Consider the following 45,484-nt stretch of genomic DNA (forward strand, 5'->3'; position numbering starts at 1 on the left):
GTTTGTAGCTTAACGCTTGCAGCTACCGCTATCAGGCCTTGGTCGAAAAACGATAGCCAGTGCCGCGCACGGTTTGTACCAGATTCTCGTAGGCATCACCCAGGGCTTTGCGTAGGCGACGGATATGCACATCGACGGTGCGCTCTTCGACATACACATTGCCACCCCAGACTTGGTCCAGCAGTTGGCCACGGGTGTAGGCGCGCTCCTGGTGGGTCATGAAAAACTGCAGCAGGCGATATTCGGTCGGGCCCATCTCGGCCGGGCTGCCGTCGATGGTCACGCGGTGGCTGATCGGGTCCAGCAGCAAGCCACCGACTTCAATCGGCGCTTCGCCATCGCTGGGGCCAGTGCGACGCAACACCGCCTTCAGGCGCGCGACCAGTTCGCGTGGTGAAAAGGGTTTGGTGATGTAGTCATCGGCGCCCACTTCCAGGCCCTGGATCTTGTTGTCCTCTTCGCCCTTGGCCGTGAGCATGATGATCGGGATGTCCCCGGTCAGCTCATCGCGCTTGAGGCGTCGGGCCAGTTCGATGCCAGAGGTGCCGGGCAGCATCCAGTCGAGCAGGATCAGGTCGGGCTTGCGGTCGATGATGATGGCATGGGCCTGTTGCGAATTCTCGGCCTCCAGGCAGTCATAACCAGCCATTTCCAACGCAACGGCGATCATTTCGCGAATGGGCGCTTCGTCGTCGACGATCAGAATGCTCCTGCCAACCATGCCTTTCTCCTCTTGTCATTTAACTGTCTTGCGCCGCATTAGATAACGGAATTATTGCAGTCGTGTGACAGTATTTTAGTGCCTCTGCGATTGCCGCGATCCTGAACTACGCTTTAAGTCCGAATCCTGACAACCACAAAGGAAGGTTCCATGACTCATTACGCTCAATCCTTTAAAGCCTTGGCACTGGCAGCCGCATTGGCATTGCCCTCCATGGCCTTCGCCGCCGATCCGGCAATGATGAAAGGCGGCATGATGGTCGATCACAAGGGCATGACGGTGTACACGTTCGACCAGGACGCAGGTGGCAAGTCGATGTGCAGTGGTGAGTGTGCCAAAAACTGGCCGCCGATGATGGCCCCGGCAGATGCCAAGGCGGACGGTAAATGGTCGGTCATCAAGCGTGACGACGGCATGATGCAGTGGGCGTACGACGGCAAGCCGCTGTACACCTTTGTCAAAGACGAAAAACCTGGAGAAATGAAAGGCGACGGTATGAAGAGCGTCTGGCACGTCGTTCACGAGTCGCAGAAGTAACGGCTGCCGGGCTGGTAGCAGCTGGCTGTGCCAGCTGCTACCTACGGCGCACCCGTCAGCGCAGCGCGTAGTCCAGCACGATCCCGACGAAAATCGCCAACCCGGCCCAGTGGTTGTGCAGGAATGCCTGGAAGCACTTGAGACGATCCCTGTCGCGGGTGTACCAGAATTCCCAGGCAAAACACCCGGCCGCCGCCAGCAAGCCGAGGTGGAACCAGCCGCCCAACTCGAATGTCGAGCCGGCCAGCATCAGGCAGGCCAGCGCCAGTAATTGCAGGGTGAGAATGATCACCCGGTCGGCATCGCCAAACAGGATCGCCGTGGATTTCACGCCGATTTTCAGATCGTCATCGCGGTCGGTCATGGCGTAGTAGGTGTCGTAGCCCACCGTCCACAGCAGATTGGCAATCCATAGCAGCCAGGCACTGGCCGGCAGTTCACCGGTTTCGGCGGTGAACGCCATCGGCATGCCCCAGGAAAACGCCGCGCCCAGTACCACTTGCGGGTAATAGGTGTAGCGCTTCATGAACGGGTAGGTGGCGGCCAGGGCCAGGCCACCGAACGACAACCAGACCGTGGGCGCGTTGGTGCACAGCACCAGCAGGAAACTTACGCCCATCAGCAGGGCGAAGAACACCAGCGCTTCCCTGGAGCTGATCCTGCCGGCGGCCAGCGGCCGTTGTGCGGTGCGCTTCACATGGCCGTCGACCTTGCGGTCGGCCCAGTCGTTGATCACGCAGCCGCCGGCGCGGGTCAACACCACGCCGAGGACGAAAATCGCAATGTTGGCCAGCGACGGCGAGCCTTTGCCAGCAATCCACAGCGCCCACAGGGTTGGCCAGAGCAGCAGGTAAATGCCAATCGGCTTGTCCATGCGCGTCAACTGAATGAAGTCCCAGGCGCGCGGGTTCAGGCGATTCAGTGATTTGAGCAGACTCTGGTACATCAGCGATGATCCCCATCCAGATTGACGGCCTGCCACAGCGCCGGCAGGAATACCTCGGCGACCAGCACGCTCAGGCCTCCCCGATCAAAACGCGAACGCCGGCCCCACAGCTCGGGGGTTTGGGCTGCTTTCGGCAGCCATTGCAGTGGGTAGTGACACACCTCGATGGCACGGCGCTGGAACGCCTGGTCGCAAAACAGCAGTTCGCCCAATGAGCGGCTGCCCAGCTCATCCATATTCAACCCGCCATCGCGCAACGAACTGCGTGCCGCGACGCTGCGAGCAAATACCCAGGCCTGGCCGTGGCCGCGCAAATAGACCTCGCGCACCCAGCCATCGCTGCCCTCCGGCAGGTCCAGTGCCGCGCACTCATCGGCGCGCAGTGGCTGCCAGCCTTCGAACAGCGGCGTCACGCTGAAGCCGTCATCCGACAAACGGGTCAGGCGGCGAGTGAGCGAGCCTTCATCGAGCAGCCAGTCGAGGGTTGGGGCATCGGGAAGGGGCGTCAGCTGGCTGTGTGTCAGCCACAACGGAGCAGGGGGCAGGGGGTTTGAGTGCGGCACAGTGAGTCATTATTGGCAGCAAATGAGGCGGTGAGCTTACCATGTTGGTGGCCGGGATTGGCTGGTCTGGCGGGGTTGCGGCGTCGAACGGGCTTGCATCTGCCGGTCTCGATCAGTACAAGACGCCCTGAGCCGGAGGGCGGACCTTTACCTGGCGACCGTCCGGCCTGCAAAAAGCTTGAGAACCTGAGGAAGCAAGTAATGAAGAAGTGGCAATGCGTGGTCTGTGGGCTGATTTACAACGAAGCCGACGGCTGGCCGGATGACGGCATCGCACCGGGTACCCTGTGGCAGGATGTGCCCGAAGACTGGCTGTGCCCGGACTGCGGCGTAGGCAAGATGGATTTCGAAATGATTGAAATCAACTAAGACTCAAGAGGAGTAAGGAATGAACGCACCTGTCGTGATCGTTGGCACTGGGCTGGCTGGCTACAACCTGGCCCGGGAGTTTCGCAAACTGGATGGCGAAACCCCGCTGTTGCTGATTACCGCAGATGACGGCCGCTCCTACTCCAAGCCGATGCTCTCCACCGGCTTTGGCAAGAACAAGGACGCCGATGGCCTGAGCATGGCTGAGCCCGGCGCGATGGCCGAGCAACTCAAGGCCGAGGTGCGGACCCATACGCGCATCAGCGGCATCGACCCGGGCCACAAGCGCCTGTGGATCGGCGAAGAAGCCGTGGCCTATCGCGACCTGATCCTGGCCTGGGGCGCCGAGACCGTGCGAGTGCCGGTGGAAGGGGATGCCCCAGAAGCGATCTTCCCGATCAACGACCTCGAAGACTACGCACGCTTTCGTGCGGCCGCGTCGGGCAAGCGTCGGGTGCTGCTGTTGGGCGCCGGTCTGATCGGTTGTGAGTTTGCCAATGACCTGATCCTCGGCGGCTACGAGGTGCAACTGGTGGCGCCGTGCGAACAAGTCATGCCGACACTGTTGCACCCGGCCGCTGCCGCCGCCGTACAGGCCGGGCTGGAGGGGCTGGGGGCGAAATTCCATCTGGGGCCGGTCCTCAATCGATTGCAGCGCACCGCTGATGGATTCGAAGGGCACTTGTCCGATGGTCAGGTGATCCCGTGTGATGTGGTGGTGTCGGCCATTGGCCTGCGTCCGCGTGTCGACCTGGCGGCCGCTGCCGGGTTGCAGACCAATCGGGGCGTGGTGGTTGATCGCCTCCTGAAAACGTCTCACGCCAACATCTACGCACTGGGCGATTGTGCCGAGGTCGATGGCCTGAATTTACTGTATGTCATGCCCCTGATGAGCTGCGCCCGTGCGCTGGCACAAACCCTGGCCGGTAACCCGACCGCGGTCAGCTACGGTGCCATGCCGATCACAGTGAAAACCCCGGTCTGCCCACTGGTGGTTTCCCCGCCACCACGGGGTTGCGAGGGTGTCTGGACGGTCGAAGGGCAGGGCTCTGACATCAAGGCGTTGTGCCGGGATACCCACGGGAAACTGCTGGGCTACGCCCTGACAGGGTCGGCGGTGATGGACAAATTGGCTCTAAACAAGGAGCTTCCGGCCCTTCTGGCATAAATACTGGTCGTTCTGTCGGAATCACCCCGCTTTTGCCCTTACAAAGGTGGCGCCGAGACTGGCGCGGCCCGTAACCGCGTGCCATCCTCACTCCCGTCTGCCGCAGAGTAGAGCCTGCGGCGCCTTGGGCGCTGTTCCATTCGGGCAGCACGGACATAACAACAAAAAACCGTCAAAGGGGCTTCACTAATGCGTAAACCAGAACTCGCCGCTGCAATTGCTGAAAAAGCAGACCTCACCAAAGAGCAGGCCAACCGCGTTCTCAACGCTGTTCTCGAAGAAATCACCGGCGCTCTGCACCGTAAAGACAGCGTCACCCTGGTGGGCTTCGGTACGTTCCTGCAACGCCACCGCGGTGCCCGCACCGGCAAAAACCCGCAAACCGGTGAGCCAGTCAAAATCAAAGCCAGCAACACCGTTGCCTTCAAGCCAGGAAAATCGCTGAAAGACAGCGTCAATCCGTAAGACACCGGCAACCCGCCTGGCGGGTGAGCAGGATTGAAAAATGGGCACGCCAACCAGGTTGGGTGCCCATTTTTTGTGGCTGAACAACCAGCGGTTTCGGTTATTCGGCCACGAAGATCAGCGTGACTTGGTAGTCATTGTCCGTAAAAACCCCATCATCTTCTCCTAACACTGCACAACAGTGGTGTTCCTGTTTGAAATCGCTACACTGCGCCAGCGTTCATTTTTTCCTGTGGGGCTTGAGCATGAAATTTCGTTTTCTTTTGTGGATGCTGGGTTTGCTGATGGGTAAGGCCAGTCGGACCAATCCGGCATTTCAGCAACAGTTGGGTGACAAGGACCTGGTGTTCCAGTTGCAGACACTCGACGGCAAGGTGGCGCGGCACTTCGTGGTGAAGGATCAGCGCATCACCAGCAAGTCCGGGGTGTATGCCGAGCCTGCTTTTGCCATTGCCTTCAAGGACGCCACCTACGGCTTCGCCACGATGCAGGCCAAGAACAAGCAGTTGGCGTTCATGACCGGCATTCAGGACAAGTCGATCCAGATCAAGGGCAACCCGGCGCTGGTGATGTGGTTCCAGGGGTTGACCAAGTACTTGAAGCCACGCAAGGCCAAGCCCAAGGCGTGAGGTATTTCGGTTAGACCGCAGTGGATTCCTCGCGGGCAAGCGGAGCGCCGCCCGGCCCGCTCCCACGGGATTGCAATGCTGTTCAGTTAAGGGGATGAAACCGCCGTTGTAGGAGCGAGCGCGCTCGCGATGGACTCCAGAGCAACGCGGTTACCCAGAAAACACGCGTTATCGTTGACGTCCATCGCGAGCGCGCTCGCTCCTACCTAAGGTCGGCGTTTGCTTAATTGAACAGCATTGCCCACAGGATTGGGTTTTTCCCTGTGAGCGCGGGCCGTGCGCCACCCCGCTTTCTCGCGAGTGCTTTCAGTGCTGGGAGAACTGCGACGCCAGTTCGCGCAGCAGTACTTCGGCTTCCAGTACTTTGCTGACCACGTCTTCGGCTTTGTCGCGGGTCAGGCCCAGGCGCTCGAGCAGGTCGTCGGGGATGGCGGCGTCCGGACCGGAGCCGACGCCACGGCTGCGCAGCAGGCGCACGGCCAGGCATACCAGATTCGGGTACTCGGCATAGTCGCCGTCGTAGGCTGGGTCGTGCTGGAAGCGCAGGGCGGTGGAGAGCTCTTCGGGCATGTCCCAGTAACGCATCAACCAGGCACCGATCTGTTCACGGCTGATGCCCAGCAGATGCTGTTCGACGTAGCTGTGGCACAGGTGCGGGTTGACCTCCAGGTGCCGGCAGATCAGCGAAAAGTGCGGCGGGAAGACGTGGGCCAGCAACAGGTAGCCAAAATTGTGCAGCAGGCCGGCCAGGTACGTCAGGCCGGTTTCCGGGCGCTGGGCGCGCGGCATGGCGCGGGTCAGGCCTTCGATGACCGCCGCGGTGTAGATTGATTGCTGCCAGTACGGCGTGGTCTGTTGCGGGTGGTCCTTGGGCAGGCTCAGGGTCTTGCCCAGGGCCAGGCCGAGGGCCAGGTTGATCACCAGGTCAAAGCCCAGCACGCGGACGATCGCGTCTTCCACTGAACGAATCTTGCCGGGTGAGGCGTAGTAGGGCGATGCTGCCCAGCTCACCACTTGCGCAGCCAGAGCCGGGTCGGTTTCCACCACGTCGGTGATGTCGTCGATGGTGGCGTTGGGGTCGACCCGCAGCTTGATGATCTTCTGCGCGGTTTCGGCCAGCGGTGGAATCTCGATGGTCGCTTCCAGGCGCTGCTGGATGCGCCGTGCGGTGAAGGCCTGCACGGCCTGGGTGATTTCCTCGCGGTCATCATCTGGGCGGTCGAGGTTCGGGCGGATGCGGCTCAGGGTCTCGCCGAAGTTCGCGGCGCTGGCCTTGGTCAGCATGGTCTTGAAGTCTTCGCTGGTGATCTCCAGCAGCACGCCAGGCTCGCCCGAGTTGATCAGCAGTAAAGGTTGGCGCAGCAGGCTTTCTTCGTACAGGCACGGTGAGCTGGTCAGTGCTGGCAAGCCTGGCAGAAGGCTCAGGTTGTGTTTGCCGAGCATGCGCTCCAGGCGTTCGACCGGTACGGCAGTGAGCCGGCGTCCGGTGAGTTCGGCCAGGCGGTTGAGGTCCAGCAACTGGCTTTGAGGGAACAGCACCATGAGGGCGCCGATGGCGTCATCGAGCAACACCGCTTGAACCTTGCGCTCGGCGTTGAGGCCCGGGCGATCGAGGACTTCGGTATAGCTGATGTCGAGTTTGCCAAGCAGCAGCCGGATAACAGACGGGGCGTGCGGGGTTTCCGTAGCGAGAGCGACTTCAGTCATGGTCTGTATCCGTTTTTCCTACAATTTCAAGAGTATAACCAGCTTGGTCAGGCCATTGGTTCTTTAACTGAGCGGTGCGTCACACTTGGCCGTATTGCTGGCCATGGCGCAACCAGCGGTCGAGCAGGGGGCTGACGTGGTGCGGCCAGCGCTCCAGCAGCGCTTGTGCGGCATCACGCACGGCCGGCAGCAGGTCGGCGTCGCGCATCAGGTCGGCGACCTTGAATTGCAGCAGGCCGGTTTGCCGGGTGCCGAGCATTTCACCGGGGCCGCGCAGTTCGAGGTCTTTCTCGGCGATGACGAAACCGTCGTTGGTCTCACGCATGATCCCCAGGCGCTGCCGGCCGATTTGTGACAGCGGCGGATGGTAGAGCAGCACACAGTGACTGGCGGCACTGCCCCGGCCAACCCGGCCGCGCAACTGGTGCAGTTGGGCAAGCCCCAGGCGCTCGGGGTTTTCGATAATCATCAAGCTGGCGTTGGGTACGTCGACACCGACTTCGATCACGGTGGTCGCCACCAGCAGTTGCAAGGCGCCAACCTTGAATTCGGCCATGACGGCAGCCTTCTCGGCGGGTTTCATGCGGCCATGGATCAGGCCGACCTTCAGCCCTTCGAGGGCGCTGGTGAGGTCCTCGAAGGTGGTCTCGGCGGCCTGGCAGGTCAACTCTTCAGACTCTTCAATCAGCGTACACACCCAATAGGCCTGGCGGCCCTCGGCGCAGGCACTGCGAACCCGTTCGATGACCTCGACACGACGAGTGTCGGTGACCAGCACAGTGTTGACCGGGGTACGGCCGGGCGGCAGTTCGTCGAGGATCGAAGTGTCGAGGTCGGCGTAGGCACTCATTGCCAGGGTCCGCGGAATCGGCGTGGCGGTCATGATCAACTGGTGGGGGCACATCCGTCCGCCAACGCCTTTCTGCCGCAGGGCCAGGCGCTGCTGAACACCAAAGCGGTGCTGCTCGTCGATGATGACCAGGGCGAGGTTCTTGAACTGCACTTCGTCCTGGAACAGCGCGTGGGTGCCGACCACCATTGGCGTGCCATTGGCGATTTGCTCCAGCGCCGCGACCCGATGCTTGCCCTTGAGCTTGCCGGCCAGCCAGGCGACTTCCAGGCCCAGCGGTTCGAGCCAGCGCTTGAAGGTGATGAAGTGTTGTTCGGCGAGGATCTCGGTGGGCGCCATCAAGGCCACCTGGTAACCGGCCTCCAGCGCCTGCAGGGCGGCGAGGGCGGCAACCACGGTCTTGCCGGCGCCGACGTCGCCCTGGATCAGCCGCAGCATGGGTTCGTGCTGGCTCAGGTCGTAGGCAATTTCATTGCCCACCCGTTGCTGCGCGCCAGTCGGCGCAAAGCCCAGGTTGGCCAGGTACCGAGCCGGCAGCCGGGTGGCCTTGGGCATGGCCGGTGCCCGCAACGCGCGCATGCTTTCGCGCAGGCGTTGTTGCGACAGTTGGTGGGTCAGCAATTCTTCGAAGGCCAGGCGATGCTGCGCCCAGTGATGACCGAGAGCGAGTTCATCGACGTCAGCATCGGCCGGGGGGTGATGCAGGTAGTGGATCGCATCGGCCAGCGGCGCCAGTTGGTAGTCCCTTGCCAGTTCGGCGGGCAACCAGTCAGGCAGGCTGCTGGGGCCGAGCAGGGTCAGGGTTTGCTGGCACAGTTGGCGCAAGCGTTGTTGGGTCAGGCCTTCGGTGAGCGGGTAGACCGGGGTCAGGGTTTCATCGACGGGCGGTGGTTCGTCGCCGGTGATGGCGCGGTATTCCGGGTGGTAGATCTCAAGCCCCGAAGCGCCGGGCCGGGCTTCGCCATAGCAGCGCACGCGGGTGCCACGTTTCAGGCCTTCCTTTTGTGCGTTGCTGAAGTGATAGAAGCGCAGGCTCAGGCCCCCGGTGCCGTCCTGCAAGCGCACTACCAGGCTGCGCCGCCGGCCCATGACCACGTCGGCACCGCTGACGGTGCCTTCGATCACGGCGTCCTGTCCCGGGCGCAAGTGGCCAATAGGGACCACGCGGGTGCGGTCCTGGTAGCGCAGCGGCAGATGGAACAGGACGTCCTGCAGGTTCTCCAGGCCGACCTTGGCCAGCTTTTCGGCCATGGCCTCGCCGACACCCTTGAGTGCCGTGACCGACACGTGCGACAACTCAGTCATGGCTGAAGCTTAACCTGCGACCGCTGTCGGCTTGGCCACCGAACAGAGACGGATCGAGTCAGCGAGGATTTCAATTGCTTTCGGGCGTGGGAAGCTGGCGCGCCAGGCGATGGCCACGGTGCGGAACGGTACCGGTGGCGTCAATGGGCGCACTTCGATCACGCCGGGGGCGTAGTGGTGGCTGTCGACCGCCGAGAGCGGCAGGATCGAGATGCCCAGGCCCGAGGCGACCATGTGCCGAATGGTTTCCAGCGAGCTGGACTCGACCGTGGTGTGCTTGGCGCCGTCGTTACCCTTGGCCAGGGTCGGGCACGCTTCGAGTACCTGATCGCGGAAGCAGTGGCCTTCGCCCAGCAGCAACAGGCTCTTGTCGTTGAGCAGGCTGGCGTCGATGGTGTCTTTCTGGGTCCACGGGTGCTGGGCCGGCATCAGGACGTAGAACGGCTCGTCGTAGAGTTGCAGGGTCAGCACGTCGGCTTCGTTGAACGGCAGGGCAATGATGATGGCATCCAGCTCGCCGTTACGCAGTTTGTCGCGCAGCACGTGGGTGAAGTTTTCTTCGATGTACAACGGCATCTGCGGGGCGACCCGGTGCAGTTGGGGGATCAGGTGCGGGAACAGGTACGGGCCGACGGTATAGATGGCGCCGACTTTCAGCGGGGCGGTCAGCTGGTTTTTACCGGCCTGGGCCAGTTCACGGATGCCTTGGGCCTGCTCCAGCACCTTTTGCGCCTGGGCGACGATGCCTTCACCGACGGGGGTCAGGCGCACCGCGCTTTTGCTGCGCTCGAAAATCAGCACACCGAGTTCGTCTTCAAGCTTTTTCACGCCCACCGACAGGGTCGGCTGGCTGACGTGGCAACGCTCGGCCGCATGACCGAAATGCTGCTCTTGGGCGAGGGTAACGATGTAGCGTAATTCTGTGAGGGTCATAGCGGGCGTCCATGAAGTTGCGAGCCAAGCATACCGGCTGCAATCGATAGGCGCACGTTATCAGACAGAGTGTGTTGAGTGACACTGGGCAATGCATGTTTGCCGTTGCCAGATATGCCAAAGGCACCTTTCGGTGCCTTTGGCGGTGTGTGGCGAAGGTTTTGCGTACCCCGTCAGCGCCGGCGTTTCTCCAGCGAGTACACAAAGGGTGCAACAATTTCGATCGAGCCGTTTTTCAGCATCTCGGCGGGCGGCTTGGGCAGTGGCTGGGCGCGGCGGATCATTTCCAGGGTGGCCCGGTCCAGATCGGCATTGCCGGAACGTCCTACCAGTTCGAAGGACAGTACCTTGCCTTCAGCGTCGACCACGAAGCGCAGGCGGTTCAGGCCTTCCTTGCCCCGTGCCTGTGCGCCTGCCGGGTACTTCTTGTACTTCTGCAGGTGCGCCAGCAGCGTGCCTTCCCAGCTGGCCTTGGCCGCAGTCTGCGCCGCCGACGGGCCGGGTGCCGGTTGTGCGGATTTTGTCGCGGGGGTGTTGGTTGGCGGTGCGTCGGAAGGTTTCTCCTCGGCGGGCTTGTCCTTCGGTGGCTCCGGCTTTTTCTCCACGGGCTTGGGTGGCTGAGGCTTGGGCTTGGGTTTGACCGGCTTGGGCACCGAGATCGTCGGTTTGGGCGCCTCGGCGAGTTTGGGCAGCGGCAACTCTTCCTCCGGTGTCGGAGGTTGTGGCGGCGTTACGACCTTGGGGGGCGCGGGAGGCGGTGGTGCCGGAAGCGGCGCCAACTCGACCAGCATCGCCATCGGCGGCAGCGCGACAGGGGGGGAGGACGTCCAGTTGAGCGCGAGAATAACCGCGACCGCATGGACGCCCAGCACCACCGCCAGGCTACCGCTGTAACGCGTCAGCTTTTGGCGCGTCGTGATCATTTCTTGGCTGCCGTCTCAAGACCGACCAGACCGACTTTCAGGTAGCCGGCTGCGCGCAGGGTATCCATCACGTGCATCAGATCGCCATAGTCCACGCCTTTATCGGCCTGGAAGAAGATGGTCGTGTCTTTCTTGCCCTGGGTGCGCGCATCGAGGATCGCGCCAAGGGTTTCGGTTTTGACTTCGTCTTCACCCAGGTACAGGCGCTGATCGGCCTTGACGCTGAGGAACACCGGTTTTTCTGGTCGCGGTGCCGGCTTGGCGGTCGAGGCAGGCAGGTCAACCTTGATGTCCACAGTGGCCAGGGGGGCTGCCACCATGAAGATGATCAGCAGCACCAGCATCACGTCGATGAACGGCGTGACGTTGATTTCGTGGTTCTCGACGAGGTCGTCGTCCGCCCCTTCCTTTAAATGCAAGCCCATGGCCGATTACCCTACTTTGACCATGTGCGGTTGCGTGGAGCGCTCGCCTGGCTGGTGATCAAGGTCGCGGCTGACCAGCAGCAGCACTTCAGCCGACGCGTCGGAGACCTGGGCCTTGTAGCCGGCAATTGAGCGGGCGAAGACGTTGTAGATGACCACGGCAGGAATCGCAGCCACCAGGCCCAGTGCCGTTGCCAGCAGGGCTTCGGCGATGCCGGGTGCGACCACGGCGAGGTTGGTGGTCTGGGTCTTGGCGATGCCGATGAAGCTGTTCATGATGCCCCACACGGTGCCGAACAGGCCGACGAAGGGGGCGGTGGAGCCAATGGTGGCCAGCACGCCGGTGCCGCTGCTCATGTTGCGACCGCAAGCGGCGACCAGGCGCTCAAGACGGAAGCTGACGCGCTCCTTGATGCCTTCTTTTTCGCGGCTGTTGACCGACAGGCGCATCTCTTCGAGGGCGTCATGGACCAGCAGGTTGGCCAGCGTGCCTTCCTTGCCGGCTGTCATGCTGGCTTCTTTAAGGGTGGTGGCTTTCTTCAGCTGGGCGATTTCACCGCGCAGACGACGCTTGGCGCCCATCAGCTCAAAGCCTTTGGCAATCCAGATGGTCCAGGTGATGATCGAGGCGATGGCCAGCCCAATCATCACGAGCTTCACGATGATATCGGCATTCTGGTACATGCCCCACGGCGACAGGTCATGGGCCATGCCCAGCGTGTTGTCGGATTCCAGTACTTCAGGGCCGTCAATCTCGGTGCCTTCGGCCGCCAGGGATGGGGCCGCTGCGACAGGTGTCACGGCCGTGGCACCGTGGGCTGCATCAACGGCTGGCGCAGGTGCTGCAGCGGCGACCGGTGCAGGGGTGGTCGGCTCATCGGCGAAAGCCGCGGACGGGGCCAGCAGCAGGCTGAACACCAGTGCAGCTGCAGTGCTGAAGGCGCGCGCTGGACGAGTGGGCTTGGTTGGCGAAGCGGATTGTGGATTGCGTGTCATGCTGGCCGGACCTGAGAGAGAAAGAGGATTGATGTCCTTCCAGGCCTCGTGGGCCGAGAACAAAAGTGGCGGGCATTATTGCAAGTAATTCTTGTTAACAGAAGTAATGGAGTCTCTTTTTTTCTTCCACTGCTAGCCGGTCGTCTATTGCCGGGGCTAGTCTGTACCTTTCTGATGAGGGATTTTTAATGTCTGGGCCTTCTGTGGTGATTGCCGGTTGCGGTGATGTCGGTGGCCGCCTGGCCACTCGATTGCTGTCCTTGGGCTGGGAGGTTCATGGCTTGCGGCGTGACATCTCGCGCCTGCCCGAGGGCGTTATTGGCATTGCCGGTGACCTGTTCAATGAAGACTGCCCGGCGACCTGGCCTGTCGGTGCGGTGGATTACCTGGTGTATTGCGCGGCGGCCACCGATCACGATGAGGCCGGTTACCGCGCGGCTTATATTCAGGGCTTGCAGCATGTACTGGGTTGGCTGAATGACTACGGTCAGGCACCCGAACGCCTGCTGTTTGTCTCCAGCAGCAGTGTCTACGAGCAACAGGATGGCGAATGGGTGGATGAAGCCTCACCAGCCCAAGCGGTCAGTTACTCGGGGCGTGTGATGCTGGAGGCCGAGCAGGTGGCACTCGCCAGCGGTTTTCCGACGAGCCTTGTGCGGTTGACCGGCATCTATGGCCCGGGCCGCGAGTGGCTATTGACCCAGGTACGCCGGGGTTATCGGGTGGTCGTCGATCCGCCGCTGTATGGCAACCGCATTCACGTCGACGATGCGGCCGGTTTGCTGGCGTTTCTGCTCAATGCCGATCATCAAGGCGTTGCGCTGGATGACTGCTACATCGGCGTCGACGATGCGCCGGCACCATTGGCAGAGGTCGTGGACTGGTTGCGCGAGTACCTTGGGGTCACCGAGTGGGCTGAGGATGCCAGCGTGCGCCGTACCGGCAGCAAGCGTTGCAGCAACGCCCGCGCCAAGGCGCTGGGCTGGACGCCCCGCTATCCAAGCTTTCGTGAAGGTTATGCGGCGATTCTGGAAGGCAATACCTGACGCAGTGACCTGTAGGAGCGAGCACGCTCGCGATGGACGTTAACGATAAAGCGCATTGACTGAATCAACGCGTTGCTCTTGAGTTCATCGCGAGCACGCTCGCTCCTACGCGTCCGTTGATCACTGCTTTTCCAGTGTCCATTGGCGTTTGCCCGGAGAGAATGACGGTACTTCATCGGCCTGTGCACCGTTGACCGTCTGGAAAATCTCCATGTCGTCACCCTGGCGGGTGAAGATCCACGGGTTGCCCTGGCCGTTGAGTTGCAACCAGATCGTGTCATTGCCACCGCTCATGGAGGCGCAATCGCCCGCCAGGCACAGGGCGTAGCGGTCAGCACCGGGCAGGCCCTGGACAGCGCCATCGGCCTGGAACTGAACGGTGTTGCCTTCACCAGGGCCATTGACGATCTTCCAGCCACCGCCCAGATAGGCTGAGTAGAGTGCGCGTTCGAAGCTGGCACCCAGCGGTGCGCCTTCAGGGGCGGTATCTTTCGGGCGGTCGAACACTTGCTCTGGCTCGTTGTCGCTGGCCACTTGCTGCAGTTGTTTGCCGTCACGCTTCAATTCGGTGCCGGAACTGCCGTAAATCTCGATTTTCCAGGCGCCTGATTGCTCGCCCAGTACCTTGCCTTCGACGTTTTCGAAGCCATTGGTGTAGCGTGCCTGACCTGCCTTGGTGTTGACGTCCCATTCCAGGTTCGGGCCGTTGGCTTGCAGTGCTTCACGCAGCGGAACGCCCTTTGAGGCTGCATCGATTGCCGCCTGGTTGATCCAGGTGCCGCTGATATCGCGGTCGGCGGGGTCACTGGCACAGCCGCCCAGAAACACCGCGAGCAATGAGAGAGCTAGCGCTTTGCGCATGAGGAGAATCCTTAGGAAGCGGAGCTGGCGCAACCCGTGAGGTTGCGCCGCGCGTGTTACTCGATGACCAGAATGGCGTCCATTTCAACCTGCGAACCCTTTGGCAGGGCAGCCACGCCAATGGCGGCGCGAGCAGGGTACGGCTGGTCAAAGTACTTGCCCATGATCTCGTTGACCTTGGCGAAGTGGCTCAGGTCGGTGAGGAAGATGTTCAGCTTGACGATGTCCTTGAACGAACCACCGGCCGCTTCTGCCACGGCCTTGAGGTTTTCAAACACCTGAACGGTCTGGGCTTCGAAACCTTCGACCAGTTCCATGGTTTTTGGGTCGAGCGGGATCTGGCCGGACATGTAGACGGTGTTGCCAGCCTTGATCGCCTGGGAGTAGGTGCCGATGGCCGCCGGGGCCTTGTCGCTGGTGATAACGGTCTTGGTCATGAATGACTCCTTGTAATGACTGGGCTATGTGGGCGGGCTATGCACGCATGCGGGTGATGCGGATCACCCCGGTCAGGGCGCGCAGCTTCTTGATCACGCGGGCCAGGTGTACACGGTCGTGTACGCTGACCACCAGTTGGACCACGCTGATACGACCATCGCGTTCGTCCATGCTGATTTTTTCGATGTTGCCGTCGGCGGCGTTGACGCTGCTGGCCAGCAACGCGATCAGGCCGCGCTGATGTTCCAGCTCGACGCGCAGCTCGACATTGAATTCGCCGGTGACATCCTTGGCCCACGACAGCTGGATGCATTTTTCCGGGTTGTGGCGGATTTCGCTGATGTTGCGGCAGTTGTCCAGGTGCACCACCATGCCCTTGCCCGCAGACAGGTGACCGACAATCGGGTCGCCGGGGATAGGGGTGCAGCACTTGGCGTAACTGAGCACCAGGCCTTCGGTGCCGCGGATGGCCAGCGGGCCTTCGGGGCTTGGCAGCTGTTCGCCTTCGCCCAACAGACGGCGTGCCACGACATAGGCCATGCGGTTGCCCAGGCCAATGTCTTCGAGCAGGTCTTCGATCAGTTCGAGGCGGTACTCGGTGAGCATCGCCTTGACGCGATCGGCCGGAATTTTTTCCAGCGAGCTGTCGAAACCGTTGAGCACTTTGTTCAGCAAGCGTTCGCCGAGGCTGATGGATTCGGAGCGGCGTTGCAGCTTCAGCGCATGGCGGATGTGGGTTCGCGCCTTGCCGGTGACCACGAAGTTGAGCCAGGCAGGGTTCGGCCGCGCGCCGGGGGCACTGACGATCTCGACGGTGGAGCCACTTTGCAGGGGTTCGGACAGTGGCGCGAGACGACGGTTGATCCGGCAGGCGATGCAGCTGTTGCCGACGTCGGTATGCACGGCATAGGCAAAGTCGACCGCTGTGGAGCCTTTGGGTAGCTCCATGATCCGGCCTTTTGGCGTGAACACGTAGACCTCGTCCGGGAACAGGTCGATCTTCACGCTTTCAATGAATTCCAGCGAGTTGCCGGCGCGTTGCTGCATTTCCAGCACGCCCTTGACCCACTGGCGGGCGCGGGCGTGAGTGCCTTTTGGCTGCTCGTCGCCACTGGATTTGTACAGCCAGTGCGCGGCGATGCCGTTGTTGGCCATCTCTTCCATTTCACGGGTGCGGATCTGGATCTCGATCGGAACGCCGTGCATGCCGAACAGCGTGGTGTGCAGCGACTGATAGCCGTTGGCCTTGGGGATCGCGATGTAGTCCTTGAAGCGACCCGGCAACGGTTTGTACAGGTTATGTACGGCGCCCAGTACGCGGTAGCACGTATCGACCTTGTCGACGATGATCCGGAACGCATAGACGTCCATGATCTCGTTGAAGGCCCGACGCTTGCCGCGCATTTTCTTGTAGATGCCGTAGAGGTGTTTCTGGCGACCGCTGACTTCGCCCTGAATGCCGTCGATGGCCAGGCAGTGGCTCAAGGACTCTTCGATCTTGTTGACGATTTCCTTGCGGTTGCCCCGGGCGCGCTTGACGGCCTGGTAGATCCGCGCGGAACGCATCGGGTGCATGGCCTTGAAGCCCAGGTCTTCGAACTCTATGCGGATGGCGTGCATGCCCAGCCGGTTGGCAATGGGCGCATAGATTTCCAGGGTTTCCTTGGCAATGCGTCGGCGTTTTTCACCGGACAGCACTTCCAGCGTGCGCATGTTGTGCAGGCGGTCGGCCAGCTTGACCAGGATCACGCGAATATCGCGCGCCATGGCCATGGCCATTTTCTGGAAGTTTTCAGCCTGGGCTTCGGCCTTGGTCTCGAAGTTCATCTGGGTCAGTTTGCTGACCCCGTCGACCAATTCAGCCACGGTTTCACCGAACTGCGCTTGCAGCGCTTCCTTGGCGATACCGGTGTCTTCGATCACGTCATGCAGCATCGCCGCCATCAGGCTCTGATGGTCCATGTGCATGTCGGCAAGAATGTTCGCGACCGCGAGCGGGTGCGTGACATACGCCTCGCCGCTGCGGCGGCGTTGGCCGTCGTGGGCTTGTTCGGCGTAGAAGTACGCTCGGCGGACCAGGTTGACCTGGTCATTGCCGAGGTAGGTCGATAAGCGATCGGCGAGGGCGTCTATGCTCGGCATGATGACTCCTGCCGATGGCTGTGATCCCGCGCCGTGCTACGTCGACCAGGCATAGGCTTAGACGGCCTCGTTGGACTCGTCCTCGAACGCTGCGAACAGCGGTTCGTCTTCGACGATTTCTGCATTGGCGATGAACTCGTAGCTCATCAGGCCTTCAGCGATTTCGCGCAGGGCGACAACCGTAGGCTTGTCATTTTCCCACTGAACCAATGGCTCTTTGCCACCGGTGGCCAGTTGACGGGCACGCTTGGTAGAGAGCATGACCAGCTCAAAGCGGTTTTCCACGTGTTCTAGGCAGTCTTCAACGGTTACGCGGGCCATGGTATTCCTCGGAGCGAATGCAATATGCGCGCTGCCCGGTTGGGCGAGCGGACTCAACAGTTTAAAAAATCACCAGCGTTTAGGGAAGCGCTGATTTTTTGACCAGGCTCTTCAACGCGCTGCAAGTACCAATGTAAAGCCCCTGCAGCGGTTTTGGGAAGTGCTCTTTAGCCCAGCAATTCAGCTAGTAATTTGCCGTGACGCTGTTGCTGGCGCTTCTGGTGCAGCTGGTTGGCGCGGAAAATCGCCTTCAGATCGTCCAGTGCGTGGGCAAAATCGTCGTTGATGATCAGGTAGTCGTAGTCGACGTAGTGGCTCATCTCGCTCACGGCTTCACGCATCCGGCCTTCGATGATCTCGTCGCTGTCCTGGCCGCGGTTGGTCAGACGCTGGCGCAGTGCTTGCTGGCTTGGCGGCAGGATGAAGATCGAACGAGCCTGCGGCATCAGCTTGCGGACCTGTTCGGCACCTTGCCAGTCGATTTCCAGAATCAGGTCGTGACCTTCATCCAGGGTCTGTTGCAGGTGGCTTTGCGAGGTGCCATAGAGGTTGCCGAACACTTCGGCGCGCTCCAGGAAGTCACCGTGCTCGCTCATCTTCACGAACTCTTCGCGGGCGACAAAGTGATAGTTGACGCCGTTCACTTCGCCCGGGCGCATGGCGCGGGTGGTGTGCGAGACCGAGACGCGGATTTGCGGCTGCGCGTCGATCAGGGCCTTGACGAGGCTGGTCTTGCCCGCGCCCGAAGGGGCGGAAATGATGTAGAGGGTGCCGGTGCTATGGGTCATGTCGGGGTAGCCTTACTCTATGTTCTGCACTTGTTCGCGCATTTGTTCGATCAACACCTTGAGGTTGACCGCCGCTTGGGTGCTGCGCGGGTCGAAGGCCTTGGAGCCCAGGGTGTTGGCTTCGCGGTTGAGTTCCTGCATCAGGAAGTCCAGGCGCCGACCGGCAGCGCCGCCGGACTTGAGCACGCGGCGCACTTCAATGATGTGGGTGCTCAGGCGGTCCAGTTCTTCGGCGACGTCGCTTTTTTGCGCGAGCATGACCATTTCCTGTTCCAGGCGCTGCGGGTCGAGCTCGACCTTCATGTCGGCGCAGCGGTCGAGGACTTTCTGGCGCTGGGTGGCGAGCATCTGCGGAACCAGTTCGCGCAGGGTCACCACGTCTTCTTCAATGGAGGTCAGGCGTTCGTTGATCAGCCGGGCCAGCTCCGCGCCTTCGCGCTCGCGTCCGGCCTTGAGTTCCTTGAGACCCTGGTTGAACAGCGTCAGGGCCTCGGCATTCAGGGCTTGCGGGTCAGTAGCATCGGCTACCAGTACGCCGGGCCAGGCCAGCACTTCCAGCGGATTCAACGCAGCAGGATTGCTGATCAGGCCAGCGACGGTCTCGGCGGCAGCGACCAGTTGCGCGGCGCGCTCGCGATCCACTTGCAGCGGTTTGCCGGTGCTTTCTTCGGTGAAGCGCAGGGTGCATTCGAGCTTGCCCCGGGACAGGCCCTGGCGCAGCGCTTCGCGCACGGCGCCTTCGAGGTCGCGGAACGACTCCGGCAGGCGCAGGTGGGGTTCCAGGTAGCGGCTGTTGACCGAGCGCAGTTCCCAGCTCAGGGTGCCCTGGACGCCGGCTTTCTCGACGCGGGCGAAGGCGGTCATGCTGTGCACCATGGGGGTACCTCGCAATGCAGATCGGCGCAGAACCGATGTTCCGGGAGCCCGATATCAATGAATTTAAGCCGACTGGCAGCAAAGGCGCAGGATTGTAGCGCAGTGCGGCGGATGCTCCCAAATGGCGCGTGTGACAAAGCGCTGCAGCTCGTCGCATGGCGCTGTTCAGAGCCTTCGCTCGTCGCTCCGGGTTTTTAGAAGTGCCCAGGCGCGTCCGCTCGCCCTATAATGCTCGGCAGATTTCCGTCCTCCGTACAGGTGTTCCTCTATGAAACGTCCAAGTGGTCGCGCTGCCGATCAGCTCCGCTCGATCCGCATCACCCGCAACTACACCAAACACGCCGAGGGATCTGTACTGGTCGAGTTCGGTGATACCAAGGTGATCTGCACCGTCAGCGTCGAGAACGGCGTACCGCGTTTCCTGAAGGGCCAGGGCCAGGGCTGGTTGACCGCCGAATACGGCATGCTGCCGCGCGCCACGGGCGAGCGTAACCAGCGTGAAGCGAGCCGTGGCAAGCAGGGCGGCCGCACCCTGGAAATCCAGCGCCTGATCGGCCGTTCCCTGCGCGCGGCGCTGGACATGTCCAAGCTGGGCGATGTCACCCTGTACGTCGACTGCGATGTGATCCAGGCTGACGGCGGTACGCGTACCGCTTCGATCACCGGCGCCATGGTTGCGCTGGTCGATGCCTTGAAAGTGATCAAGAAGCGCGGCGGCCTGAAGGGCGGCGACCCGCTCAAGCAAATGATCGCGGCTGTTTCGGTCGGCATGTATCAGGGCGAGCCAGTGCTGGACCTGGACTACCTGGAGGATTCGGCTGCCGAGACCGACCTGAACGTGGTGATGACCAGCACCGGTGGTTTCATCGAAGTGCAGGGCACTGCCGAAGGCGCGCCGTTCCAGCCTGAAGAGCTGACCGCGATGCTGGAGCTGGCGAAAAAAGGCATGAGCGAAATTTTCGACCTGCAAAAAGCCGCGCTGGCTGACTGATTGTTCCGATTCCCGGCAAGGAGAGCGTCATGAGTGATGAGCAACTACCGGTGCCCGCGCCGAGCCGTGAGGTTCGTCAGTGGGCCATGTTCTGCCATCTCTCGGCCTTGCTGGGGATCTGGGTGCCGTTCGGCTCGCTGATCGGGCCGCTGATTCTCTGGCAAATGAAGCGCGAAATGGACCCGTTTATCGATGACCAGGGCAAGGAGGCGCTGAACTTCCAGATCAGCGTGGCCATTGCCTCGGCCATCTGCCTGTTGCTGATGGTGGTGGTCATCGGGTTTTTCCTGTTCGGCCTGCTGGCCATCGGGGCGCTGGTGTTGACGATCATTGCCGGGGTGAAAGCCAATGAAGGGTTTCCTTATCGGTACCCGTTCACCTGGCGCTTGATCAAATAATAACCAGCTCAAATCCCCTTGTGGGAGCAAGCCCGCTCCCACATTAAGAAGTCAGCGCATACAAAAGGTCTGATCAGGCCGTGCGAAAACGAAGTTCGCCGCGTTAAAGAAAATGCCCCGATAAGTTGGGGCATTTTCATTTCCGAAATTAACTAAATGTTTCTAGTTGTGTATGGTGCTTGCCAATTACGGCAATTAGTGCATCGGGGGTTTACCGTGCAATCACACCTATGGTTCTTACACTTTTAGTCACAACTACAAGTTGCCAGTACTGCCTATATGCTTGGCAATGACACTTGTCGGTTGATAAGGTTGCCCCCACGAAATATTTCAAGAAATATTTTGATATATTCAAACCATTGAAGGTCCTTGAATCTAAAACTAATCAGTGTTGAGACGATCAACCTGTTCAGGAGGCGTGTCCAGGTAAAAAGTTCGCCCCTGAATATATATCCAAGAATAATCCAGATGGTTCAGCTCGATTTTTATGGAACATTAGTAGCCGCCTCTTTAGTACTTTTGCTGGGTCGCGGACTTGTCACACGTGTTGGTTTCTTACGCGCCTACAACATCCCCGAGCCTGTAGCCTGTAGCCGGTGGCCTGGTGGTCGCCTTGGTTCTCTTGGCTTTGCGAGGTCTTGATGTTGAAGTCCGATTTGATACTTCATTGCAGACGCCCTTGATGTTGGCGTTTTTCGCCACCATTGGCTTGAGTGCTGACTTCGCCAGCCTGAAGAAAGGCGGGCGCGTAGTGGGGGTTTTTCTACTGGCGGTCACCGGGCTTCTAGTGGTTCAGAATGCCATGGGTATCGGTCTCGCAAAAGCGTTGGGGCTCGATCCTTTGATGGGGCTGTTGACCGGCTCAATTACCTTGGCGGGCGGTCACGGTACAGGCGCTGCGTGGGGGGCGACGTTCAGTGAGAAGTACGGTCTGGCTTCCGCCTCTGAGCTTGCGATGGCCTCTGCGACGTTTGGATTGGTGCTGGGCGGTTTGATTGGTGGGCCGGTCGCTCGCCTGCTGATCAAACGTACACAAGTATCCGGCTGCCTTGAACAAGAAAAGCCACGGGTGCCAAAGGGCTTTGAACAGCCGAACAAAGAGCGCTCGATCACACCATTTTCGTTTATCGAGACACTCGCGCTGATCGCCGTCAGCTTACTGGCAGGTTCTCTTCTGAATGGACTGCTCCTCGGAACCGCATTTGAGTTGCCGACGTTTGTTTGCGTCTTGTTCGTGGGTGTTGTTTTACGCAACGGGCTTTCAGCGCTTGGTTTGTATCAGGTATTTGAGCGTGAAGTCTCTGTGCTGGGGAATGTCAGTTTGTCGCTGTTTCTGGCGATCGCTTTGATGTCACTCAAGCTATGGGATCTGGCTTCGCTGGCTTTGCCGATCTTCATCATCCTGGCTGTCCAAACGTTGGTCATGGCGCTGTTTGCGATTTTTGTGACGTTCAGAGTCATGGGCAGTAACTACGATGCGGCAGTACTGGCGGCAGGGCATTGCGGTTTTGGGCTGGGTGCCACGCCAACGGCCATTGCTAACATGCAAGCGGTGACACAGCGCTACGGGCCTTCGCAGATAGCGTTTCTAGTGGTGCCAATGGTAGGGGCTTTCTTCATCGACATCGTTAATGTCATCGTGATCAAGTTGTACCTTGCGCTGCCATTTTTTGTCGCTTCCTGAGGATCAGGTCACGTCCAGGAAAAGTGGAACAGCACGTTCCGGGAGCTGATTCCACTCTGGATTGGCACATAAAAAATGCCCGTATCTTCCGATACGGGCATTTTCTTTAACCGGCCAGCAGAGTGCCTGGCTTCACACCGCCTGAGCGATGCCGGCTTTCTTGTGTCTGCGAAAAAACGCTTAGATCGTCAGCGTCCAGTCGTAGTCCACGATCAACGGCGCGTGCTGCGAGAACCGCGGCTGACGTGGCAGGCGAGCGCTGCGAACAAAGCGGCGCAGGCCCGGGGTCAGCAACTGGTAGTCGAAACGCCAGCCCAGGTTGAGCATCTCAGCCTGTTCGTTATCTGGCCACCAGCTGTACTGGTCGCCTTCACGGCTGACTTCGCGCAGGGCGTCGACATACCCCATGTTGCCCACAATCTCGTCCATCCAGGCGCGCTCAGGCGCCAGGAAGCCTGGGGATTGCTGGCTGTCGCGCCAGTTCTTGATATCCAGCTTCTGTTGCGCCACGTACAGCGAGCCACAATAAATGTACTCGCGACGTTTGCGTCGCTGTTTATCCAGATAACGGGCGAAGTCGTCCATTAGCTTGAACTTCTGGTTCAAGTCTTCATCGCCATTCTGCCCCGAAGGGAGCAGCAAGGTCGCGATGCTGACCTTATCGAAATCGGCTTGCAGGTAGCGCCCGTAGCGGTCGGCCGTCTCGAAGCCGAGACCGCTGATGACAGCCTTCGGTTGCAACCGCGAATACAAAGCCACGCCACCTTGGGCGGGGACTTCGGCATCGCAGGCATAAAGGAAGTAGCCATCCAGTTGGAAGGCTGGATCGTCCAGTTCAAAGGCGGAGGCGCGGGTGTCCTGCAGGCAGATGACGTCGGCATTCTGTGCTTGCAGCCAACTGAGCAAACCACGCTCGACTGCCGCCTGAATACCATTGACGTTCACACTGATGATCCGCATAAATGGCCCCAAAAATCGCGTGCGTGTATGATACACGGCGTCAAGCTAATTAGCTAAATCCGTGGTATTTGGGGTTTTTTTTATGCAAGCGTATCAGCGCGATTTCATTCGTTTTGCCATCGATCGCGGCGTTTTGCGCTTCGGTGAGTTCACCCTGAAGTCCGGACGTACCAGCCCTTACTTCTTCAATGCCGGCCTGTTCAACTCAGGCAGTGCCTTGGCACAGCTGGGTCGTTTCTACGCGGCCGCCATCGCCGAGAGCGGTATTGCCTTCGACGTGCTGTTTGGCCCGGCGTACAAGGGCATCCCGTTGGCGGCGACCACCGCCGTGGCCCTGGCCGAGCACCATGACCGTGACCTGCCGTGGTGCTTCAACCGCAAGGAAGCCAAGGCCCACGGCGAAGGCGGCAGCCTGGTGGGCGCGCCGCTGACTGGCGACGTGCTGATCATCGACGACGTGATCACCGCGGGCACCGCAATCCGTGAAGTGATGCAGATCATCGCTTCCCAGGATGGCGCCAAGGCCGCCGGCGTGTTGATCGCCCTGAACCGCCAGGAGCGCGGCAATGGCGAGTTGTCGGCGATCCAGGAAGTGGAGCGCGACTTTGGTATTCCGGTCATCAGTATTGTTTCGCTGAATCAGGTCCTGGAATTCCTAGCCGATGATCCTCAGCTCAAGCAGCACTTGCCAGCAGTAGAAGCCTATCGCGCCCAGTTCGGCGTCTGATACACCTCCCTGTAGGAGCGGGCTTGCTCGCGATGGACGTCAGAGCGCCGCTTTTTGTCAGGCGCCCCGCGTTATCGTTGACGTTTTTCGCGAGCAAGCTCGCTCCTACAAGGACCGCAGGCAAAAAAAGACCCCGCTCAGCCAGGCTGAGCGGGGTCTTTTTTATGGGTGTTGCTTAAGGACGCTTGCGATTGCTGATCAGGGTGCCCACACCGGTGTCGGTGAAGATTTCCAGAAGGATCGCATTGGGTACCCGGCCGTCGATGATCAGCGAGCTGCCCACGCCGCCTTGCACCGCTTCCAGTGCGCAGCGGATCTTGGGCAGCATGCCGCCATAGATGGTGCCGTCGGCGATCAGCTCGTCGACCTGCTGGGTGGTCAGTCCGGTCAGGACTTGTCCGGACTTGTCCATCAGGCCGGCGATGTTGGTCAGCAGCATCAGCTTCTCGGCCTTCAGGGCTTCGGCGACCTTGCCGGCCACCAGGTCGGCGTTGATGTTGTACGATTCGCCGTTGGCGCCAACGCCGATCGGCGCGATCACCGGGATGAAGTCACCTTTGACCAGCAGGTTAAGCAAGTCGGTGTTGATGCCGACCACTTCGCCCACCTGCCCGATGTCGATGATTTCCGGTTGGGTCATCTCCGGCGTCTGGCGGGTGACGGTGAGCTTCTTGGCGCGAATCAGCTCGGCGTCCTTGCCGGTCAGGCCGATGGCGCTGCCGCCATGACGGTTGATCAGGTTGACGATGTCTTTGTTCACCTGGCCGCCGAGGACCATCTCCACCACATCCATGGTCTGTGCGTCCGTGACGCGCATGCCATCGATGAAATGACTCTCGATCGACAGTCGCTTGAGCAGGTCGCCGATTTGCGGACCGCCACCGTGAACCACCACCGGGTTGATGCCGACGGCTTTCATCATCACGATGTCGCGGGCAAAGCCGGTCTTCAGCTCCTCGCTTTCCATCGCGTTGCCGCCGTACTTGATCACCAGTGTCTTGCCGACGTAGCGGCGAATGTAAGGCAGCGCTTCGGACAGGACCTTGGCGGTGTTGGCGGCGGCTTCGCGTTCGAGGGTCATTCAGGGCTCCGGCACTTCAATAAAAGGCGCTTCAAAAAATCAAAATGGTAGTTGGAGGTCAGGTGCAACACGTTTCAACTGGGCGTGGAATACGTCCTTGATGCGCTGCAGTTCGGCGTCGTTGTCGGCCTCGAATCGCAGGACCAGCACCGGTGTGGTGTTGGAGGCGCGAACCAGGCCCCAACCTTTGGCATAGTCGACGCGCACACCGTCAATGGTGGTCAGGTCGGCACCTTCGCCCCATTGAGCGTCATGCAGTGCATCAATGATGCTGAATTTGCTCTCTTCGGTCACATGGATATTGATTTCCGGCGTGGAAATATCGTTCGGGAAGGTCTCGAACAGCTCCTGTGCGCTGGATTTCTCCTTGCTCAGGATCTCCAGCAGGCGCGCGGCGCTGTAGATACCGTCGTCGAAACCGAACCAGCGTTCCTTGAAGAAGATGTGCCCGCTCATTTCGCCGGCAAGCAGGGCGCCGCTTTGCTTCATTTTCTTTTTGATCAACGAATGACCGGTCTTCCACATCAGTGGGCGACCGCCATACTCCTTGATCAGCGGGATCAGGCGGCGGGTGCATTTGACGTCGAAGATGATCTCCGCGTCCGGGTTGCGTGCCACGACGTCCTTGGCGAACAGCATCAGCAGGCGGTCCGGGAAGACAATGTCGCCGGTGTTGGTGATGACGCCGACACGATCACCGTCGCCGTCGAACGCCAGGCCCAGATCGGCGTTGGTTTCCTTGACCTTGGCGATCAGGTCCACCAGGTTCTCAGGTTTGCCCGGATCCGGATGGTGATTCGGGAAATTGCCGTCGACTTCGCAGAACAGCGGGATGACTTCGCAGTTCAGGGCTTCGATCAGTTGAGGGGCGATAACGCCGGCTGCGCCGTTCCCGCAATCGACCACTACTTTCAGGCGACGAGCGAGCTTGATGTCCTGGACGATTTCAGTGGTGTAACGATCAAGGATTTCGACCTGGGTGATGCTGCCCTGACCGCTGGTCAGGTTGTTGGTTTTCAGGCGCTCATGCAGGGCCTGAATCTGTTCGTTGGCCAGTGTGTCGCCCGCGATGACGATTTTAAAACCGTTGTAGTCCGATGGGTTGTGGCTACCGGTGAGCATTACGCCGGATTTGCCGGCCAGTACGTTGGCGGCGTAGTAGAGCGCCGGTGTTGGTACCAGGCCGACGTCGCTGACGTGGCACCCGCTATCTGCCAGGCCCTGGATCAGTTGCTCGACAAGCTCCGGACCCGACAGGCGACCGTCGCGGCCGACGCTGATGTTCGGCTCACCCTGGGCCAGGGTCTGGGCGCCAATGGCGCGACCGATCCAGTAGGCGGTTTCAGCGGTCAGGGTGTGCGGGACCACGCCACGGATATCGTAGGCGCGAAAGATGCTGTCGGGGAACGTGGGGGCGATGCGGGTTGCGTTGTTCATACTGGGATAGCTCCAACTCAAAGGTTGCTGGACGGGCCGGCGAGCAGTTCGGCGGCGGGTTCAAACTGAAGGGTATGACGACGTTTGGGGCAGAGAGTTCGTGCTGTGCAAATGCCATACAGGGTGGCTTGTTGCTTGAAACGTCGTCTAAGGCCTTGATATCGCTCGTTAAATCGTTCAGTTGCCGTCAGCGCAATGTTCATCCTGAAATGCAAAGCAAAGTGCCGAGACCGGGCAGGAGCGCCGGTCTCGGCGCGGGTGTTATCAGTGGCTGCCGGAATGACCGAAACCACCTGCTCCACGCTGGGTTTCGTCGAACTCTTCAACCAGTTCGAAGTGCGCCTGCACCACCGGCACCAGCACCAACTGGGCCAGGCGTTCACCGACCACGATGTTGAAGTCGGTCTGGCCACGGTTCCAGCACGACACCATCAGCGGGCCCTGGTAATCGGAATCGATCAGGCCGACCAGATTACCCAGCACGATGCCGTGTTTGTGGCCCAGGCCAGAGCGCGGCAGGATCAGCGCGGCCAAGCCCGGATCGCCGATGTACACCGACAGACCAGTGGGGATCAGCAGGGTTTCGCCCGGCTTGATGACGGTGTCCTGCTCCAGCATGGCCCGCAGGTCAAGGCCGGCGGAGCCTGGGGTGGCGTACTGGGGCAGCGGGAATTCGCTGCCGATGCGTGGGTCGAGGATCTTGGCTTGCAAAGCGTGCATACGAGTTAAACCTGGTTCAGACGTTCGGCGATAAAAGTGATCAGCTGGCGGGCAATCTTGCCTTTGCTGGTCTGGGCGAAAAGGGTGGCGTGCAACTCACGATCGATCACGCTGCAGGCGTTTTCCTCGCTGTTGAAGCCAATGCTCGGGTTGGCGACGTCGTTGGCAACGATCAGATCAAGGTTCTTGTCCTTGAGCTTGCGTGCGGCGTAGTCGAGCAAGTGTTCGGTTTCGGCGGCGAAGCCGACACTGAACGGGCGGTCAGGGCGAGTGGCAATGGTGGCCAGAATGTCTGGATTGCGCACCATTTGCAGCACAAAGCCGTCACCGGTCGTAGGATCTTTCTTGAGTTTTTGTGGCGCGACGACTTCCGGGCGGTAGTCAGCAACCGCAGCGGATGCGATGAACAGGTCGCAGGGGATCGCGGCCTCGCAGGCGGCCAGCATGTCGCGGGCGCTGACCACGTCGATGCGGGTAACGCGATCCGGTGTCGGCAGGTGCACGGGGCCTGTGATCAAGGTCACGCGGGCGCCGGCTTCAACCGCGGCTTCGGCCAGGGCAAAGCCCATTTTTCCGGAGCTGTGGTTGGTGATGTAGCGTACCGGGTCGATGTTTTCCTGGGTCGGGCCAGCGGTGATCAGCACGTGTTTGCCAGTCAGCGCCAAGTGCTGGAAGCAATCGGCGGCGCACTGCGCCAGGTCATCGGCCTCCATCATGCGGCCCATGCCGACGTCGCCGCAGGCCTGGCTGCCGGAGGCCGGGCCGAAGACCTTGAAGCCTCGGCTTTCGAGCAGTTGGGTGTTGGCCTGGGTTGCTGGATCACGCCACATGCCCTGGTTCATGGCGGGCGCCAGCGCCACGGTGGCATCGGTGGCCAGTACCAAGGTGGTCAACAGGTCATTGGCGATGCCTTGGGCCAGGCGCGCGATCACGTCGGCGGTGGCTGGGGCAATCAGCACCAGGTCGGCCCATTTGGCCAGCTCGATGTGGCCCATGGCGGCTTCGGCCGCGGGGTCCAGCAGGTCCAGGTGTACCGGGTGCCCGGAGAGGGCCTGCATGGTCAGCGGGGTGATGAACTCGCTGCCGCCTCGGGTCATGACCACCCGCACTTCCGCGCCCTGGTCGATCAGGCGACGAACCAGCTCGGCGCTCTTGTAGGCAGCAATGCCGCCGCCGACGCCCAGAACGATGCGTTTCCGATACAGCCGCTGCATAGGTCTGCCTTTCAATTCGTTGGTGACATACGTGGCGAAACCCCCTCCCCAGGGTGAAATCGCCCGCAAAAAAGATGGGCTACGATATCACAGCGACCGCTACGGAACAGCGGCGCCCACACACATGGAGGTGCTATGAGCATTCGTGACTGGCCGGCGGCGGAGCGGCCGCGGGAGAAGCTTCTGGAGCAGGGTTCGGCGAGTCTTTCGGATGCCGAACTGCTGGCCATCTTTCTACGCACCGGGGTCGCCGGGAAAAGCGCGGTGGACCTGGCGCGGCACCTGCTGCAGCAATTCGGTGGCCTGCGTACGTTGCTGGAGGCGGACCAGCAAACGTTCGGTCGCCAGCTCGGGCTGGGGCCGGCGAAGTTTGCCCAGTTGCAGGCGGTCCTGGAAATGGCGCGACGACATTTGGCGGAGCATCTGCGGCGTGATTCGGTGCTCAAAAGCCCGATCGAGGTACGCAACTACCTCAAGGCCATGCTGCGGCATGAGCCTCATGAGGTGTTTGGCTGCCTGTTTCTTGATTCCAAGCACCGGGTCCTGGCATTCGAGACACTGTTTCGCGGTTCGATCGACACCACCAGTGTCCATCCGCGGCAGGTGGTCAAGCGCGCGCTGGCGCACAATGCTGCCGCTGTGATCCTGTGCCACAACCATCCGTCAGGGCATGTCGAGCCGAGCCAAGCTGACAGGGTGCTGACCAAGCTCCTGCAGGAGGTGCTGGGGATGATCGATGTGCGGGTGCTCGATCACTTCATTGTGGGCGATGGGGACCCACTGTCGATGGCCGAATATGGGTGGATGTGAAACAGCAGTTGCAAGTTACAAGCTACAAGCGGCAAGCCAGAGCAGCATGCGTACTGCTTTGAGCTTGCCGCGTGCCGCTTATGGCTTGAAGCTGATCTTCGAATAATCCTGGCGTCCGAACGGGCTGACCTGATAGCCCTGAACGTCCTTGCGCGTCAGCGCGAAGGCGGTCGGGTGGGCCAGCGGCAGCCACAGGGCCTGTTGCTGGATCTGCGCCTGGGCTTGCTCGTAGAGCTTGCTGCGCACGCCTTGTTCGGTGGTGGTCTTGCCGGCGTTGATCAGCTTGTCCAGGCCCTGGTCGCAGTAGCGAGCGAAGTTGGTTCCGGACTTGACGGCCGCGCAGGAGAACTGCGGCGTGAGGAAGTTATCCGGGTCGCCATTGTCGCCAGCCCAGCCCATGAACAGCAGGTCGTGTTCGCCGGCCTTGGCGCGGCGAATCAGCTCGCCCCATTCAATCACCCGGATTTCCGCCTGAATGCCTATTTCCGCAAGGTCAGCCTGCAACAACTGGGCGCCAAGGCTTGGGTTGGGGTTGAGCAGGCTGCCGGACGGACGCGTCCAGATGGTCGTTTTGAACCCGTTCTTGAGACCGGCCTTGGCCATCAGCGAGCGAGCCTTGGCCAGGTCTTTCGGATAGCCTGGCAGGTCCTTGGCGTAGCTCCATGTGTTAGGCGGGTAGGGGCCGTTGGCGGCTTGCGCGGTGTCTTCGAACACGGCTTTGAGGTAGCTGGCCTTGTCGAAGGCCAGGTTGATCGCCTGGCGCACTTCGGGCTTGTCCAGAGGCGGATGCTGGCTGTTGATGGCCACGAATGCCGTCATGAAGGCGGGTGTACTCTCGACCTTGAGGCTCGGCTCCTGGGCGGTGGCCTGTACATCCAGGGGCTTGGGCGACAGGGCGATCTGGCATTCATTGCGCCGTAGCTTCTGCAGCCGCACGTTGGCGTCCGGGGTGATGGCGAATACCAGGGTGTCTACCCCGGGCTTGCCAGCAAAGTAGTCGCGGTTGGCTTTGTAGCGAATCGACGCGTCTTTCTGGAATCTCCCGAAAATGAACGGGCCAGTGCCAATGGGCTGGCTGTTGAGTTTCTCGGGCGTGCCGGCCTTGAGCAGTTGATCGGCATACTCCGCGGGGTAGATCGAGGCAAAGCCCATGCTCAGCGTGGCGAGGAACGTCGAGTCGGGGTGGTCCAGGGTGAAGCGCACGGTCAGCGGGTCCAGCGCGTCGATTTTCTTGATCAGCGCCGGCAGTTGCATCGATTGGGCATGGGGGAAGCCGCTTTGGGCGATGGAGTGCCATGGGTTGGCCGGATCCAGCATGCGCTCAAAACTGAATTTCACGTCTCCCGCCGTCAGGTCGCGGCTCGGGCTGAAGTAGTCGGTGCGGTGGAATTTCACCTGGGGGTGCAATTTGAAGACGTAGGACAGGCCGTCGGCCGATACTTCCCAGCTGTCCGCCAGGCTGGGGACCACTTTGCCGCTGGCTGTGTCGAAGTCCACCAGGCGATTCATCAGCACATCCGCCGAGGCGTTGGTAGTGGTCAGCGAGTTGTATTGAACGACATCGAACCCCTCCGGGCTGGCCTCCGTGCAGACGCTCAGGGTGGCAGCCTGGGCCAGCGGGCTCAGCAAGAGTGGGGCGAGCAACAGCGGTAGGGCAGCGAGGCGCATGTGTGGATTCCTGTGCAGATCGAAGGCCCATCTGCGAGTGCAGTCTGGAAAAGGCTTACCCTAGTGACCTCGCCTGCAAATGACTATCCCCTTTTGCATTTTGTGGCAGGTTGGCGGGTGCTTTTGTTTGGCGGGGAGGGGGGCGGCAGGCGTTTTTTTTTCGGGAATTTGCCTTGGGCGGCGCTCCGCGGAGGACGAATCCGGGTAAAGTGACCGGGGCCTGGTGTCCGTGTTGGCACGCAAGTCGACGCTCGGCGACGAGCGGTTGCTGGCATTGATAGCCTTTGTCCAAGGCATCTGGCGCCCGGAATTCGGGGTTTTTGAAAAGTCTCTTCACACCGATAGTTGTTGCTACCGGGTCTTTCTGGTATAAAGCAGCGCTCTTTTCTAGGGGCCCGGTTCCTTCACTGTAGGTGTAGCCGGTAAGACCCTTAAAGAAACGCGGCGCCTGGCGCCAAATGACTGAGAGATTAAGCGGCCAACCCATGCCGGGTTGGGCATGTGGTTTTAGAGGGCTGAGGCATGTCTAGAGTCTGTCAAGTTACCGGTAAGGGTCCGGTGACTGGGAATAACATTTCCCACGCAAACAACAAAACCCGTCGTCGTTTCCTGCCGAACCTGCAGCATCACCGCTTCTGGGTTGAAGAAGAGAAACGTTTTGTGCGTCTGCGCGTATCTGCCAAAGGCATGCGTATCATCGACAAGCGTGGCATCACTGTCGTGCTGGCCGAACTTCGCCGCGATGGCAAGGTTTAAGGGAGCTAATCATGCGTGAATTGATTCGTTTGATTTCGAGCGCCGGTACTGGTCACTTCTACACTACCGACAAAAACAAGCGTACTACTCCGGACAAAATCGAGATCAAGAAATTTGATCCGGTTGTTCGCAAGCACGTGATCTACAAAGAAGGCAAAATCAAGTAATTGATTTTTCTCTCTTAAGAAAAAGGCCCGTATCGCGAGATACGGGCCTTTTTCGTTGTGGCTTGAAAAGGCCTCAGGCCTTTTGTTCGAACGCCACGTAGATCTTGCGGCACGTCTCCAGCACCTCCCAGGTGCCTTTGAATCCGGCCGGAATGACGAAGCGATCGCCGGTGCGCAGGGTCTTGGCGTTGCCGTCGCTGTCGCGCAGTACCGAAACGCCCTGCACGATTTCGCAGTATTCGTGTTCGGTGAAGTTCACGGTCCACTGCCCGACTTCGCCTTCCCAGACGCCGGCGTTAAGCTGGCCACAGGGGCTGTTGTAGTGGTTGTAGACGGTTTGCTCCGGGTCGCCCTTGAGCACTTTGGCTGCCTCCGGGCGATAGCGTTCGGCGGCGGTGGTGGCCTGGCTGAAGTCGACGATGTCCTGGATGCTCATTGTTGTAATCCCCCGTGATTGCGACGCGAGTGGTTGAAAAGCCCCGAGTCTATGTTTATTAAAATGAACATCGCAAGGCCGTTTGCCAGCCTTGTGTCAAATATATTGAAACTAGAGGCGTGGCTGGTTTAGGGTGGTGGGTGCCTAGGGCCGATTTGAAGGCTGGCCGGGCCCATTTCCTGACAGTGCCTGCGTAGCCGCGTGGCGCTCGTATTCAATAAGAGGAGGACACTCGTATGACCACCCTGACTCGTGCCGACTGGGAACAACGTGCCCGCGACCTGAACATTGAAGGCCGCGCCTATATCAATGGCGAATACACCCATGCGGTCTCCGGCGAGACCTTCGAGTGCATCAGCCCGGTCGATGGCCGCCTGCTGGGCAAGATCGCCAGCTGCGACGCCGCCGACGCCCAGCGCGCCGTGGAAAACGCCCGCGCCACCTTCAATTCAGGTGTCTGGTCGCGCCTGGCCCCAGCCAAGCGCAAATCCACCATGATCCGTTTCGCTGGCCTGCTCAAGCAGCATGCCGAAGAGCTGGCGTTGCTTGAAACCCTGGACATGGGCAAGCCGATCAGCGACTCCCTGTACATCGACGTTCCGGGCGCGGCTCAGGCGCTGAGCTGGAGCGGCGAAGCCATCGACAAGATCTACGACGAAGTGGCGGCGACCCCTCACGACCAACTGGGTCTGGTGACCCGTGAGCCGGTGGGTGTGGTCAGCGCAATCGTGCCGTGGAATTTCCCGCTGATGATGGCCTGTTGGAAGCTGGGCCCGGCGTTGTCCACCGGTAACTCGGTGATCCTCAAGCCGTCCGAAAAATCTCCGCTGACCGCCATCCGTATTGCAGCGTTGGCCGTTGAAGCCGGTATCCCGAAAGGCGTGCTGAACGTACTGCCAGGGTACGGTCACACGGTTGGCAAGGCACTGGCCCTGCACATGGACGTCGACACCCTGGTGTTCACTGGCTCGACCAAGATCGCCAAGCAGTTGATGATCTACTCTGGCGAATCGAACATGAAGCGCGTTTGGCTCGAAGCCGGCGGCAAGAGCCCGAACATCGTGTTCGCCGATGCGCCGGACCTGCAAGCGGCGGCTGAATCCGCTGCCAGTGCCATTGCATTCAACCAGGGCGAGGTCTGCACGGCCGGCTCCCGTCTCCTGGTGGAACGCTCGATCAAGGACCGCTTCCTGCCACTGGTGATCGAGGCCCTGAAAGCCTGGAAACCGGGCAACCCGCTGGATCCGGTCACCAACGTCGGTGCGCTGGTCGATACCCAGCAAATGAACACCGTGCTGTCCTATATCGAAGCGGGTCACGCCGATGGCGCCAAGTTGGTTGCGGGCGGCAAGCGCATCCTTCAGGAGACCGGTGGCACGTACGTTGAGCCAACGATTTTCGACGGTGTGAGCAACGCGATGAAGATCGCTCAGGAAGAGATCTTCGGCCCGGTGCTGTCGGTGATTACCTTCGACAGCGCCGAAGAAGCGGTTCAGATCGCCAACGATACGCCTTATGGTCTGGCTGCCGCAGTGTGGACCCAGGACATTTCCAAGGCGCACCTGACGGCCAAGGCGCTGCGTGCCGGTAGCGTGTGGATCAACCAGTACGATGGTGGCGACATGACCGCCCCCTTTGGTGGCTTCAAGCAGTCGGGCAACGGCCGTGACAAGTCGCTGCACGCATTCGACAAGTACACCGAGCTGAAGGCGACCTGGATCAAGCTGTAAGCCTTTCAGGGAGCCTGTTCTGAGCCAGGCTCCCTGAACGACGCAGTTCCCCTGTGGGAGCGAGTTTGCTCGCGATAGCGGTATGACAGTCGACGTCAGTGTTGAATGTTGCACCCCCATCGCGAGCAGGCTCGCTCCCGCATTGATTTGTGCTGTGCATAAAATATCCACAGGAGCGTGGAAAATGCGTTGGGCGACTTATTTCGCCGTGTTGGCGTCTGTCCTGAGTGTCGGCCTGGCCCTGGGTGTCAGCATGCCGCTGGTGTCGTTGCGCCTTGAAAGCTGGGGTTACGGCTCATTTGCTATCGGTGTGATGGCGGCGATGCCGGCGATTGGCGTGCTGCTCGGTGCCAAGGTGTCCAGCCACCTGGCGGCGCGCCTGGGGACGGCGAATCTGATGCGTCTGTGCCTGTGGGCTGGGGCGGTGTCCATCGGTTTGCTGGCGTTGATGCCTAGTTACCCGGTGTGGCTGGTGTTGCGGCTGATGATAGGAGTCATCCTGACCATCGTATTCATCCTCGGCGAGAGCTGGATCAACCAGTTGGTGGTGGAGCAGTGGCGTGGTCGATTGGTGGCGCTGTACGGCAGCAGTTATGCCTTGAGCCAACTGTCCGGGCCAGTCTTGCTGGGCATGCTGGGCACGGAGAACGATTTCGGGTTCTGGGTGGGCGTTGCCTTGCTGGTGGTGTCGCCGCTGTTGCTGCTGGGGCGTAGCGGGGCGCCCAGCAGCGAAGCCTGCAGTGTCACGTTCAGCGACCTGCTGGGTTTCTGCCGTGGCTTGCCGGCGATTGCCTGGGCGGTGTCGTTGTTCGCGGCCTTCGAGGCGATGATTCTGACCTTGTTGCCGGTGTACTGCCTGCGACAGGGATTCACCGCTGAAATCGCCTTGGCGATGGTCAGCACCGTGGTGGTCGGCGATGCCTTGTTGCAGTTACCCATCGGCGCGTTGGCGGATCGGGTATCCCGGCGCACATTGTTTGCCGGCTGTGCGGTGATTCTGTTGCTGTCGAGCCTGGCGATCCCGCTATTGATCGACACCTTGCTGATCTGGCCGTTGTGGGTGCTGTTTGGGGCCAGTGCCGGTGGCTTGTTCACTCTGTCGCTGATTCTGATCGGCGAACGTTATCGCGATGATGCGTTGGTGCGAGCCAACGCCCACATCGCGCAACTGTGGGGGATCGGCTGCCTGATCGGTCCGCTCGCAGCGGGCGCCGGCAGCCAATGGATCAGTGGGCACGCCTTGCCGTGGCTGATGGCGGCGGGGGCGTTCGGGTTGATCGTCCTGTTGTTGCGCCAGGGGGCTTTTGGTGAGGTGGTCGAGCCGGCCTAGAGCATGCGCTCCAGGCCAACGGTGTTGCTGAACCAGGCATTGAAACGCCGCCACCAGTTCCCCGGCTCGCGGGTCAGGGTGTGCAACTGGCCATTGTCTTCGGTCACCCATACCACCTGACCGTTCTCCAGCCGGGCCTGATAACTCAGGGCCGGCGCCATGCCCTGCAAGGCCAGTTCGCGTACACGCTCGGCGAGTTCCGGGCTGTCCACCAGCACGCCGACTTCGGTATTCCAGAGCACCGAGCGTGGATCGAAGTTGAACGAACCGATGAACGATTTCTGCCGGTCAAAGACGATTGCCTTGCTGTGCAGGCTGGAGTCGGAGCCAGGGTAAGAGGCACTGCGGAAAAACTCTGGACCGCTGCCATCACCGTCATCGGGTTGTCGGCGCAGTTCGAACAGCTGCACGTCGTGCTCCAGCAACGCCTTGCGGTAGGGCGCGTAGCCGCCGTGTACCGCTGGCACATCGGTCGCTTCCAGCGAGTTGGTCAACAAGCTCACCGATACCCCGGCATCGGCGCGGCCTGTCAGGTAGACCAGCCCGGGAGGGCCGGGGACGAAATAGGCCGAGATCATCACCAGCTCTTTGCTGGCCCCTTGCAGTTCGGGCGCCAGCTGGGTGGTCAGCAACAGTTGCGGGTCCGGTTCGCCCTTGGCCAGTACCTTGCTCGGCGCGTCCCATAACGCCTGGTTCCAGGCCCAGGTCAACTCGGTTCGCCAGGCGTCCAGGCGCGGGTCTGTCTGGTAGGTCTTCAGTTGCTGGTACAGCGAATGGTTCTGTCGGCGGCTTTCGTCCAGGGATGCCTGCAGTCTTGAGCGGGTGTCGGCCAGGTCCTTGGCGGTGGGCTTGTTGGCGACAAACCCGTCGATGGGTTTGCTCAGGGCGCTGTTCCAGTACTGGTCGAAGCTGTGCCCCAGTTGTTCGGCGACCGGTCCGATGCCCAGCAGGTCGATGTCGGTGAAATTCAGGTTGGGCTTGGCATCGAAGTACTCGTCACCCAGGTTGCGGCCGCCGACGATGGCGGCGCTGTTGTCCGCCAGCCACAGCTTGTTGTGCATGCGTCGGTGTTGCAGCGACAGGTTGAACAGCCGGCCCATGGTTCGCGTTACCCCGGTGCTGCGGCCCAAATGCAACGGATTGAACAGGCGAATCTGTATTTTCGGGTGAGCGGCCAGTGTGGCGATGGTCTGGTCCAGGCCGTCGCTGGTGGTGTCGTCGAGCAGAACACGAATACGCACGCCACGATCAGCCGCCTTGAGTAACTCGTTCACCAGCAGTCGTGTGCTGATGCCGTCGTGGACGATGTAGTACTGCAGGTCGAGGCTACGCTGGGCCTGGCGGATCAGTTCGGCGCGTGCGCTGAAGGCTTCGCCGCTGTCCGACAGCAGGCGGAAACCGGAGCGCCCTTGATACGCGGCTGCCTGGGCCTGGATCGAGCGGCCAAACGAGGACTCGCTCGCTGGCAATGCCTGGCTCGGCTCGCGTGCCACGTCGAGCGAGGCGCAGCCACTCATCAGCGTGAGGAGCAACACAAGGAGCAGGACAGGTCTGGGGCGCAAGTCGGTTGTTCCTGCAAAAGGGCCAGGCCCGGAGTATGGCACGGCTTGCGCAGTACTCAGACGTCCGCGCCGGGGCTCTCGGCCAGCAACTTGATTGCTGCAGCCCCGACCTTGCGCACCGCCTCTTCAATCTGCGGCGTAGGCTTGGCCGAGTAGTTCATGCGCAGGCAATTGCGGTACTTGCCCGAGGCGGAAAAGATACTGCCCACGGCAATCTGTACGCCCTGCTCGAGGAGTGCGCGATTGAGCTTCAGGGTGTCGAAGCCTTCAGGTAGTTCGACCCACAGCATAAAACTACCTTGCGGACGGCTGGCGCGGGTGCCGGACGGGAAGTAGCGGCTGACCCAATCAAGCATCAGGTCGCGATTGCGTTGGTATTGGGCGCGCATCCGCCGCAAATGAGGTTCGAAGTGACCGCCTTTCAAGAATTCAGCAATGGCGATCTGGGGTTGTGCCGCAGTCGAGCCGGTGCTGATGTATTTCATGTGCAGCACCCGTTCCAGGTACCGGCCTGGTGCGACCCAGCCGATGCGCAGCCCGGGCGCCAGGGTCTTGGAGAACGAACTGCAGAGCAAGACGCGGCCGTCTTCGTCGAACGACTTGATGGTGCGTGGTCGCGGGTAGGTGTAGGCCAGCTCGCCATACACATCGTCTTCGATGATGGCCACGTCAAACCGCTGTGCGAGCGTCAACAACGCGCGTTTTCGCGACTCCGGCATGATGTAGCCCAAAGGGTTGTTGCAGTTGGGGGTCAACTGTATGGCCTTGATCGGCCATTGTTCCAAGGCCAGTTCCAGCGCATCGAGACTGATCCCGGTAAGCGGGTCGGTGGGAATCTCCAGGGCTTTCATGCCCAGTCCCTTGAGTGTCTGCATGGCACCGTGAAAGCTTGGCGAGTCCACGGCGACGATGTCCCCCGGTTCGCAGATGGCGCGAATGCTGGTGGAGAGCGCTTCGTGGCAGCCGGTGGTGACCACCAGGTCGCTGGCGCTCAATTGGCTGCCGGAGTCGAGCATCAGGCGTGCGATCTGCTCACGCAACTCCAGTGTGCCGTAGATGTTGTCGTAATACAGGCCAGGCATGTCTTGCCGTCGGCTGATCCGGGCCAGGCTGCGCAGCAGGGGCTTGATGGTTGGCGTGGTGATGTCCGGCATGCCACGGCCCAGTTGCACGACGTCCTTGCGTGGCACGGCGCGGATCAGTTCCAGCACCAGGTCCCACTGGGAAATGTCGACCGGGCGTTGGGCCGGGCGACCAACCACCGGCAACTCCGGCAGCTCGCGCCCGACCGGGACGAAGTAGCCGGATTTCGGTTTCGGTCGCGCCAGCCCGCTGTCTTCCAGCACCCGGTAAGCCTGCTGCACCGTGCTCAGGCTGACCCCGTGCTCAACACTCAATGCCCGCACCGACGGCAGTCGGTCACCGGGGCGATAGAAGCCCTGTTCGATGCGTGTGCCGAGCAATTCGGCGAGGTTGACGTAAAGCGTCATGGTGCAGCCTCGGTGAAGAGATACGGGGATCAGTACAGATGGGTCAAAAATACAGGATTCAGTCGCTAAAACAGAAAATCTGTATGGAGGTAATACATATTCATTGAATCTGTAATGGTTTTGCCTGCCCGCGCATCATGGAATCTCTGGCTACCCAAGTAAACAGGAGCATTGAAAATGAACGGCTTGAGCGATGTGCGGCTGACGTTACACAGTCAGGAACTGGCGGCAGGACAGGAGCAGGGCATGCGTGAGGCCCGCGCCCGCAATGCGCCGTCCTGTCTGGGGCGCTGGGGCCTGTTCTGGCATCGTCTGCACACGCGCAAGGTGTTGCTGGAGCTCTCGGCGCAGCAGTTGCGCGATGTGGGCTTGAGCCGTGAACAGGCGCGGGCGGAGGGGTTGAAGCCGTTCTGGCGGTTGTAAGTGTTGCCGTGTGTGATCGTTCCCGCGTGCGTGGGAACGACCAAATCAGCATCAGACCAGCTCTTTAAGCCGGTGCCACAACATCCCCAGCGCCAACAGCGGCGAGCGAAAGTGCTTGCCGCCGGGGAAGGTGATATGTGGCACCTTGGCGAACAGGTCAAACCCTCCGCCCTGCTGGCCACTGATGGCTTCGGCCAGCAGCTTGCCGGCCAGGTGGGTGGCGTTGACGCCATGGCCTGAGTACGCCTGGGCGTAATACACATTCGGCTGGTCTTTGAGCCGGCCTATCTGCGGCAGGCGGTTGGCACCGATGCCGATCATCCCGCCCCACTGATAATCGATCTTTACCCCACCCAGTTGCGGGAACACCTCAAGCATTTTCGGCCGCATATAAGCGCCGATGTCCGAAGGGTCGCGGCCTGAATAGTGGCAGGCCCCGCCAAACAGCAAGCGCCGATCAGCTGAGAGTCGGTAGTAGTCCAGCGCCACGCGCTGGTCACAGACCGCCATGTTCTGCGGCAGCAGGGCATGCGCCTGGGCTTCGCTCAAGGGTTCGGTGGCAATGATGTAGCTGCCGGCGGGCAGCACTTTGCCGCTGAGTTCCGGGTTCAGATCATTGAGGTAGGCGTTGCAGCCCAGCACCAGCGTCTTGGCGCGCACCGCCCCTTGTGCCGTGTGGACCTGGACCTCATTGCCATAGTCGATGCGGGTCACGGCCGAGTGTTCGAACAGTTTCACCCCCAGTTGCTGCGCCGCTGCCGCTTCACCCAGGGCCAGGTTCAGCGGGTGCAGGTGTCCGGAGCCCATGTCGATCAAGCCGCCGACATAGCGGTCGGAGCCGACCACACTGTGCATTTCATGGGCTTGCAGCAGTCGGGTCTCATAGCGATAGCCGAGGCTACGCAGTTCGGCCGCGTCCTCGGCAAAGCCTTCAAGGTCTCGCGGTTTATTGGCCAGGTCGCAGTAACCCCAGGTCAGGTCGCAGGCAATCTGAAACTGTTCGACCCGCCGACGGACGATCTCCACCGCTTCCAGGCCCATGAGTTTCATCTGGCGAACGCCGTCTGCGCCGATCACGTCAGTGAATTGGTCCAGGCCATGGCCGACGCCGCGAATCAGCTGCCCGCCGTTGCGTCCGCTGGCCCCCCAGCCGATCTTGTGGGCCTCGAGCAGCACCACGCTGAGGCCGCGTTCGGCCAGCTCGATGGCGGTGTTCAGACCGGAAAAACCGCCGCCTACCACGCACACGTCAGCCAACAACTGGCCCTGGAGCACTGGGTGATCAGGCTGCGGCAGGCTGCTGGCGGCGTAATAGGAGGCGGTGTGGTTGCTCGGAACAGGTTGCTGAACGCGGGCGTGCATGGGGGTGATCCTGAGTTTTCGGTGTTGAGTAAATTTTACGGAGCATAAGCCGGACCTTTCGGCGCGGGCAACACTGGTCGGCCAGTGCTGTCTGGTGTCAGGCTTTTAGGGCAAAATTGCGCCCCGTTCACTTTCTCCGGTATTCATTTCGATGAGCTGCAACCGCCAGACCGTTCGCACACTCCGGCAGCAGATCCCTTCGTTCGAGTGCGTCCCCGGTTGCCACGACTGCTGTGGGCCGGTGACGACTTCGCCGGAAGAAATGTCCCGCCTGCCGCGCAAGACCCGCGCCGAGCAGGATGCGGCGATGGATGAATTGAACTGCGTGCACCTGGGGCCCGACGGCTGCACCGTGTACGAAGAGCGGCCACTGATCTGTCGCCTGTTCGGTACCACGCCCACCTTGCCATGCCCCAATGGTCGCGGCCCCGTGGAGTTGATTCATCCACGGGTCGAGAAACAGATTCACGCGTACATGGCCAGCACCCGGCAGGTTCTCGTGTGATGTGCTCGCTCCCACGCTCTGCGTGGGAGCGAGCATATGCAGCTTGGTTCAATCCGGAATCGGCAAGCTCAAGCTCTCTTTCACTTCTTCCATCACGATATAGCTCTTGGATTCGCGCACGTGGGGCAGCTTGAGCAGGATGTCGCCCAACAGTTTGCGGTACGAAGCCATTTCGGAAATCCGCGCCTTCACCAGGTAGTCGAAATCCCCTGAGACCAGGTGGCATTCCAGCACATGGGGCAGTTTCAGCACCGCGCGTCGGAACTCTTCAAAGGTATCGCCGGATTTGTAGTCGAGGCTGATTTCGACGAACACCAGCAGGCTACCCTTAAGGTGCTGCGGGTTGAGCCGGGCGTTGTAGCCCATGATGATCCCTTCGCGCTCCAGGCGGCGCACCCGCTCCGTGCAGGGCGTGGTCGACAGTCCGACCTTTTCCCCGAGTTCCGTGAACGAGATTCGCCCATCGGCTTGCAGGATGCGCAGGATGTTCCGGTCGATCTTGTCCAGCTCACGTTTGGTCTGAGTGTTGGTCCGCATAGGGGATGCGCCTCCGTCAAAAGCTATTTTGCCGAGAATTGTCGCCAAATATAGGCACTTATATAGTGAAAAGCACTGGCAAATGTTTTTTAAACTGCGCTCATCATTGCTTGCACACAACAAACGTCGGCGACAAGCCGCGATGAGGGATAAAAAATGCGCGTTCTGGTCTTGGGTAGCGGCGTTATCGGTACCGCCAGTGCCTACTATCTGGCTCGGGCCGGCTTTGAAGTGACGGTTGTGGATCGTCAACCGGCCGCTGCCATGGAAACCAGTTTCGCCAACGCCGGGCAGGTCTCGCCGGGCTACGCATCGCCATGGGCTGCGCCGGGTGTGCCGCTCAAGGCCATCAAATGGCTGTTGCAGCGCCACGCACCGCTGGCGATCAAGGCCACCGCCGATATCGACCAATACCTCTGGATGGCGCAGATGCTGCGCAACTGCACCGCCAGCCGTTATGCCGTGAACAAGGAGCGCATGGTCCGCCTGTCCGAGTACAGCCGTGACTGCCTCGACGAATTGCGCGCGGAAACCGGTATTGCCTATGAAGGCCGCAGCCTGGGCACGACCCAACTGTTCCGCACCCAGGCACAGCTCGATGGCGCCGCTAAAGACATCGCTGTGCTCAAGGAGTCCGGCGTTCCCTTCGAGCTGCTCGACCGCGCCGGCATTGCCCGCGTCGAACCGGCCCTGGCCAGCGTGACCGACATTCTCGCCGGCGCCCTGCGTCTGCCGAACGACCAGACCGGCGACTGCCAGATCTTCACCACGCGCCTGGCTGAAATGGCCATGCAACTGGGTGTGGAGTTCCGTTTCGGCCAGGACATTCAACGCCTCGACTACGCCGGCGACCGGATCAATGGCGTGATGATCGACGGCAAGCTGGAAACCGCGGACCGTTATGTCCTGGCGCTCGGCAGTTACTCGCCGCAGTTGCTCAAGCCGCTGGGCATCAAGGCTCCGGTTTATCCGCTCAAGGGTTACTCGCTGACCGTGCCGATCACCAACCCGGCGATGGCCCCGACTTCGACCATCCTCGACGAGACCTACAAGGTCGCGATCACCCGTTTCGACAACCGTATTCGTGTGGGCGGCATGGCTGAAATAGCCGGTTTTGACCTGTCGCTGAACCCGCGTCGACGCGAAACGCTGGAGATGATCGTCAACGATCTTTATCCTCAGGGCGGCGACCTGGCCCAGGCCAGTTTCTGGACCGGATTGCGTCCAACCACGCCGGACGGTACGCCGATTGTCGGTGCCACCCCGTTCAAGAACCTGTTCCTGAACACGGGTCACGGCACGCTCGGCTGGACCATGGCGTGTGGCTCCGGCCGCTTGCTGGCTGACCTGATGGCGAAGAAAAAGCCGCAGATCAGCGCTGAAGGCCTCGATATTTCCCGTTATGGCAGCACCCCTCAGGAGTCCGCAAAACATGGCAATCCAGCGCCAGCTCACCAATGAGCGTTTGAGCCAGATCGTGGTTCACAGCGGCACCGTGTATCTGGCAGGGCAGGTCGGGGACGATATGAGCGCCGGGATTGAACAGCAGACTCGCGAAACCCTTGCCAACATCGAGCGTTTGCTGGACCTGGCGGGTACCGACAAGACCCGGTTGTTATCGGTGACGATTTACCTGAAAGACATTGATGCTGATTTCCAGGGCATGAACAGTGTCTGGGACACTTGGCTGCCGAAGAACGTTGCGCCAGCACGGGCAACCGTTGAAGCCAAACTGTGCGAACCGGAAATTCTGGTCGAGCTGTCGGTCGTGGCCGCTCTGCCTTGAACGATCCCTCTCCCGGTGCTATTGGTGGTTCACGCCGCCAGTCAGCGCCGGTTTTTTTCCTCTCGAGACCGCCTAGAAGTCTGCCGCCATGCGTCCTGCCCGTGCCCTGATCGATCTTCAAGCCCTGCGTCATAACTATCAACTGGCCCGCGAACTCACGGGGGCTCGTGCCCTCGCAGTGATCAAGGCCGATGCCTACGGCCATGGTGCGGTGCGCTGTGCCCAGGCCCTGGAGGCCGAGGCGGACGGTTTTGCCGTTGCCTGTATCGAAGAAGCCCTGGAGCTGCGTGCCGCCGGCATTCGCGCGCCGGTGTTGCTGCTCGAAGGCTTTTTCGAAGCCGATGAGCTGTCGCTGATCGTCGAGCATGATTTCTGGTGCGTGGTGCATTCGCTCTGGCAACTCGAGGCGATCGAGAAAGCCGCCTTGCGCCAGCCAATCACGGTCTGGCTCAAGCTGGACTCGGGGATGCACCGGGTCGGCCTGCATCCGGCGGATTATCAGGCGGCGTATCAGCGCCTGCTGGCCAGCGGCAAGGTGTCGAAGATTGTGCTGATGAGCCACTTCGCGCGTGCGGATGAGCTCAACAGCAGCAGCGCTGCAGAGCAGGTCGCGGTGTTTGAAGCTGCGCGCCAGGGGTTGTCGGCGCAGGTCAGCTTGCGCAATTCGCCCGCCGTGCTCGGCTGGCCGCAGGTGCCGAGCGATTGGGTGCGCCCGGGCATCATGCTCTATGGCGCGACACCCTTCGAGGAGGCCAATCCGGTTGCCGCACGTTTGCAGCCTGTGATGACCCTCGAATCGAAAGTCATCAGCGTGCGCGAACTGCCCGCTGGCGAGCCCGTGGGCTATGGCGCTCGATTCATCACCCAGAAGCCGATGCGCATCGGCGTGGTCGCGATGGGGTATGCCGACGGTTATCCGCGTCAGGCGCCTACCGGTACGCCCGTGTTGGTGGCCGGGCAGCGCAGTCAGTTGTTGGGCCGGGTGTCGATGGACATGCTCTGCATCGATTTGACCGATGTACCCCAGGCGGGCCTCGGTTCGACGGTCGAGTTGTGGGGTAAAAACATCCTGGCCAGTGATGTGGCGATGGCCGCCGACACCATCCCTTACCAGATATTCTGCAATCTGCGTCGCGTGCCACGGCTCTATAGCGGGGACTGACGGGGCGCGGGGCTGACCGGAAGTCGCTTTGCCGAACAGGACTCAGGCTCAAGTGTTGTAAATACTGAACGCTGTCGCCATGATAACGTTCACTATCCACACAATCTGAATCCTGGGAGGCTAATGCATTGGACGTCGGTGAACGACTGCAATCGATCCGTAAACTGAAAGGTCTTTCCCAGCGTGAGCTCGCCAAGCGTGCGGGTGTCACCAACAGCACCATTTCGATGATCGAGAAAAACAGCGTCAGCCCCTCCATCAGTTCACTGAGGAAGGTGCTTGGCGGTATTCCCATGTCCATGGTCGAGTTCTTTTCTGAAGAGATTCTTCAGGAAAAGCCGACTCAGATTGTCTACAAGGCCAACGAGCTGATTGATATCTCCGATGGTGCCGTGACCATGAAACTGGTCGGCAAGGCCCATCCGAGTCGCGCTATCGCCTTCCTCAACGAGATCTACCCACCCGGTGCCGACACCGGTGAAGAGATGCTCACCCACGAGGGCGAAGAAACCGGAATCCTGCTCGAAGGACGGCTGGAACTGGTGGTCGGACTGGAGACTTTTGTACTGGAAGCTGGCGACAGCTACTATTTTGAAAGCACCAAGCCACACCGTTTCCGCAATCCGTTTGATGCGCCGGCGCGACTAATCAGCGCAGCCACACCCGCGAATTTTTAAGAAAAGAGGCGCCCGCCGAGGTTTTGCGAGCCGCCCGAGCCGTTTTTCGTCATTACTTAATACCCCTTGGACTTTAGGGTTGTTTCAGTGTGGCGGGCTAACCGTTATACTTGCGCCCGCCTGCGAAACCGTGGCCGTGGGCGTGACTAGCCACCATTGAGGGTGTACGCGTGAACCTAATTATGAAAATGCTGGCCGCACCAGCAACCGTATTGGCCCTTTGGGCAGTCAGCGCTCAAGCTGCGACTACCGACGATATTGCTAAACGCCTTGAACCAGTCGGCCAGGTCTGTGTGCAAGGTCAAGAGTGCAAAGGGATGGAAGTCGCTGCTTCGGCAGGCGGCGGTGGAGCGAAAACGCCGGACGAGATCATTGCCAAGCACTGCAATGCTTGCCACGGCTCGGGTCTGCTGGGCGCACCGAAAATCGGTGATACCGCTGCCTGGAAAGCACGTGCCGATCACCAGGGCGGCCTTGACGGCATCCTGGCAAAAGCGATTACCGGCATCAACGCAATGCCCCCTAAAGGCACCTGCGCAGATTGCTCCGACGCTGATCTGAAAGGCGCTATCCAGAAGATGTCCGGCTTGAAGTAAGCCTCATCTTCAGCGAAAAAGCCGCTTTCGAGCGGCTTAATGAGATGGTCACCCCCACACCCTGCGAGGGCTACGCTTTCGCAGGGTGTTTTGTTTTCGGAGGCCATCATCATGAGTGAGTCAGCGCTGATCGGTATCTATCTCGGTAAACACAGTTTTCACCTGCACGGCCAAGACACTGCGGGCCGAGAGGTGTTTCACAAGAAGCTCACGCGAGCACAGATGATGCATTTTTTCGGCAACCTGCCGAGCTGCGTCGTAGTGAT

Annotated in this window: 46 protein-coding genes and 3 pseudogenes; 23 read left to right on the forward strand and 26 right to left on the reverse strand. The window is 60.7% G+C overall.

The genetic code is table 11. From position 1 onward, the window contains the following. Positions 1-31: 31 nt before the first annotated feature. Complete coding sequence (gene phoB / locus CKW07_RS17620) at positions 32-721, reverse strand: phosphate regulon transcriptional regulator PhoB (protein WP_095146296.1); 690 nt, start codon at positions 719-721, stop codon at positions 32-34. Positions 722-871: 150 nt separating this feature from the next. Between phoB and CKW07_RS17625 the strand changes: the two genes are divergently transcribed. Further along, positions 872-1,258 (forward strand): hypothetical protein, encoded by a 387-nt coding sequence (locus tag CKW07_RS17625; protein WP_095146297.1) that lies wholly within the window; start codon positions 872-874, stop codon positions 1,256-1,258. A 55-nt stretch (positions 1,259-1,313) separates the two neighbouring features. Here CKW07_RS17625 and ubiA read toward each other — a convergent pair whose 3' ends face one another. Next, the gene (gene ubiA / locus CKW07_RS17630; RefSeq protein ID WP_095081260.1) at positions 1,314-2,204 is read right to left on the reverse strand and encodes a 4-hydroxybenzoate octaprenyltransferase; all 891 of its coding nucleotides are present in this window, start codon (positions 2,202-2,204) and stop codon (positions 1,314-1,316) included. Further along, positions 2,204-2,767, reverse strand: coding sequence for a chorismate lyase (locus CKW07_RS17635; RefSeq protein WP_095146298.1), 564 nt, complete (start codon positions 2,765-2,767; stop codon positions 2,204-2,206). The genes ubiA and CKW07_RS17635 overlap by 1 nt, the downstream gene beginning before the upstream one ends. Before the next feature lie 201 nt (positions 2,768-2,968). Here CKW07_RS17635 and CKW07_RS17640 point away from each other — a divergent pair, with 201 nt between their 5' ends. From CKW07_RS17640 to CKW07_RS17655, 4 genes are all read left to right on the forward strand, one after another. Next, positions 2,969-3,136, forward strand: coding sequence for a rubredoxin (locus CKW07_RS17640; protein ID WP_007954349.1), 168 nt, complete (start codon positions 2,969-2,971; stop codon positions 3,134-3,136). Positions 3,137-3,155: 19 nt separating this feature from the next. Further along, positions 3,156-4,304, forward strand: a complete 1,149-nt coding sequence (locus CKW07_RS17645) for an NAD(P)/FAD-dependent oxidoreductase (RefSeq protein ID WP_095146299.1) — start codon at positions 3,156-3,158, stop codon at positions 4,302-4,304. A 189-nt stretch (positions 4,305-4,493) separates the two neighbouring features. Then, positions 4,494-4,769, forward strand: a complete 276-nt coding sequence (locus CKW07_RS17650) for an HU family DNA-binding protein (protein ID WP_003213368.1) — start codon at positions 4,494-4,496, stop codon at positions 4,767-4,769. Between the two features lie 245 nt (positions 4,770-5,014). Continuing rightward, a complete protein-coding gene (locus tag CKW07_RS17655) occupies positions 5,015-5,398 on the forward strand; it encodes an SCP2 sterol-binding domain-containing protein (RefSeq protein ID WP_095146300.1) in 384 nt (127 codons plus the stop codon). A gap of 306 nt (positions 5,399-5,704) precedes the next feature. Here the strand turns inward: CKW07_RS17655 and CKW07_RS17660 are convergent, their stop codons facing one another. From CKW07_RS17660 to exbB, 6 genes are all read right to left on the reverse strand, one after another. Continuing rightward, positions 5,705-7,105 (reverse strand): aminoacyl-tRNA deacylase and HDOD domain-containing protein, encoded by a 1,401-nt coding sequence (locus tag CKW07_RS17660; protein ID WP_095146301.1) that lies wholly within the window; start codon positions 7,103-7,105, stop codon positions 5,705-5,707. Between the two features lie 79 nt (positions 7,106-7,184). Continuing rightward, complete coding sequence (recG, locus tag CKW07_RS17665; protein ID WP_095146302.1) at positions 7,185-9,260, reverse strand: ATP-dependent DNA helicase RecG; 2,076 nt, start codon at positions 9,258-9,260, stop codon at positions 7,185-7,187. A gap of 9 nt (positions 9,261-9,269) precedes the next feature. Then, positions 9,270-10,193, reverse strand: a complete 924-nt coding sequence (locus CKW07_RS17670) for a hydrogen peroxide-inducible genes activator (protein ID WP_095081272.1) — start codon at positions 10,191-10,193, stop codon at positions 9,270-9,272. A 173-nt stretch (positions 10,194-10,366) separates the two neighbouring features. Further along, positions 10,367-11,116 (reverse strand): energy transducer TonB, encoded by a 750-nt coding sequence (locus CKW07_RS17675; protein WP_095146303.1) that lies wholly within the window; start codon positions 11,114-11,116, stop codon positions 10,367-10,369. Beyond that, entirely contained in the window at positions 11,113-11,541 is a 429-nt protein-coding gene (gene exbD / locus CKW07_RS17680; protein ID WP_095081277.1) for a TonB system transport protein ExbD, read from the reverse strand. Before exbD ends, CKW07_RS17675 begins: the two co-directional genes overlap by 4 nt. A 6-nt stretch (positions 11,542-11,547) precedes the next feature. Further along, a complete protein-coding gene (gene exbB, locus CKW07_RS17685; protein WP_095146304.1) occupies positions 11,548-12,537 on the reverse strand; it encodes a tonB-system energizer ExbB in 990 nt (329 codons plus the stop codon). A gap of 188 nt (positions 12,538-12,725) precedes the next feature. Here exbB and CKW07_RS17690 point away from each other — a divergent pair, with 188 nt between their 5' ends. Then, positions 12,726-13,583 carry an SDR family oxidoreductase gene (locus tag CKW07_RS17690; RefSeq protein WP_095146305.1) on the forward strand — a complete coding sequence of 286 codons (858 nt, stop codon included), beginning with the start codon at positions 12,726-12,728 and terminating at the stop codon, positions 13,581-13,583. Positions 13,584-13,703: 120 nt separating this feature from the next. Here the strand turns inward: CKW07_RS17690 and CKW07_RS17695 are convergent, their stop codons facing one another. From CKW07_RS17695 to CKW07_RS17720, 6 genes are all read right to left on the reverse strand, one after another. Next, complete coding sequence (locus tag CKW07_RS17695) at positions 13,704-14,444, reverse strand: hypothetical protein (RefSeq protein ID WP_095146306.1); 741 nt, start codon at positions 14,442-14,444, stop codon at positions 13,704-13,706. Positions 14,445-14,500: 56 nt separating this feature from the next. Continuing rightward, the gene (locus CKW07_RS17700; RefSeq protein ID WP_003229509.1) at positions 14,501-14,881 is read right to left on the reverse strand and encodes a RidA family protein; all 381 of its coding nucleotides are present in this window, start codon (positions 14,879-14,881) and stop codon (positions 14,501-14,503) included. Positions 14,882-14,918: 37 nt separating this feature from the next. Then, entirely contained in the window at positions 14,919-17,024 is a 2,106-nt protein-coding gene (gene spoT / locus CKW07_RS17705) for a bifunctional GTP diphosphokinase/guanosine-3',5'-bis pyrophosphate 3'-pyrophosphohydrolase (RefSeq protein ID WP_095146307.1), read from the reverse strand. A gap of 57 nt (positions 17,025-17,081) precedes the next feature. Further along, complete coding sequence (gene rpoZ, locus CKW07_RS17710; protein WP_003177259.1) at positions 17,082-17,345, reverse strand: DNA-directed RNA polymerase subunit omega; 264 nt, start codon at positions 17,343-17,345, stop codon at positions 17,082-17,084. Between the two features lie 167 nt (positions 17,346-17,512). Next, positions 17,513-18,133: a guanylate kinase gene (gene gmk / locus CKW07_RS17715; RefSeq protein ID WP_095146308.1), complete on the reverse strand. Its 621-nt coding sequence runs from the start codon at positions 18,131-18,133 to the stop codon at positions 17,513-17,515. Between the two features lie 12 nt (positions 18,134-18,145). After that, positions 18,146-19,009, reverse strand: coding sequence for a YicC/YloC family endoribonuclease (locus tag CKW07_RS17720; protein WP_095081289.1), 864 nt, complete (start codon positions 19,007-19,009; stop codon positions 18,146-18,148). Positions 19,010-19,277: 268 nt separating this feature from the next. Here CKW07_RS17720 and rph point away from each other — a divergent pair, with 268 nt between their 5' ends. The 3 genes and pseudogenes from rph to gltS all read left to right on the forward strand — a co-directional run bounded on the left by rph (position 19,278) and on the right by gltS (position 22,082). Continuing rightward, positions 19,278-20,000: a ribonuclease PH gene (rph, locus tag CKW07_RS17725; protein WP_095081291.1), complete on the forward strand. Its 723-nt coding sequence runs from the start codon at positions 19,278-19,280 to the stop codon at positions 19,998-20,000. Between the two features lie 29 nt (positions 20,001-20,029). Next, on the forward strand, positions 20,030-20,398 hold the full coding sequence (locus tag CKW07_RS17730) for a DUF4870 domain-containing protein (protein WP_095146309.1): 369 nt from the start codon (positions 20,030-20,032) through the stop codon (positions 20,396-20,398). Positions 20,399-20,866: 468 nt separating this feature from the next. Then, positions 20,867-22,082, forward strand: a pseudogene (gene gltS, locus CKW07_RS17735) (sodium/glutamate symporter). Between the two features lie 180 nt (positions 22,083-22,262). Here gltS and CKW07_RS17740 read toward each other — a convergent pair. Beyond that, positions 22,263-23,042: an exodeoxyribonuclease III gene (locus CKW07_RS17740; RefSeq protein ID WP_003176915.1), complete on the reverse strand. Its 780-nt coding sequence runs from the start codon at positions 23,040-23,042 to the stop codon at positions 22,263-22,265. A gap of 82 nt (positions 23,043-23,124) precedes the next feature. On the opposite strand from CKW07_RS17740, the gene pyrE reads away from it, so the two are divergent. Then, positions 23,125-23,769 (forward strand): orotate phosphoribosyltransferase, encoded by a 645-nt coding sequence (gene pyrE, locus CKW07_RS17745; RefSeq protein ID WP_095081295.1) that lies wholly within the window; start codon positions 23,125-23,127, stop codon positions 23,767-23,769. Between the two features lie 175 nt (positions 23,770-23,944). Here the strand turns inward: pyrE and argB are convergent, their stop codons facing one another. The 4 genes and pseudogenes from argB to coaBC form a co-directional block, all read right to left on the reverse strand. Continuing rightward, entirely contained in the window at positions 23,945-24,850 is a 906-nt protein-coding gene (gene argB / locus CKW07_RS17750) for an acetylglutamate kinase (RefSeq protein WP_095081999.1), read from the reverse strand. A gap of 39 nt (positions 24,851-24,889) precedes the next feature. Beyond that, positions 24,890-26,278, reverse strand: a pseudogene (locus tag CKW07_RS17755) (phosphomannomutase/phosphoglucomutase); the annotation flags it as partial. Between the two features lie 273 nt (positions 26,279-26,551). Continuing rightward, positions 26,552-27,007, reverse strand: a complete 456-nt coding sequence (gene dut / locus CKW07_RS17760; RefSeq protein WP_095146311.1) for a dUTP diphosphatase — start codon at positions 27,005-27,007, stop codon at positions 26,552-26,554. A 5-nt stretch (positions 27,008-27,012) separates the two neighbouring features. Then, a complete protein-coding gene (coaBC, locus tag CKW07_RS17765) occupies positions 27,013-28,221 on the reverse strand; it encodes a bifunctional phosphopantothenoylcysteine decarboxylase/phosphopantothenate--cysteine ligase CoaBC (RefSeq protein WP_095146312.1) in 1,209 nt (402 codons plus the stop codon). Between the two features lie 135 nt (positions 28,222-28,356). Here coaBC and radC point away from each other — a divergent pair, with 135 nt between their 5' ends. Beyond that, complete coding sequence (gene radC / locus CKW07_RS17770) at positions 28,357-29,031, forward strand: DNA repair protein RadC (RefSeq protein WP_095146313.1); 675 nt, start codon at positions 28,357-28,359, stop codon at positions 29,029-29,031. A gap of 78 nt (positions 29,032-29,109) precedes the next feature. Here the strand turns inward: radC and CKW07_RS17775 are convergent, their stop codons facing one another. Next, positions 29,110-30,699, reverse strand: coding sequence for an ABC transporter substrate-binding protein (locus CKW07_RS17775; protein WP_095146314.1), 1,590 nt, complete (start codon positions 30,697-30,699; stop codon positions 29,110-29,112). A 522-nt stretch (positions 30,700-31,221) separates the two neighbouring features. Here CKW07_RS17775 and rpmB point away from each other — a divergent pair. Next, positions 31,222-31,455 carry a 50S ribosomal protein L28 gene (rpmB, locus tag CKW07_RS17780; protein ID WP_007975166.1) on the forward strand — a complete coding sequence of 78 codons (234 nt, stop codon included), beginning with the start codon at positions 31,222-31,224 and terminating at the stop codon, positions 31,453-31,455. Positions 31,456-31,466: 11 nt separating this feature from the next. Further along, positions 31,467-31,622 (forward strand): 50S ribosomal protein L33, encoded by a 156-nt coding sequence (gene rpmG, locus CKW07_RS17785; RefSeq protein WP_007894709.1) that lies wholly within the window; start codon positions 31,467-31,469, stop codon positions 31,620-31,622. Between the two features lie 73 nt (positions 31,623-31,695). Here the strand turns inward: rpmG and CKW07_RS17790 are convergent, their stop codons facing one another. Further along, positions 31,696-32,058, reverse strand: coding sequence for a cupin domain-containing protein (locus tag CKW07_RS17790; protein ID WP_095146315.1), 363 nt, complete (start codon positions 32,056-32,058; stop codon positions 31,696-31,698). A 236-nt stretch (positions 32,059-32,294) separates the two neighbouring features. Here CKW07_RS17790 and CKW07_RS17795 point away from each other — a divergent pair, with 236 nt between their 5' ends. Both CKW07_RS17795 and CKW07_RS17805 read left to right on the forward strand, forming a co-directional pair. Next, a complete protein-coding gene (locus CKW07_RS17795; protein ID WP_095146316.1) occupies positions 32,295-33,788 on the forward strand; it encodes an aldehyde dehydrogenase in 1,494 nt (497 codons plus the stop codon). A 184-nt stretch (positions 33,789-33,972) separates the two neighbouring features. Next, positions 33,973-35,118, forward strand: a complete 1,146-nt coding sequence (locus tag CKW07_RS17805; RefSeq protein ID WP_095146317.1) for an MFS transporter — start codon at positions 33,973-33,975, stop codon at positions 35,116-35,118. Here the strand turns inward: CKW07_RS17805 and CKW07_RS17810 are convergent. Both CKW07_RS17810 and CKW07_RS17815 read right to left on the reverse strand, forming a co-directional pair. Beyond that, on the reverse strand, positions 35,115-36,635 hold the full coding sequence (locus CKW07_RS17810) for a phospholipase D family protein (protein ID WP_095146326.1): 1,521 nt from the start codon (positions 36,633-36,635) through the stop codon (positions 35,115-35,117). The two genes, CKW07_RS17805 and CKW07_RS17810, sit on opposite strands and share 4 nt — an antisense overlap. A gap of 101 nt (positions 36,636-36,736) precedes the next feature. Beyond that, positions 36,737-38,170 carry a PLP-dependent aminotransferase family protein gene (locus CKW07_RS17815; protein ID WP_095146318.1) on the reverse strand — a complete coding sequence of 478 codons (1,434 nt, stop codon included), beginning with the start codon at positions 38,168-38,170 and terminating at the stop codon, positions 36,737-36,739. A gap of 177 nt (positions 38,171-38,347) precedes the next feature. Between CKW07_RS17815 and CKW07_RS17820 the strand changes: the two genes are divergently transcribed. Continuing rightward, on the forward strand, positions 38,348-38,593 hold the full coding sequence (locus tag CKW07_RS17820; protein WP_095146319.1) for a DUF1127 domain-containing protein: 246 nt from the start codon (positions 38,348-38,350) through the stop codon (positions 38,591-38,593). A 51-nt stretch (positions 38,594-38,644) separates the two neighbouring features. Here CKW07_RS17820 and CKW07_RS17825 read toward each other — a convergent pair whose 3' ends face one another. Continuing rightward, positions 38,645-39,955 carry an FAD-binding oxidoreductase gene (locus CKW07_RS17825; protein WP_095146320.1) on the reverse strand — a complete coding sequence of 437 codons (1,311 nt, stop codon included), beginning with the start codon at positions 39,953-39,955 and terminating at the stop codon, positions 38,645-38,647. A 151-nt stretch (positions 39,956-40,106) separates the two neighbouring features. Here CKW07_RS17825 and CKW07_RS17830 point away from each other — a divergent pair, with 151 nt between their 5' ends. Continuing rightward, positions 40,107-40,460: a YkgJ family cysteine cluster protein gene (locus tag CKW07_RS17830; RefSeq protein ID WP_095081970.1), complete on the forward strand. Its 354-nt coding sequence runs from the start codon at positions 40,107-40,109 to the stop codon at positions 40,458-40,460. Positions 40,461-40,508: 48 nt separating this feature from the next. Here CKW07_RS17830 and CKW07_RS17835 read toward each other — a convergent pair whose 3' ends face one another. Beyond that, entirely contained in the window at positions 40,509-40,997 is a 489-nt protein-coding gene (locus CKW07_RS17835) for an Lrp/AsnC ligand binding domain-containing protein (protein ID WP_003177284.1), read from the reverse strand. 156 nt (positions 40,998-41,153) lie between these two features. On the opposite strand from CKW07_RS17835, the gene dadA reads away from it, so the two are divergent. From dadA to CKW07_RS17865, 6 genes and pseudogenes are all read left to right on the forward strand, one after another. Further along, positions 41,154-42,458, forward strand: coding sequence for a D-amino acid dehydrogenase (gene dadA / locus CKW07_RS17840; RefSeq protein ID WP_095146321.1), 1,305 nt, complete (start codon positions 41,154-41,156; stop codon positions 42,456-42,458). Continuing rightward, complete coding sequence (locus tag CKW07_RS17845; protein ID WP_095081966.1) at positions 42,430-42,783, forward strand: RidA family protein; 354 nt, start codon at positions 42,430-42,432, stop codon at positions 42,781-42,783. The genes dadA and CKW07_RS17845 overlap by 29 nt, the downstream gene beginning before the upstream one ends. Positions 42,784-42,871: 88 nt before the next feature. Continuing rightward, entirely contained in the window at positions 42,872-43,945 is a 1,074-nt protein-coding gene (gene alr / locus CKW07_RS17850; protein WP_095146322.1) for an alanine racemase, read from the forward strand. Between the two features lie 128 nt (positions 43,946-44,073). Beyond that, a complete protein-coding gene (locus CKW07_RS17855; RefSeq protein ID WP_019694258.1) occupies positions 44,074-44,622 on the forward strand; it encodes a cupin domain-containing protein in 549 nt (182 codons plus the stop codon). 182 nt (positions 44,623-44,804) lie between these two features. Then, positions 44,805-45,218, forward strand: coding sequence for a cytochrome c5 family protein (locus tag CKW07_RS17860; protein ID WP_095146323.1), 414 nt, complete (start codon positions 44,805-44,807; stop codon positions 45,216-45,218). 111 nt (positions 45,219-45,329) lie between these two features. Next, positions 45,330-45,484: pseudogene (locus CKW07_RS17865) on the forward strand (IS110 family transposase); the annotation flags it as partial.

Source organism: Pseudomonas sp. Irchel s3b6, from assembly GCF_900187415.1.
Lineage (GTDB): Bacteria > Pseudomonadota > Gammaproteobacteria > Pseudomonadales > Pseudomonadaceae > Aquipseudomonas.

What these genes read in the sequence shown, in the direction of transcription:
- phoB (WP_095146296.1), bottom strand. Translation starts at nt 721, where the DNA reads ATGGTTGGCAGGAGCATTCTGATCGTCGACGACGAAGCGCCCATTCGC.
- CKW07_RS17625 (WP_095146297.1), top strand. Translation starts at nt 872, where the DNA reads ATGACTCATTACGCTCAATCCTTTAAAGCCTTGGCACTGGCAGCCGCA.
- ubiA (WP_095081260.1), bottom strand. Translation starts at nt 2,204, where the DNA reads ATGTACCAGAGTCTGCTCAAATCACTGAATCGCCTGAACCCGCGCGCC.
- CKW07_RS17640 (WP_007954349.1), top strand. Translation starts at nt 2,969, where the DNA reads ATGAAGAAGTGGCAATGCGTGGTCTGTGGGCTGATTTACAACGAAGCC.
- CKW07_RS17645 (WP_095146299.1), top strand. Translation starts at nt 3,156, where the DNA reads ATGAACGCACCTGTCGTGATCGTTGGCACTGGGCTGGCTGGCTACAAC.
- CKW07_RS17650 (WP_003213368.1), top strand. Translation starts at nt 4,494, where the DNA reads ATGCGTAAACCAGAACTCGCCGCTGCAATTGCTGAAAAAGCAGACCTC.
- CKW07_RS17655 (WP_095146300.1), top strand. Translation starts at nt 5,015, where the DNA reads ATGAAATTTCGTTTTCTTTTGTGGATGCTGGGTTTGCTGATGGGTAAG.
- CKW07_RS17660 (WP_095146301.1), bottom strand. Translation starts at nt 7,105, where the DNA reads ATGACTGAAGTCGCTCTCGCTACGGAAACCCCGCACGCCCCGTCTGTT.
- recG (WP_095146302.1), bottom strand. Translation starts at nt 9,260, where the DNA reads ATGACTGAGTTGTCGCACGTGTCGGTCACGGCACTCAAGGGTGTCGGC.
- CKW07_RS17670 (WP_095081272.1), bottom strand. Translation starts at nt 10,193, where the DNA reads ATGACCCTCACAGAATTACGCTACATCGTTACCCTCGCCCAAGAGCAG.
- CKW07_RS17675 (WP_095146303.1), bottom strand. Translation starts at nt 11,116, where the DNA reads ATGATCACGACGCGCCAAAAGCTGACGCGTTACAGCGGTAGCCTGGCG.
- exbD (WP_095081277.1), bottom strand. Translation starts at nt 11,541, where the DNA reads ATGGGCTTGCATTTAAAGGAAGGGGCGGACGACGACCTCGTCGAGAAC.
- exbB (WP_095146304.1), bottom strand. Translation starts at nt 12,537, where the DNA reads ATGACACGCAATCCACAATCCGCTTCGCCAACCAAGCCCACTCGTCCA.
- CKW07_RS17690 (WP_095146305.1), top strand. Translation starts at nt 12,726, where the DNA reads ATGTCTGGGCCTTCTGTGGTGATTGCCGGTTGCGGTGATGTCGGTGGC.
- CKW07_RS17695 (WP_095146306.1), bottom strand. Translation starts at nt 14,444, where the DNA reads ATGCGCAAAGCGCTAGCTCTCTCATTGCTCGCGGTGTTTCTGGGCGGC.
- CKW07_RS17700 (WP_003229509.1), bottom strand. Translation starts at nt 14,881, where the DNA reads ATGACCAAGACCGTTATCACCAGCGACAAGGCCCCGGCGGCCATCGGC.
- spoT (WP_095146307.1), bottom strand. Translation starts at nt 17,024, where the DNA reads ATGCCGAGCATAGACGCCCTCGCCGATCGCTTATCGACCTACCTCGGC.
- rpoZ (WP_003177259.1), bottom strand. Translation starts at nt 17,345, where the DNA reads ATGGCCCGCGTAACCGTTGAAGACTGCCTAGAACACGTGGAAAACCGC.
- gmk (WP_095146308.1), bottom strand. Translation starts at nt 18,133, where the DNA reads ATGACCCATAGCACCGGCACCCTCTACATCATTTCCGCCCCTTCGGGC.
- CKW07_RS17720 (WP_095081289.1), bottom strand. Translation starts at nt 19,009, where the DNA reads ATGGTGCACAGCATGACCGCCTTCGCCCGCGTCGAGAAAGCCGGCGTC.
- rph (WP_095081291.1), top strand. Translation starts at nt 19,278, where the DNA reads ATGAAACGTCCAAGTGGTCGCGCTGCCGATCAGCTCCGCTCGATCCGC.
- CKW07_RS17730 (WP_095146309.1), top strand. Translation starts at nt 20,030, where the DNA reads ATGAGTGATGAGCAACTACCGGTGCCCGCGCCGAGCCGTGAGGTTCGT.
- CKW07_RS17740 (WP_003176915.1), bottom strand. Translation starts at nt 23,042, where the DNA reads ATGCGGATCATCAGTGTGAACGTCAATGGTATTCAGGCGGCAGTCGAG.
- pyrE (WP_095081295.1), top strand. Translation starts at nt 23,125, where the DNA reads ATGCAAGCGTATCAGCGCGATTTCATTCGTTTTGCCATCGATCGCGGC.
- argB (WP_095081999.1), bottom strand. Translation starts at nt 24,850, where the DNA reads ATGACCCTCGAACGCGAAGCCGCCGCCAACACCGCCAAGGTCCTGTCC.
- dut (WP_095146311.1), bottom strand. Translation starts at nt 27,007, where the DNA reads ATGCACGCTTTGCAAGCCAAGATCCTCGACCCACGCATCGGCAGCGAA.
- coaBC (WP_095146312.1), bottom strand. Translation starts at nt 28,221, where the DNA reads ATGCAGCGGCTGTATCGGAAACGCATCGTTCTGGGCGTCGGCGGCGGC.
- radC (WP_095146313.1), top strand. Translation starts at nt 28,357, where the DNA reads ATGAGCATTCGTGACTGGCCGGCGGCGGAGCGGCCGCGGGAGAAGCTT.
- CKW07_RS17775 (WP_095146314.1), bottom strand. Translation starts at nt 30,699, where the DNA reads ATGCGCCTCGCTGCCCTACCGCTGTTGCTCGCCCCACTCTTGCTGAGC.
- rpmB (WP_007975166.1), top strand. Translation starts at nt 31,222, where the DNA reads ATGTCTAGAGTCTGTCAAGTTACCGGTAAGGGTCCGGTGACTGGGAAT.
- rpmG (WP_007894709.1), top strand. Translation starts at nt 31,467, where the DNA reads ATGCGTGAATTGATTCGTTTGATTTCGAGCGCCGGTACTGGTCACTTC.
- CKW07_RS17790 (WP_095146315.1), bottom strand. Translation starts at nt 32,058, where the DNA reads ATGAGCATCCAGGACATCGTCGACTTCAGCCAGGCCACCACCGCCGCC.
- CKW07_RS17795 (WP_095146316.1), top strand. Translation starts at nt 32,295, where the DNA reads ATGACCACCCTGACTCGTGCCGACTGGGAACAACGTGCCCGCGACCTG.
- CKW07_RS17805 (WP_095146317.1), top strand. Translation starts at nt 33,973, where the DNA reads ATGCGTTGGGCGACTTATTTCGCCGTGTTGGCGTCTGTCCTGAGTGTC.
- CKW07_RS17810 (WP_095146326.1), bottom strand. Translation starts at nt 36,635, where the DNA reads ATGAGTGGCTGCGCCTCGCTCGACGTGGCACGCGAGCCGAGCCAGGCA.
- CKW07_RS17815 (WP_095146318.1), bottom strand. Translation starts at nt 38,170, where the DNA reads ATGACGCTTTACGTCAACCTCGCCGAATTGCTCGGCACACGCATCGAA.
- CKW07_RS17820 (WP_095146319.1), top strand. Translation starts at nt 38,348, where the DNA reads ATGAACGGCTTGAGCGATGTGCGGCTGACGTTACACAGTCAGGAACTG.
- CKW07_RS17825 (WP_095146320.1), bottom strand. Translation starts at nt 39,955, where the DNA reads ATGCACGCCCGCGTTCAGCAACCTGTTCCGAGCAACCACACCGCCTCC.
- CKW07_RS17830 (WP_095081970.1), top strand. Translation starts at nt 40,107, where the DNA reads ATGAGCTGCAACCGCCAGACCGTTCGCACACTCCGGCAGCAGATCCCT.
- CKW07_RS17835 (WP_003177284.1), bottom strand. Translation starts at nt 40,997, where the DNA reads ATGCGGACCAACACTCAGACCAAACGTGAGCTGGACAAGATCGACCGG.
- dadA (WP_095146321.1), top strand. Translation starts at nt 41,154, where the DNA reads ATGCGCGTTCTGGTCTTGGGTAGCGGCGTTATCGGTACCGCCAGTGCC.
- CKW07_RS17845 (WP_095081966.1), top strand. Translation starts at nt 42,430, where the DNA reads ATGGCAATCCAGCGCCAGCTCACCAATGAGCGTTTGAGCCAGATCGTG.
- alr (WP_095146322.1), top strand. Translation starts at nt 42,872, where the DNA reads ATGCGTCCTGCCCGTGCCCTGATCGATCTTCAAGCCCTGCGTCATAAC.
- CKW07_RS17860 (WP_095146323.1), top strand. Translation starts at nt 44,805, where the DNA reads ATGAAAATGCTGGCCGCACCAGCAACCGTATTGGCCCTTTGGGCAGTC.